Source organism: Pseudomonas entomophila, from assembly GCF_013523125.1.
Classification (GTDB): Bacteria; Pseudomonadota; Gammaproteobacteria; order Pseudomonadales; family Pseudomonadaceae; genus Aquipseudomonas; species Aquipseudomonas entomophila_B.
Map to the genome: position 1 here is coordinate 57,672 of NZ_JAAMQJ010000013.1, position 47,034 is coordinate 104,705.

At 67.2% G+C, this 47,034-nt stretch carries 45 protein-coding genes (1 of these 45 cut by a window edge); 23 read left to right on the top strand and 22 right to left on the bottom strand.

The genetic code is table 11. The features are described 5' to 3' along the window. From G7007_RS09475 to G7007_RS09490, 4 genes are all read right to left on the bottom strand, one after another. On the bottom strand, nucleotides 1–304 hold the start of the coding sequence (locus G7007_RS09475) for an NTP/NDP exchange transporter (RefSeq protein ID WP_181101153.1). Its footprint begins 968 nt before the window's first position; only the first 304 of its 1,272 coding nucleotides appear in the window; its start codon is at nucleotides 302–304; the stop codon falls past the left edge of the window. 1 nt (nucleotide 305) lies between these two features. Next, on the bottom strand, nucleotides 306–1,214 hold the full coding sequence (locus G7007_RS09480) for an aldo/keto reductase (RefSeq protein WP_181101155.1): 909 nt from the start codon (nucleotides 1,212–1,214) through the stop codon (nucleotides 306–308). A gap of 317 nt (nucleotides 1,215–1,531) precedes the next feature. Beyond that, nucleotides 1,532–2,404 (bottom strand): pyridoxal kinase PdxY, encoded by an 873-nt coding sequence (gene pdxY, locus G7007_RS09485; RefSeq protein ID WP_181101157.1) that lies wholly within the window; start codon nucleotides 2,402–2,404, stop codon nucleotides 1,532–1,534. 123 nt (nucleotides 2,405–2,527) lie between these two features. Beyond that, entirely contained in the window at nucleotides 2,528–3,490 is a 963-nt protein-coding gene (locus tag G7007_RS09490) for an SDR family NAD(P)-dependent oxidoreductase (RefSeq protein WP_181101158.1), read from the bottom strand. A gap of 104 nt (nucleotides 3,491–3,594) precedes the next feature. Between G7007_RS09490 and G7007_RS09495 the strand changes: the two genes are divergently transcribed. Together G7007_RS09495 and G7007_RS09500 are read left to right on the top strand one after the other, a co-directional pair. After that, a complete protein-coding gene (locus tag G7007_RS09495; RefSeq protein WP_181101160.1) occupies nucleotides 3,595–4,521 on the top strand; it encodes an AraC family transcriptional regulator in 927 nt (308 codons plus the stop codon). Nucleotides 4,522–4,758: 237 nt separating this feature from the next. Beyond that, on the top strand, nucleotides 4,759–5,892 hold the full coding sequence (locus G7007_RS09500) for an MFS transporter (RefSeq protein WP_181101231.1): 1,134 nt from the start codon (nucleotides 4,759–4,761) through the stop codon (nucleotides 5,890–5,892). A 44-nt stretch (nucleotides 5,893–5,936) separates the two neighbouring features. Here G7007_RS09500 and G7007_RS09505 read toward each other — a convergent pair whose 3' ends face one another. Further along, a complete protein-coding gene (locus G7007_RS09505; RefSeq protein WP_181101162.1) occupies nucleotides 5,937–6,911 on the bottom strand; it encodes a DNA replication terminus site-binding protein in 975 nt (324 codons plus the stop codon). A 409-nt stretch (nucleotides 6,912–7,320) separates the two neighbouring features. Next, entirely contained in the window at nucleotides 7,321–8,460 is a 1,140-nt protein-coding gene (locus G7007_RS09510; RefSeq protein WP_181101164.1) for a glutathione-independent formaldehyde dehydrogenase, read from the bottom strand. A 375-nt stretch (nucleotides 8,461–8,835) separates the two neighbouring features. Here G7007_RS09510 and G7007_RS09515 point away from each other — a divergent pair, with 375 nt between their 5' ends. Further along, nucleotides 8,836–9,753 carry a LysR family transcriptional regulator gene (locus G7007_RS09515; RefSeq protein ID WP_181101166.1) on the top strand — a complete coding sequence of 306 codons (918 nt, stop codon included), beginning with the start codon at nucleotides 8,836–8,838 and terminating at the stop codon, nucleotides 9,751–9,753. 13 nt (nucleotides 9,754–9,766) lie between these two features. Here the strand turns inward: G7007_RS09515 and madM are convergent, their stop codons facing one another. Genes madM through mdcA form a run of 9 tightly spaced genes read right to left on the bottom strand, consistent with a single transcriptional unit; the run spans nucleotide 9,767 to nucleotide 17,068 of the window. Beyond that, nucleotides 9,767–10,531: a malonate transporter subunit MadM gene (gene madM, locus G7007_RS09520; RefSeq protein ID WP_181101168.1), complete on the bottom strand. Its 765-nt coding sequence runs from the start codon at nucleotides 10,529–10,531 to the stop codon at nucleotides 9,767–9,769. 1 nt (nucleotide 10,532) lies between these two features. Then, complete coding sequence (gene madL, locus G7007_RS09525; RefSeq protein ID WP_181101170.1) at nucleotides 10,533–10,961, bottom strand: malonate transporter subunit MadL; 429 nt, start codon at nucleotides 10,959–10,961, stop codon at nucleotides 10,533–10,535. A 59-nt stretch (nucleotides 10,962–11,020) separates the two neighbouring features. After that, nucleotides 11,021–11,947, bottom strand: coding sequence for a malonate decarboxylase subunit epsilon (gene mdcH, locus G7007_RS09530; protein WP_181101172.1), 927 nt, complete (start codon nucleotides 11,945–11,947; stop codon nucleotides 11,021–11,023). Continuing rightward, the gene (locus G7007_RS09535; protein ID WP_181101174.1) at nucleotides 11,944–12,567 is read right to left on the bottom strand and encodes a malonate decarboxylase holo-ACP synthase; all 624 of its coding nucleotides are present in this window, start codon (nucleotides 12,565–12,567) and stop codon (nucleotides 11,944–11,946) included. Before G7007_RS09535 ends, mdcH begins: the two co-directional genes overlap by 4 nt. 57 nt (nucleotides 12,568–12,624) lie before the next feature. Beyond that, nucleotides 12,625–13,407, bottom strand: coding sequence for a biotin-independent malonate decarboxylase subunit gamma (gene mdcE / locus G7007_RS09540; protein ID WP_181101176.1), 783 nt, complete (start codon nucleotides 13,405–13,407; stop codon nucleotides 12,625–12,627). Continuing rightward, nucleotides 13,404–14,258 (bottom strand): biotin-independent malonate decarboxylase subunit beta, encoded by an 855-nt coding sequence (locus tag G7007_RS09545; protein ID WP_181101178.1) that lies wholly within the window; start codon nucleotides 14,256–14,258, stop codon nucleotides 13,404–13,406. Before G7007_RS09545 ends, mdcE begins: the two co-directional genes overlap by 4 nt. Further along, entirely contained in the window at nucleotides 14,255–14,551 is a 297-nt protein-coding gene (locus G7007_RS09550) for a malonate decarboxylase subunit delta (RefSeq protein WP_181101180.1), read from the bottom strand. Before G7007_RS09550 ends, G7007_RS09545 begins: the two co-directional genes overlap by 4 nt. 1 nt (nucleotide 14,552) lies before the next feature. Continuing rightward, nucleotides 14,553–15,455, bottom strand: coding sequence for a triphosphoribosyl-dephospho-CoA synthase (locus tag G7007_RS09555; protein WP_375139486.1), 903 nt, complete (start codon nucleotides 15,453–15,455; stop codon nucleotides 14,553–14,555). Continuing rightward, nucleotides 15,407–17,068 carry a malonate decarboxylase subunit alpha gene (gene mdcA / locus G7007_RS09560; protein ID WP_181101184.1) on the bottom strand — a complete coding sequence of 554 codons (1,662 nt, stop codon included), beginning with the start codon at nucleotides 17,066–17,068 and terminating at the stop codon, nucleotides 15,407–15,409. Before mdcA ends, G7007_RS09555 begins: the two co-directional genes overlap by 49 nt. Nucleotides 17,069–17,337: 269 nt before the next feature. Here mdcA and G7007_RS09565 point away from each other — a divergent pair, with 269 nt between their 5' ends. Both G7007_RS09565 and G7007_RS09570 read left to right on the top strand, forming a co-directional pair. After that, nucleotides 17,338–17,517, top strand: coding sequence for a hypothetical protein (locus G7007_RS09565; RefSeq protein WP_144936039.1), 180 nt, complete (start codon nucleotides 17,338–17,340; stop codon nucleotides 17,515–17,517). Continuing rightward, complete coding sequence (locus tag G7007_RS09570; RefSeq protein ID WP_308852291.1) at nucleotides 17,517–18,164, top strand: hypothetical protein; 648 nt, start codon at nucleotides 17,517–17,519, stop codon at nucleotides 18,162–18,164. The genes G7007_RS09565 and G7007_RS09570 overlap by 1 nt, the downstream gene beginning before the upstream one ends. An 80-nt stretch (nucleotides 18,165–18,244) precedes the next feature. Here G7007_RS09570 and G7007_RS09575 read toward each other — a convergent pair whose 3' ends face one another. Together G7007_RS09575 and G7007_RS09580 are read right to left on the bottom strand one after the other, a co-directional pair. Then, a complete protein-coding gene (locus G7007_RS09575; protein ID WP_181101186.1) occupies nucleotides 18,245–19,417 on the bottom strand; it encodes an XdhC family protein in 1,173 nt (390 codons plus the stop codon). A gap of 9 nt (nucleotides 19,418–19,426) precedes the next feature. Continuing rightward, nucleotides 19,427–19,651, bottom strand: coding sequence for a DUF2188 domain-containing protein (locus tag G7007_RS09580; RefSeq protein ID WP_181101188.1), 225 nt, complete (start codon nucleotides 19,649–19,651; stop codon nucleotides 19,427–19,429). A 180-nt stretch (nucleotides 19,652–19,831) separates the two neighbouring features. Here G7007_RS09580 and G7007_RS09585 point away from each other — a divergent pair, with 180 nt between their 5' ends. After that, nucleotides 19,832–21,838, top strand: a complete 2,007-nt coding sequence (locus G7007_RS09585; RefSeq protein ID WP_181101190.1) for a peptidase U32 family protein — start codon at nucleotides 19,832–19,834, stop codon at nucleotides 21,836–21,838. Here the strand turns inward: G7007_RS09585 and G7007_RS09590 are convergent. Further along, entirely contained in the window at nucleotides 21,835–22,371 is a 537-nt protein-coding gene (locus tag G7007_RS09590) for a cupin domain-containing protein (protein WP_181101191.1), read from the bottom strand. The genes G7007_RS09585 and G7007_RS09590 overlap by 4 nt on opposite strands. Before the next feature lie 151 nt (nucleotides 22,372–22,522). Between G7007_RS09590 and G7007_RS09595 the strand changes: the two genes are divergently transcribed. Together G7007_RS09595 and G7007_RS09600 are read left to right on the top strand one after the other, a co-directional pair. Continuing rightward, nucleotides 22,523–24,052, top strand: a complete 1,530-nt coding sequence (locus G7007_RS09595) for an FAD-dependent oxidoreductase (protein WP_181101193.1) — start codon at nucleotides 22,523–22,525, stop codon at nucleotides 24,050–24,052. A gap of 113 nt (nucleotides 24,053–24,165) precedes the next feature. Then, a complete protein-coding gene (locus G7007_RS09600) occupies nucleotides 24,166–24,618 on the top strand; it encodes a GNAT family N-acetyltransferase (protein WP_181101195.1) in 453 nt (150 codons plus the stop codon). 103 nt (nucleotides 24,619–24,721) lie between these two features. Here the strand turns inward: G7007_RS09600 and G7007_RS09605 are convergent, their stop codons facing one another. Both G7007_RS09605 and G7007_RS09610 read right to left on the bottom strand, forming a co-directional pair. Continuing rightward, nucleotides 24,722–24,952 carry a metallothionein gene (locus G7007_RS09605; RefSeq protein ID WP_181101197.1) on the bottom strand — a complete coding sequence of 77 codons (231 nt, stop codon included), beginning with the start codon at nucleotides 24,950–24,952 and terminating at the stop codon, nucleotides 24,722–24,724. A 2-nt stretch (nucleotides 24,953–24,954) separates the two neighbouring features. Next, on the bottom strand, nucleotides 24,955–25,416 hold the full coding sequence (locus G7007_RS09610) for a phosphotransferase system, HPr-related protein (RefSeq protein WP_181101199.1): 462 nt from the start codon (nucleotides 25,414–25,416) through the stop codon (nucleotides 24,955–24,957). 158 nt (nucleotides 25,417–25,574) lie between these two features. Here G7007_RS09610 and ligD point away from each other — a divergent pair, with 158 nt between their 5' ends. The 6 genes from ligD to G7007_RS09640 are packed head-to-tail and all read left to right on the top strand — an operon-like array spanning nucleotide 25,575 to nucleotide 31,371. Further along, a complete protein-coding gene (gene ligD / locus G7007_RS09615) occupies nucleotides 25,575–28,079 on the top strand; it encodes a DNA ligase D (RefSeq protein WP_181101201.1) in 2,505 nt (834 codons plus the stop codon). Continuing rightward, nucleotides 28,079–28,327 (top strand): hypothetical protein, encoded by a 249-nt coding sequence (locus G7007_RS09620; protein WP_144936063.1) that lies wholly within the window; start codon nucleotides 28,079–28,081, stop codon nucleotides 28,325–28,327. The genes ligD and G7007_RS09620 overlap by 1 nt, the downstream gene beginning before the upstream one ends. Continuing rightward, nucleotides 28,324–29,355 carry an acyl-CoA dehydrogenase family protein gene (locus G7007_RS09625; protein ID WP_181101203.1) on the top strand — a complete coding sequence of 344 codons (1,032 nt, stop codon included), beginning with the start codon at nucleotides 28,324–28,326 and terminating at the stop codon, nucleotides 29,353–29,355. Before G7007_RS09620 ends, G7007_RS09625 begins: the two co-directional genes overlap by 4 nt. Further along, entirely contained in the window at nucleotides 29,352–30,107 is a 756-nt protein-coding gene (locus G7007_RS09630) for a PIG-L deacetylase family protein (protein WP_181101205.1), read from the top strand. Before G7007_RS09625 ends, G7007_RS09630 begins: the two co-directional genes overlap by 4 nt. Beyond that, the gene (locus G7007_RS09635; protein WP_060393676.1) at nucleotides 30,104–30,703 is read left to right on the top strand and encodes a class I SAM-dependent methyltransferase; all 600 of its coding nucleotides are present in this window, start codon (nucleotides 30,104–30,106) and stop codon (nucleotides 30,701–30,703) included. The genes G7007_RS09630 and G7007_RS09635 overlap by 4 nt, the downstream gene beginning before the upstream one ends. Next, complete coding sequence (locus G7007_RS09640) at nucleotides 30,700–31,371, top strand: glycosyltransferase (RefSeq protein ID WP_181101207.1); 672 nt, start codon at nucleotides 30,700–30,702, stop codon at nucleotides 31,369–31,371. Before G7007_RS09635 ends, G7007_RS09640 begins: the two co-directional genes overlap by 4 nt. 526 nt (nucleotides 31,372–31,897) lie before the next feature. On the opposite strand, the gene G7007_RS09645 is transcribed toward G7007_RS09640, so the two are convergent. After that, nucleotides 31,898–32,812 carry a polyprenyl synthetase family protein gene (locus tag G7007_RS09645; protein WP_258198528.1) on the bottom strand — a complete coding sequence of 305 codons (915 nt, stop codon included), beginning with the start codon at nucleotides 32,810–32,812 and terminating at the stop codon, nucleotides 31,898–31,900. A gap of 256 nt (nucleotides 32,813–33,068) precedes the next feature. On the opposite strand from G7007_RS09645, the gene fni reads away from it, so the two are divergent. Genes fni through crtB form a run of 5 tightly spaced genes read left to right on the top strand, consistent with a single transcriptional unit; the run spans nucleotide 33,069 to nucleotide 39,006 of the window. Further along, nucleotides 33,069–34,097: a type 2 isopentenyl-diphosphate Delta-isomerase gene (fni, locus tag G7007_RS09650; protein ID WP_181101210.1), complete on the top strand. Its 1,029-nt coding sequence runs from the start codon at nucleotides 33,069–33,071 to the stop codon at nucleotides 34,095–34,097. Further along, nucleotides 34,094–35,374: a glycosyltransferase gene (locus G7007_RS09655; RefSeq protein WP_181101212.1), complete on the top strand. Its 1,281-nt coding sequence runs from the start codon at nucleotides 34,094–34,096 to the stop codon at nucleotides 35,372–35,374. Before fni ends, G7007_RS09655 begins: the two co-directional genes overlap by 4 nt. Further along, nucleotides 35,364–36,530, top strand: a complete 1,167-nt coding sequence (gene crtY, locus G7007_RS09660) for a lycopene beta-cyclase CrtY (RefSeq protein ID WP_181101214.1) — start codon at nucleotides 35,364–35,366, stop codon at nucleotides 36,528–36,530. The genes G7007_RS09655 and crtY overlap by 11 nt, the downstream gene beginning before the upstream one ends. Continuing rightward, complete coding sequence (locus G7007_RS09665) at nucleotides 36,527–38,017, top strand: phytoene desaturase (RefSeq protein WP_181101216.1); 1,491 nt, start codon at nucleotides 36,527–36,529, stop codon at nucleotides 38,015–38,017. The genes crtY and G7007_RS09665 overlap by 4 nt, the downstream gene beginning before the upstream one ends. Then, on the top strand, nucleotides 38,014–39,006 hold the full coding sequence (gene crtB / locus G7007_RS09670; RefSeq protein ID WP_181101218.1) for a 15-cis-phytoene synthase CrtB: 993 nt from the start codon (nucleotides 38,014–38,016) through the stop codon (nucleotides 39,004–39,006). The genes G7007_RS09665 and crtB overlap by 4 nt, the downstream gene beginning before the upstream one ends. Here the strand turns inward: crtB and G7007_RS09675 are convergent. Further along, complete coding sequence (locus tag G7007_RS09675; protein ID WP_181101243.1) at nucleotides 38,888–39,424, bottom strand: sterol desaturase family protein; 537 nt, start codon at nucleotides 39,422–39,424, stop codon at nucleotides 38,888–38,890. The two genes, crtB and G7007_RS09675, sit on opposite strands and share 119 nt — an antisense overlap. A 140-nt stretch (nucleotides 39,425–39,564) precedes the next feature. Between G7007_RS09675 and G7007_RS09680 the strand changes: the two genes are divergently transcribed. From G7007_RS09680 to G7007_RS09700, 4 genes are all read left to right on the top strand, one after another. Further along, the gene (locus G7007_RS09680) at nucleotides 39,565–39,735 is read left to right on the top strand and encodes a hypothetical protein (RefSeq protein WP_181101220.1); all 171 of its coding nucleotides are present in this window, start codon (nucleotides 39,565–39,567) and stop codon (nucleotides 39,733–39,735) included. Nucleotides 39,736–40,809: 1,074 nt separating this feature from the next. Continuing rightward, nucleotides 40,810–42,045, top strand: coding sequence for a multidrug efflux RND transporter periplasmic adaptor subunit MexE (gene mexE / locus G7007_RS09690; RefSeq protein WP_181101224.1), 1,236 nt, complete (start codon nucleotides 40,810–40,812; stop codon nucleotides 42,043–42,045). 13 nt (nucleotides 42,046–42,058) lie between these two features. Further along, nucleotides 42,059–45,238, top strand: coding sequence for an efflux RND transporter permease subunit (locus G7007_RS09695; protein WP_181101226.1), 3,180 nt, complete (start codon nucleotides 42,059–42,061; stop codon nucleotides 45,236–45,238). Next, complete coding sequence (locus G7007_RS09700; RefSeq protein WP_181101227.1) at nucleotides 45,235–46,674, top strand: efflux transporter outer membrane subunit; 1,440 nt, start codon at nucleotides 45,235–45,237, stop codon at nucleotides 46,672–46,674. The genes G7007_RS09695 and G7007_RS09700 overlap by 4 nt, the downstream gene beginning before the upstream one ends. The last annotated feature ends 360 nt before the right edge of the window (nucleotides 46,675–47,034 follow it).

Consider the following 47,034-nt stretch of genomic DNA (forward strand, 5'->3'; position numbering starts at 1 on the left):
CGAACAGCAACAGGTTGCTGGCGAAGAAGCCGTAGGCCCAGGGCAGGATGCGCTGACGCGGCACCCGCGAGGCCAGCCAGCCGAACAGCGGCAGGCACGCCAGGGTCACCACGAAAGTGCCGGTGAACAGCCAATGCAGGTTGTCCACGCCCCCGGCCACGCCCATGGTTTCACGCACCGGGCGCAGCATGAAATAGCCAGTGAACAGCAGGTAGAACAAGGCCAGGCCGGCCGTCACGGCAGGCCCTTCACCCTCGCGCAGGTCAAGACCCCTGGCCAGGCGGTGTACCGATGCGCGGGCCACGTCAGGCGAACTGGGCGATGAGTGCGTTTCGCTGCTCGATGCTCAAGAGCGGACCACGGCCGGCCTCGAGCTGATCGCGTTGACGGTCCGGGCGGCCAGTGGCCGGAATCACGGCCGTCACCGCCGGATGGCTGATGGCGAACCTGAGAAACAGCTGCGCCCAGCTCGTTACCCCTACCTCGGCGGCCCAAGGCGGCAAGGGACGGTCCTTGACCTGGGCGAACAGACGGCCGTCGTCGAAGGCACGGTTGATCAACACGGCCACGCCCTTGTCCTGGGCCAGGGGCAGCAGCGTCTCGGCGGCCTGGGGGGCGTTGACGGCATAGTTGATCTGGATGAAGTCCAGCGGCTCCTTGCGCAGGATGTCGATCATCTCGGCGTGGCCGCTGGCCAGGTAATGGGTGATGCCGACGTGGCGCGTCTTGCCCTGGGCCTTGAGTTCGCGGGCATAGGCCAACTGCGTGCGCCAGTCGCGCAGGTTGTGCACCTGCAGCAGGTCGACGCGATCGGTGCGCAGGTCACGCAGGCTGCGGGCCCATTGCCGCTCGGCAGCCTCGCGGCTGTCGGCGGCGATCTTGGTGGCCAGGAAGCACTTCGCGCGCCAGCCACCTTCCTCGAGCAGTTGCCCCAGGATGGCATCGGCGCCGTGGTAGTTGGGCGAAGTGTCGATGACCGAACCGCCGCCATCGAAGAAGATCTGCAGAGCCTGGGCGAGGCGTTCGTAGGCGGTCGCCCCGGCTTTGACCTCGAAACTGCCGGAGGTGCCGGCGCCGATCACCGGCAAGGCTTCGCCCGTACCGGGGATGGGGCGGGTGAGCAACGGTGTCGACGGCGCGGCGCGCAGCCAGGGGCTCGCCGCGAACAGTGCCAGGGCGGCACCGGTGCGTAGGACTTCGCGACGTCCGTACATGGGAGATTTCCTGTCATCCAGTGGAAATATTCAATCTAGCGGCTGGGGAAGAGAACGCTGGAGGAGAATGTTTCTGGATGTGAATAGTGCTGGCTAAGGCTGCGGAAGCTGATCGAGACGGGCGCTAAGGGTGAGCGCGCCGGTGTCTGAGCTGCCGCCCTCGCGGGCAAGCCCGCTCCCACAGGTACCGGTTTCAAGCAGATAGCGGCACAGTGGCACGCATCCTATCGGTACGTTCAGGCTGCATTGGTCCATGTGGGAGCGGGCTTGCCCGCGATAGGGCCGGTGCAGACCCTGCCGAACTCACAGCCCCACCCTTACCCTACCCTCACCGCTTCACAGACGAACTCCGGCGCGACGATCTGCTCTTGGGCCGTGACCAGGGGCAGGTCACGTGACCCCTCGACCGTCGCCTGCACCAGGCCATACAGCGTCGAGGTCGTGCGCTCCAGCGCCTCAGCCAACGGCACCTGGTTCAGCAGGTGCGCCAGTACGGTGGCCGAGAACACATCGCCCATCCCATTGGGCAACGGGTGCAGTGCCAGACGTGGCGTATTCACCAGCCACGCGCCTTCGCCATTGATGGCCAGGGTGCCCAGACGGTCCAGCGGTATGTCGTCCGTGGCCAGGCTGGTGATCACCACGATGTCCGGCCCACGCCCCCGCAGCTGCTGCGCCACGCGCACCGCCTCGGCCACGCTGCCGAGCTTGCTGCCGGTCAGCAGCTCGAACTCGAACTGGTTGGGGGTGATGATGTTCGCGCAGGGCAAGGCCAGGTTGCGGAAGAAGTCCGGAATCGCTGCCTGCACGAAGATGCCACGGCCCACGTCGCCGATGACCGGGTCGCACAGGTAGCGCACCTGTGGATTGTCGCGGCGCACCTCCTCCACCGTCTCCAGGATCACCTCGCCGATGGCCGCATCGCCCACATAACCGGACAGCACCCCGGCCACCTGCGCCAGCACGCCCCGTTCGCGCAACCCCTGCAGCACATCACGCACATGCTCGGCGCCGAACACCTGGCCACGGTACTGCCCGTAGCCGGTGTGGTTGGAGAACTGCACGGTGTGGATCGGCAGCACCTCGAAGCCCAGGCGTTGCAAGGGGAACACGGCGGCATCGTTGCCGACGTGGCCGAAGGCGACGTGCGATTGGATCGAAAGAACGTAGGATGGGCTGCGACCGCTCATGGGAGTGCCTTCTGTCGAGTCGTGAAACCGCGCGGACCGGTCCGAGGCTGCGCGGCGTGCGAAACGCACACGTTACACCATCCAGGCCTGGGACGATGGTTCTGTCAGACAGGCCCGGTGCCCTTATCCCGGCGCGAAAGCGTCGAGGCCTGTCAGCTGCGCGGACAGTGTCCACAACCGCGCCGCCTGCTCAGGGTCCACCGCATGGGGGCGGACGCCGCGCCACGACGGTGGCTCGGACGTCTCGAGGCTCGCAATGTCGCCATCTTCGCAATACACCCCGCCTCGTCCTTGCAGTGCCGGCGAGGTCGCCGTCCACACCTGGGTCGCCGCCCCCTGCTGCACGGTCTTGAACGTCGGGTCGGCCAGTTCGCCGTTCGCATCCACCCAGCCAGCCGCCCTCATCTCCTCACGCGCCAGATGACGCTGCAAGGGCGTGAGAATCTTGCCAGGGTGCACGGCGAACGCTCGCACTCCGTGGCGCCGGCCCAGGTGGTCGAGGTGCACGGCAAACAGCGCGTTGGCCGTTTTCGACTGGCCGTAGGCCAGCCACTTGTCATAGCCCTGGGTGAAGTGAATGTCGTGCCAGCGCATGCCCGAGGCGTGATGGCCGGCCGATGACACCATCACCACCCGCGCGCCCTTGCGCAGCGCCGGCCACAACCGATTCACCAGGGCATAATGCCCCAGATGATTGGTGGCGAACTGGCCTTCCCAGCCTTGAGCCGTGCGAAAGAGCGGGCTGGCCATGATGCCCGCGTTGCCGATCAGCACATCGATGGGCTGCGCCTGCGCCAGCAGATGCCTGGCGGACGCCTGCACACTGTCGAGGTCGGACAGGTCGAGCCGGACGATCGACACGTCAGGTAGCGCACCCAACTGGTCACGGGCGGCGTCGATGTCGCGGGCGAGCACGGTGACACGGGCGCCCGCCCTGCTCAGCGCTCGGGTCGTCTCTCGTCCCAGCCCAGAATGACCACCGGTGATCACGGCATGCAGACCGGACAACGCCTGCCCTGCCAGGACCTCGTCCGCCGTACTGCGTGCATGGAAAGGGGTATGAAGCGGGGCTTGCGTGGTCGGCATGGCAGGTTCCTGCAAAAGGCGAATGGAAGCGACCATTGTCTAGCTTGGCGTGCGGACGTTGAATGCCGCAGACTCTTGCATTCTGTCGCGATCGTCTCACATTCATGGACCCACTCTCCGAAGCGTTGTCGCAGGTCAGCGCACGCAGCGCCGTTTTCGCCGGGTTGAAGGCCGGTGGCCCCTGGGCCATCGATTTTCCGGCGCCGGACGGCATCAAATTCAATGCCGTGCTGGAAGGCGAGTGCTGGCTGCGCGTCGAAGGCCTGCCAGCCCCGATGCGGGTGCGTGCGGGTGATGGTTTCCTGCTGCCACGCGGTCGCGCGTTCTCGTTGTGCAGCCACCTTGACCTACCGGCGGTGCCGGCGGACACGGTGTACCACCTCGCGGTCGATGGCATTGCCCGCTGTGGTTCGGGCAAGGACTTTTTTCTCATCGGCGGTCGGTTCGATTTCGCCGAGCAGGCAGCGTTTCTGTTCGACGGCCTACCGGCGGCTGTACTCATCGAGGGTGGCTCGCAACAGGCCTGCGTGCTCCAGTGGGCGCTGCAGCGCATGGCCCATGAACTCGGGCACCCGGCTCTGGGGGGTGCCCTGGTCATTCAGCACCTGGGGCATCTCATGTTGGTACAGGCCCTGCGGCTGTACCTGATGCAAGACGCAGCCGTCGCGCCCAGTGGGTTGCGGGCAATGGGCGACCCGCGCATCGGCGCTAGCCTTCATGCGATCCATGCAGACCCTGCTCACCCGTGGACGGTCGAGCGACTGGCTCGAATCGCAGGCATGTCGCGCTCCAGCTTCGCCTTGCGCTTCAAACGCACGTCGGGCCTGGCGCCTCTGGAGTACGTGAGCCGCTGGCGGATGCACAAGGCGATGAAGGCGCTGCGTACCACGCAAGCGGCCGTCTCGACGATCGGCCAGCAGCTCGGCTATGCCTCCGACAGTGCCTTCAGCCATGCCTTCAAGCGTCTGCTGAACTGCTCGCCGCTTCAGTACCGGCAGGGATGGATCCAGACCCGCGCAACCCACGACTGAGCCCGCCCCACCGCGCCTGCCTCCTGGCCTGCATGAAATTCTGCCGATGAGGGCACCTCGCTGCACGAGCTCGGTCTGTAAACCCACAGCCATTCAATAGGTCGGGGGTTTGACTCGACACGTCCGCAAGGCTTGTCTACCCTCGCGCCTTTATCGTTTCAGCCTCTTGTCAGAAGGATCCCGATGTCCGCTCCTCTTCCTCCTCTGTCGACGCCGTCGAAACCTGCCATCGCCAAGATGGAAGCCTCCATGGCCCTGGGCAGCTTCGCCATCGGCACCGGCGAATTCGCCATCATGGGCCTGATGCCCGACATCGCCGGCAACCTCAACCTGAGCGAACCGCAGGTCGGCCATGCGATCAGTGCCTACGCCTTGGGCGTGGTGGTCGGCGCGCCGGCGTTGGCGATCCTGGGCGCCAAGCTGCTGCGCAAGCACATGCTGCTGTTGCTCATGTTGCTGTACACCCTGGGCAACCTGGCCACGGCCTTCGCGCCGTCGTTTTCCAGCCTGGTGGCGTTTCGTTTCGTCAGTGGCCTGCCGCATGGGGCCTATTTCGGTATCGCGGCCGTGGTCGCCTCGAGCATGGTGCCGAGCAACCAGCGCGCCGGTGCCGTGGCGCGGGTGATGCTGGGGCTGACCCTGGCCATGTTGCTGGGCAACCCGATCGCCACGTTCCTGGGGCAGTTCTTCGGCTGGCGCTCGGCCTTCGTGCTGGTCGGTGTGCTCGCCTTGTGCACTGTGGCGCTGGTCGCGCGGTACGTGCCGCAACCTCACGACGAAGTGCGCAGCGATCCACGCCGTGAACTGCACGCCTTCACCAAACCGCAGGTGTGGATGGCACTGGGCATCGCTTCGATCGGCTTCGCCGGCATGTTCTGTGTGTTCAGCTACCTGGCACCGACCATGCTCGAGGTGACTCAGGTATCACCGCAGTGGATTCCATTCGGGCTGGCCGCCTTCGGGCTCGGTGGCATCGTCGGCAACATCGCCGGCGGCAAGCTGTTCGACCGGCTGGGCTTTCGGGCCGTCGGGCTGGTACTGATCTGGTCGATGCTGGTGCTGGTGTTCTTCTCGTTCGCTGCCCACTCGCTGTGGACCCTGTTGCCCGCTGTGGCGTTGGTGGGGACCATGATCGCCCTGGCGGCGCCACTGCAGATCCGCCTGATGGACATTGCCCACGAAGCGCCCAGCCTGGCAGCCGCCTCGAACCATGCGGCGTTCAACCTGGCCAACGCCTTGGGCCCCTGGCTCGGCGGGCTGGCGATCACGGCAGGCCTGGGCTGGACCAGCACCGGTTACATCGGCGCGGCAGCCGCCCTCGGTGGGCTGGTGCTGTTTTTCATTGCACGCCGGATGAAAGACGGGCACTGAGGTTTGCCCGACCTGGACGCTCTCCGGGGCGTCCAGGCCCTCGTTCAGGTGGGTTCGTAGACCACACCACCGAGTCGATAGGTCGAATGCAGCGCGCCCTCCTTCACGGGTGCTTCGGCCTGGGTCGACTGGCCTTTCGGCCCTGGCAAATACATGTGGCGTTGCGGCCACACCTCCTGCCGGGTCTTGACGTCACGCCGCCGCTCGCCGCGCGCGGCCTTGTCGAAGTGCTTCAGGTCACTCAGCTTCATCTGCCCGTCCCCGGCCAGCACGAATACGGGCAGGTTGGCCTTGGGCTGCGCGTCCCATTTCCTGCCGGTAGGACCGAACCACAAGGTGCACCGGGGATGGGGGGCGATCTGCTTGTGCTTGATCAGCACGTCGGCGTCGTCGAGTCGGATGATGGCGGCCAGGTCCAGGTATTCGGGTGTCTGCTGTACCGGAATGTCTTCGGCCGCCGCGCGCAGCTTGGCCGCCTGGGCCAACTGTTCGCGCACCTTGGCCACCCGGATGCGTTCGGTGCTGGTGGTGTGCCCTGCCCAGGTGAACGAGATGCGCCGGGGGGCGCCATCGAACACGTGCAGCGTGCGTTGCAACTGCTTGGTGTTGAACAACGACGACCCCAAGGCCTTGCGCATCAGTTTCGGGCGCATGTCCGGGGCCAGGTTCTGGGCGACACGCTCGGCCTCGATGGCGTCCATCAACGCGAGCTTGGCCGTATTGACCGCCATGGCCAGCGGCAACACCGACGCGCTGAGCTGGAAGTAGCCCGGCAGGCGCATCACCGTACCGGGCGCCTGGTCGATGTCGCGCTGGAACGTGCGCAATGCCACGACCGTCGCGTCGATGGCCTGCTGGCCCGTCAGCGCTTCGACCTCAATGACGTCTGGGGTGCGTTGTTCGTGCAGGACCGGCACCTGCCAGACCTTGCCAGCGACCACCAGCGACGGCCAGGTCTCGTTGAACTGGGTGACTTCGGAGAGCAGCCGTTGATAGGCGGCCTGGATGGCGTCGTACATGGTGAGGCCCTCGTAGGGAGGTCATGGAGGCGGTGAAAATCGCTTGTGGCCCCCTCTTTCTGATGACTGCTTTTGATGCATGGGGTCTTGCAGGTTTGGATGTGGTTCAGAGCCTGCCTTTATTGGGGTGGTATAAAATTTATAGGGTCACTATGCCTTTGTCAAAAGGCATGGCGATTTTTTGCCGGCGCAAGAGCACATCCGTACTCCGCAGTATAGGAAGGAAGAGGCCGCCGTGTCATTCATGGACGGGGGTACCGCCGTGGGACCCGATTCGCGGCGCCCCGTTTTGCTGGGGTGGTATATAAAGCAGTGGGGAGGCCTCCCACCCGCCCACAAAAAAAGAGCACGCCTGTGCTCTTCGATCCAAGCGGTGACGGCAGCGTCAGCACGCTGCCCTCCCCTGCGGTCATTTCCCTGGCTTGAGCACCACTTTGGTCCAGCCGTCGTCGCGGGCATCGAAATGGCGATAGGCCTCCGGCCCCTGCTCCAGCCCCAGGCTGTGCGAGATGATCTGCGAGGGCTTGGCCCGGCCATGGTGGATCAACTCGGCAAGACGCCGGTTGTAGGCCTTGACGTTCGCTTGCCCTGTACGGATCTGCTGCCCCTTGAACCAGAACGAACCGAAGTCGAAGGCCATCTTGCCTTCTTTGGCCAGATCACTCTGCGCACCGGGATCCTGGGGCACGAACACCCCTACGACACCGATGCCACCGGTCGCCCGCGTCGAGGCTACCAGGTTGTTCATGGTCAGGTGGTTGGCTTCATGACCGTGACGATCGCAGCACTGGTAACCGACGCACTCGCAGCCCCGATCGGTCCCCTTGCCATGGGTCAGGTTAAGGATCTGCTCGACGGCCTTGTCCTCGGCCGAGTTGATCGGCGTGGCCCCCAGTTGCGCGGCCAGCTTCAGGCGATCGGGATGGTGATCGACCACGAACACTTGGGCGGCGCCTTTGATCATGGCGGCATGGGCTGCCATCAAGCCGACAGGGCCGGCGCCGTAGATCGCGATGCTCTCCCCTGGCTGCAAGCCTGCCAGCTCGGTGGCGTGCCATCCCGTGGGGAAGATGTCCGACAGCATCACGTAGTCGTCTTCACGCTCCTGGGCATCTTCCGGCAGTACCAGGCAGTTGAAATCGCCATAGGGGACCCGCAGCAGCTCGGCTTGGCCGCCGGCGAAGGTGCCCATGTCGGCGAAGCCATAGGCGGCGCCTACCGACCCTGGGTTCACGGTCAGGCAAAAGCCGGTCAGGCCACGTTCACAGTTGTCGCAGAAGCCACAGCCGATGTTGAACGGCAGGCAGACGCGGTCGCCGATCTTGACCCGGTCGACCCCGACGCCGACCTCGATGACTTCGCCCAGGTTCTCGTGGCCGAAGATGCGGCCCTGTTCGAAGGAGGTGCGGCCTTCGTACATGTGCAGGTCCGAGCCGCAGATGTTGGTGGTGGTGACCCTGACCAGTACGTCGGTGGGCTTTTCGATCTTCGCGTCGGGCACGTTCTGGACGGATACATCGCGGGGCCCGTTATAGACGATCGCTTTCATGACTGACTCCTGGAATGCGGGGTGGCGAACAGTTCGCCGTCCCTAGGTCAGACGGACGGGCGCTGGCAGGGTTCAGTGCCTGGGCAGGAGGGCTGACCGGTGGCGCTAAACATTGGAGGGGCTGTGTCTTTGTGCGCTGCACCCTGCGACATCGCGGTGACGGGTTTTGTGGGCCCTGCGGGCCGACCGCGATTGAGCCTGCAGAGCCCCACCTTTTTCTGGCAGGCGCCCAGGAACCTTCCCGCCCATGGCCCACTTCGCTGGGGTAGAGGCTGTCAGCGCGCTGTACACGCGCCGCCTTGGACCAAAGGACCAAGACCGGTCTGTGTCGTTTCCCCGTACACTGCCATCCCGCCGACCGCCCAGGAGCCCCCGATGCAGATCGATGAAGAACTCACCTTGAAGAAGCTCGAGATCTTCCTGGCCTTCATGCACGCCGGTAACCTGGCGCGCGCGGCCAGTGCGCTGGACACCAGCAGCGTCAGCGTGCACCGGGCCATCCATTCGCTGGAGAACGCCCTGCGCTGCCCGCTGTTCAAGCACGAAGGTCGCAGCCTGACGCCATTGGAAAGCGCCTATGTGCTGGAGGAAAAGGCCCGCAAGCTGATCCAGGACACCAGCGAGATGGTGCGTCTGACCCGCGAGGCCGCAGGTTTCTCGTCCGAGCGCTTCAAGCTCGGTGCACTGTACTCGCTGACCGTGCGCACCGTGCCGCAGCTGATCATGGGCCTGAAGCTGCGGCGCAGCGAGCTGAACATCGACCTGACGCTCGGCTCCAACGTGGACTTGATGTACCGCCTGAAGCACCTCGAGCTGGATGCGATCCTGGTCTCGCTCGACGAAAGCACCGGTGATCTGGCCTGCGAGCAGCTGCCGCTCTTCGAGGACGAGATCTTCCTGGCCGTGCCGACCGACTCGCCGTTCGCCCAGGCCCGCGAAGTCGACCTGGCGGACTTCGCCGAGTCGACCTTCCTCACCCTCACGCCAGGGTTCGCCACCCACCGCGATGGCGAGCGGGTGTTTCGCCAGGCCGGCTTCGAGCCGAAGGTGGCCATGCAGGTGAAGGACATCTTCACCTTGCTCAGCATGGTCAGCTCCGGCGTGGGCTACGCGCTGCTGCCCGGGCGCATCTCGGCGGTGTACGAGAACCAGATCACGCTGATCGCGCTGCGCCCGCAGTATCGCCATCGGCAGCGGATCGGCGTGGTGTTTCTCAAGGCCCGTGAGCGCGACCCCAACGTGCTCGCGCTGGTGGCCGAGTGCCGCATGTACAGCCGCCGGCACTCAGCCTGACGCCAGAGGCGCCCTACCCCACCAGCGCCCGTACACAGAAGTACAGCACCGACGGCCCCAGCAGGCAGCCCAGCCCGGTGTGGAAGGTCGCCGTGAGCGCCCCATAGGGCACCAGGCGCCGGTCGGTGGCCGCCAGTCCGGCGGTCACCCCGCTGACGGTGCCGGCCAGCCCGCCGAAGACCATCGCCGAGCGCGGGTTGTCCAGGGCCAGCAGCCGCGCCGAGACCGGCGTGAAGACCATCACCAGGATGGCCTTGATCAGCCCGGTGGCGATCGACAGCGCCATCACGTCGGAACTGGCACCCAGGGCCGCACCGGTGACGGGGCCGACGATGTAGGTCACCGCACCGGCGCCGATGGTGGTCATGCTCACCGCGTCCCGGTAGCCGAACGACCAGGCCACCGCCGCGCCGACGATGAACGGCAGCACCGTGCCCAGTAGCAGCGCCACCGCGCCGATCAGGCCGGCCTTGCGGGCCTCGGTCGCCTGCACCTCGAAGGCCGTGGCGACGATGGCGAAGTCGCGCAGCATCGCCCCGCCCATCAGCCCGATACCGGAGAACAACGCCAGGTCGGCGATGCCTTTTTGCCCGCCGGTGAGGGTGCCGCCGATCCAGGCCAGCACCAGGCCGATGACGATGGCGATGGCCGAGCCGTGCACGCGGCCGAAGGTCAGGTATTTGGACAGCAGCACCGACACCCACATCACGGCGCCGACCACGGCGAAGGCGGTGATCAGGCCATTGTGTTCCAGCGCGTTGCTCAGAAGATCGATCATCTCAGCGGCCTCCTGCCGGCACGGCCAGCGCTACTGGCTTGTCCGGTGTTGCGCCCGGCAAGGCCTCCAGCGGCTCGCCCCGGTGGGTCCGGCTGATCAGCGCGATGGTCGCGCCACACACCAGCACCGCACCCACCGCCGCCAGCAAGGCGACCGGGCCGCCATGCAGCGCCGTGACCACGTTTTGCTGTGCGGCCATGGCCACCACGATCGGGATGTACAAGGCGCCCCAGAACCCGACGCCGAACTCGCATTCCTTGCTCAGACCGCCGTGACGGTGCATGTACAGGCGCGCGCAGATCAGCAGGATCATGGCGATGCCGACCCCGCCGACGTTGGACCGGACGCCGAGCAAGGCGCCCAGCAAATCACCGATGACGACACCGGCGAGCGTGCAGATGGCCAGCAAGGCCACTCCGTAGATGATCATTGTGGTTATCCTCGTGATGGATCGATGTGTTTGTTCTTGTTGTTCGAAAACCCACGGCCTCACTGCTCGGCGCTCACCTCCCGGCGCATCAGCGCCTGCACCGTGTCGAGCCGGGCGCTCTGGCAGGCGATCACCACCCCTTCGCTGAACACCGGCCGCGCCAGCCCGCTGAGCACCGCGCCCGGCGGCAGTTCGACCAGCAGGCGCACACCACGCTCATAGGCCACGCGCAGGGTGGCGTGCCAATCCACCGGGTGGCACATGTTGAAGGCCAGGTCGTCGCGCAGTGCGTCGACCTGGCGAATGATCCGGGCCGTGCTCCCGCTCAGGTAGCCCAGGGTCGGCCGGCGCAGCGTGACATCGGCGAAGGCGGCGGCCAGCTCGGCGGCTGGCGCATCGAGCAACCGGCAGTGCGACGGCACGCTCATGGCCAATCGCTTGGCAGCCCGGGCGCCCAAGCCCAGTGCGCGCTCGGCGAAGGCCGCCAGCGCGGCATCGCTGCCGGCGACGACGAACTGATCGTCGGCATTGAGGTTGGCCAGGTACACCGGGGCGCAGGCTTGTCGAACCAGGTCCTCGACCGTCGAACGCGACAGCCCGACCACGGCCGTCATGCCATAGCCACTGGGGTAGGCCTGCTGCATCAGGCGACCACGCAGGGCCACCAGGCGAACGGCATCGGCGAAGGACAGCGCGCCTGCGATCACGGCCGCTGGGTAGGCGCCGATCGACAGGCCGCTCACATAGGTCGGCGGCGGCGCGTCGCGCATCAGGCGGCGGGCAGCGGCCACACCGTTGATCAGCAGACACAATTGCACGGCACGGGTCTCGGCCAGCGCTTCGCGGCTGTCCAGCTGCTCGACCGGTTCGCCCAAGGCATCGCTGGCCTCCTCCAGGCAGGCGCGGGTCTCAGGCTCCTCCTGCCAGTGGCGCAGCATGCCCGGGCGTTGCGCGCCTTGGCCGGGGAAAGCGAACAGCACGCTCACGCGGCCTCCTCCTGCACGTGCCACGGATCGTCCACCAGGCAGGCACCCTGATCGCGCTTGAGCAGCACGCGCCGTGCCGCGCCGGCCCACTCGGCCAGGGCCACGGCGCCCCAGGGGGTGTCCAGTTGCACATCGATGCGGCAGCCGTTGGCCTGCAGGCGGGCGCACAGCTCACGCGCCTGCTCGCGCGACACTGGCTGTGGCGCGCGAATCACCAGGTCCAGGTCGCTCTCGGCATGCAGCACCTCGATACCGCTTGCCAGCTGATAGCCCACGCCCCCGGTCGGCCCCCAGGCCAGGCCCTGGGCGTCGAGGTCGGGCGTCACACGTGCCAGCGCCACGAGCGCCGGCCAGGTCAAGGGCGCATCGACCTCGAGGCGCAGTTGTTCGGGGCTGCGCTGCTGGCGGATCATCGAGGCGGCCAGCCAGGCGCCCAGGCGTTGATGACGCTGGGCGCCGCGAAGGCCGACGGCCACCTGGCCTGGCGCGCCGACGGCTCGGCGCATCACCACCGGCCGCCCGGCCCGTAGCACTTCGCGGGCCCAGTCAGGCGCCTGGGCCGGCAGATCCGTCGGCGCCATGCCCCAGAGCAGATCGTGTGCGCGGTATGTCATCGCCATGTCCACCTCCTGCGTCTCCATCTGCTGCATCTCCGCTTCTTGAGCGGTGCGAAGGCTTCACCACTGGTCCCGCAGGCGCTGCCGCACCTCGGACGACAGGGCCCGATTCGGGGCGCCCAGGCGTGACCCCAGGTCGGTACGGGTGCCGATGTCCTGCACGGCGCGGGCCAGCACGTCGAGCACCGCCTCGGCATCGGTCGGGCCTGGCCGCTCGGCGTTCTGCACGGTCACGCGCTCCCACAGCAGCCCCAGCGACGCGTAGCTGTCCAGGTCGTAGGCCATGGGCGCGACCTGGGCCGCCAGGGCCTCGAGGTCCTCGACACTGCGCAGGGTGATACGCGCCGCCGCGGCCTTGCCCATGGCATGGACCATCACCCCACGGTCGTCCAGCGCGATCAGACGTTGCGCCTGGTAACCGTGGGCCAGGAACGCCCCGGACATGGCCTTGCCCACCAGCAGCCCGATGGACGGGTGCCCGGCCAGCCGGGCGCGGGCATAGGCGTCCACGGCGGCGGCCAGCGCCTGGTGGATACCCAGGGCTTCTTCACGTCGACCGTAGGCCTGGCTGGGCACGTCGACCACCGACACCAGGACCCGTGGCACGCCGCCGCGGTCGGCCTCGATGGCCTCATCGACCGCCTTGGCCAGGCCCCAGCCTTCCAGCAGACCGACCTCACCCTTCCGCGCACGGGGGAACGGGTTGCGGGCATCGGGCACCACCGCCAGGAAGCGCGCCGGGCGGTTGCCCACTTCGCCATCGACCACCCGCACCGAGGCCGGATAGCCTGGCAGTGCGACACCGTGGGTCAAAGCCTGCAGCCAGTTCAGTCCACGACTCATTGCACGTCCCCCTTGAGCACGGCGCGGGCACCGGCCGCGTCGAGTTGTTCACAGTCGTCCCCCAGCGCGCCCAGCCGGGCCAGGAAGTGCGCCGCCTGGCGGGTGCGCGGCGGCGCAGGTTCACCGGCGGCCAACTGCGTCACCACGGCCTCGCGCACCTGGCTCGTCTCGTCGGCGACGAAGGCATCGGCCAGACCGCTGGCATGGCGTTGCGCACCGCCGGTCAGGCTCCAGATGAAGGGGCGGTCGCGCGAATCGTATTCGTCGAGCCCGGCCTCCTGCTCGATCACCTGGGGGCCATTGAGGCCCAGACGGGCCTCACGGGTGACGATCAGCCGACTGCACAGGCCGGCGGCGATCGACATGCCACCGAAACACCCTACGGCTCCGGCGATCAGGCCGATCACCGGGCGGTACTGGCGCAGCGCGACGATCGCCGCCTGGATCTCGGCGATCGCGGCCAGGCCCAGGTTGGCTTCCTGCAGGCGTACCCCGCCGGTCTCCAGCAGCAGCACCGCTGCGGTGGGGGTGCCGTTCTGGTTGTCCTCGACAGCCAGCTCCAGGGCACCGGCGATCTTCGCGCCGCCGACTTCGCCCATGCTCCCGCCCTGGAACGCGCCTTCGATGGCGGCCACCAGCAAGGGCTGGCCGTTCAGCGTACCCTTGGCCACGACCACGCCGTCATCGGCCTGGGGCACGATGCCCTGCCGTGGCAGCCAGGGCGACATGACCCGGTCGAACGGGCCGAGCAATTCCCGGAAGGAGCCGGCGTCGAGCAACGTCTGGGCGCGCTGCCGGGCGCCGAGCTCGACGAAGCTGCGGCTGTGCAGCAAGCGATCGGTAGCGGTCATGGGCTCACCTCCTCGAAGGCCTGTTCCAGGCGCAGGCGCACGACCCCTGGGGTGGCGCCGAAATCATGGATGTCCAGATGCGCCGCTGGCCACGCCTGCGCAGTGAACAAGCGCTCGAACAGATGGCGCCAGCGGTCGGCGCTGCCATTGACCGAGGTCAGCACCTGGATCGTCAGCGTGCCGTTCGTGGCAGGCTCGAGCAGCACTTCCAGGTCGCCGGAACCGACGCAGCCTGCCAGCGCGCGGCCCTTGGCCGGTTGCCCGGCGGGGTAAGTGAACGAAAGGGTTTCCATGTCAGAGGCTCCCGAGCCGATCGAGGAACAGGCAGGCGGCCAGCAGGTCGGCTGCGCCACCGGGTGAGGCGTTGAGGGCGAGCAGGCGTTGATCCAGCGTGCGCAAGGCACGGCGCCCGGCCAGGCTGGCGCTGCCCCCTGCGTCGAGGACCGCGCGTGCGCCGTGTTGCATGACCTGCACGCCTGCGGGACCGGCCCGCCAGAGCACACAGGTGTCGTTCAGGCAGGTCATGATCGCCAGCAAGGCATCCAACCGGGCGTTCTGCTCCCCTGCGCCCTGGGCGCGACTGCGCTGCAGTTGCGGCAGGCCATGCTGAATGACCGTCGGAAAGCCCAGCGCCGCTTCCTGGCGTGCCCCGCCGGCGCCATAGCGTTGCCGGACCTGCTGGCCATGGCTGGCCGCGGTACGCGGAGCAAAACGGTCGTCGAGCACTGCGATACGACCTGCACGGGCAGCCAGGGCTGCAGCGCCTTCCGCCGCAGGGCCCAATGCGCGAGCCGCCAGCAGCAGGCCCAGCGCCCAGATCGCGCCCCGGTGGGTGTTGACGCCACCGGTGGTGGCCAGCATCGCCGCTTCGCCGTCGCGACCGAGGCGGCCCAGGGCTTCGCGCAGCGGCACGCCGACTTCGCCGAGGTCGGCTGCCGCCTCGGCCATGGCGTTGAAACAGGACCACAGGGCCAGGGCCGAAGCGTGCATCAGCCCCAGGTGCAAGTCATGATGGGCGCCTTGGCCGCGCCGGTCGACCAAGGCTGGCTTGGGCGACAGGTCGACCTCGTCGAGCAGCGCCTCCACGGCCAGGTCGGCCAACGCGTGGGACAGCGAAGGCGCCTGTTCGGATCGTCTGGACAGGTTCATCACCAGCTCCTGAAGCGTGCGGGTGGGGTGTACAGGCCGCCGGACCATTCCACCAGCTCGGCGATGCTCTTGGCCGCCAGCAGCTCGCGGGTCGCCTGGGTGCGGTGGATGCCCAGGTCCTCGGGCAAAGCGATCAGGCCCTCGCGGCGCAGCCGCTGGGTCTCGCGCGGGTCATGGCGCAGCCCGATGGCGGTGACGCCCGCGACGGCGGCGATCATCGCCTGGCGCTCTTCGAGGGTGCGGGCCTTGTACAGGTAGGCGATGCCCTCTTCGGTCAGCAAGTGCGTGACGTCGTCGCCGTAGATCATCACCGGCGCCAGCGGCATGCCGGTCTTGCGCGCCACCTCGACTGCGTCCAGGGTCTCGACGAAGGTGGGCTTGCCGCCTTCCTGGAAGGTCTCGACCATCTGCACCACCAGCTTGCGGCCGCGTTCGAGCAGGGTCACCGGCTCGGTCATGTCCAGCCAGGCCGGGGTGGCATGGCGGCGACCACGGGGGTCATGGCCCATGTTCGGCGCCCCGCCGAAACCGGCCAGGCGGCCGCGGGTGACGGTGGAGGAATGCCCGTCGCCATCGACCTGCAAGGTCGCCCCGATGAACAAATCGACCGCGTACTGCCCGGCCAGCTGGCACATCATGCGGTTCGAGCGCATGGAGCCGTCGCGGCCGGTGAAGAACACGTCCGGGCGCTGGGCGATGTAGTCTTCCATGCCCAGCTCGGTGCCGAAGCAATGCACGCTCTGCACCCAGCCGGTCTCGATGGCCGGGATCAGCGTCGGGTGCGGGTTGAGCGTCCAGTGGCGGCAGATCTTGCCCTTCAGGCCGAGGGACTCGCCGTAGGTGGGCAGGATCAGCTCGATGGCGGCCGTGTTGAAGCCGATGCCGTGGTTGAGCGATTGCACGTTGTGCCGCTCGTAGATCCCACGGATCGCCATCATCGCCATGAGCACGTGGACCGGCTTGATGTGCCGGGGGTCGCGGGTGAACAGCGGCTCGATGTAGAACGGCCGGTCGGCCACCACCACGAAGTCGACCCAGGACGCCGGGATGTCGACCCGTGGCAGGTCCTCGACCTCGTCGACCAGCTGGTTGACCTGGACGATCACGATGCCGTCGCTGAACGCGGTGGGCTCGACCAGCGCGGGGGTGTCCTCGGTGCTGGGGCCGGTATAGATATTGCCATGACGGTCGGCCATGAAGCCGGCCACCAGCGCCACGTTGGGGATCAGGTCGACCAGCAGCCGCGAATACAGCTCGATGTAGGTGTGGATGGCGCCGACTTCCAGCAGCCCGTCTTCGAGCAACTGGCCGATGCGCAGGCTCTGGGGCCCGGCGAAGGAGAAGTCGAGCTTGCGCGCGATGCCCTGCTCGAACAGGTCCAGGTGCTCGGCACGGCTGACGCTGGGCAGGATCATGTGCAGGTCATGCAGCCGGGCCGGATCGGCCTTGGCCAGCGACCGCGAGAGAAAGTCGGCCTGCTTCTGGTTATTGCCCTCGAGCACCACCCGGTCGCCAGGGGCGATCAAGGCTTCCAGCGCCTCGACGATACGCTCGCTGGGAATCACCACACCCTCGGCCAGGTGCCGGGCCTGATCGAGGCGCCGCTGCTTCTCGGCACGGCGTCGGGACCACTGGGGTGGAGGGGCAGGTCTTGTCGTCATGGGGTGACTCCACGGAGGCGTTGTCGTGGAGTGACGGTACTGGGGCGCGTGGGTGGGTATCAATCAACCTGCGGCGCTAATCGTTACCTTCAGAGTAACTATTCCGAACATTCTGCATTGCGTTCGGACGCGGCATGATCACGGATGGAGACGAGCGCTTTCGTCATCTGCGTTGATCCGTTTCCTGTTCGTAATGCATAACGCTGTTACGAACTTGACCTTTCGCCACTGCACCCTCGCTGTACACTACCCACGCTGAAGGAGAACCTATGATCGACCTCATCAAAGCGTTACGTTCGAGCAACAAGCGTGATTTTGCAACCAAGGTCCTGGACCGCTATAGCTCGAAACAAGCCGTGGGCAGCTTCGCACGGGAATTGTTTCGTACCGAAGATGCGAACTCCATCAACGAGCGCTTCGCCAAAGCCAAGCGCAACGTCTTGCCGTAGTGAATGGCCAAGGGCAAAGTCAGGGTCTGCCCCATACCCTTGGTCAGCCTGAGACCCGACAAGAAACTCACTACAACGTTGTCTATCAACACTTGGTCGCCAATGATACCGACATAGTGGGTCAACTCGCTTATTGTCTCTATAAGCAAAGCAAGCAGAAATACCTTCGTGAATTTCAAAGACTGAATGGCAGACGACCCACTGACGCTGAGTTGCGTATCCATGTGAACTGCGCTGAACTGCCAGCCCTTGATGATTACCGGGACAAGGCAACCCAGGTCATGGCAGAGGTATTGGCTCAAGCGGCCCAGGAAAAACAGGACACGCTCGAAAAACACTTCAAGAACCAGCTATGGGAATTCATCAACCGGCATCAGCCTGAAACCTTGGCCGAACGGGGTTGGCGAGGCTTCAAAGGATTATTGTTCGGAGGCGCAGGCGGCGTCGTTGGCAACCTGTTCACTACCCTTCTGGTCCTGCTTGTTTTGTTCGGCGCGGCCTCCAGCGCTACACAAGATGAGTTCACCAAGTGTGCCAAAGAAAACCTTGTATCGGGGCTGGCCAAAGTCATCGGTATAAGCGTCAGCATCGGCGGCAGCGACAAGCTACCCCTGTCCGAGGGCCCGACTGCAGATCGAACGGAGTGACAGACCGAGCAGTCCCCGCTTATGGCATCCACTTGCCTGCCAGGTGCAGAAAGCCGCCATGTCCTTTGTTCGCGCCTGAATCAGATGGCCTCGCGCGCCTTCGTCTCTGGCAGTGGCACCGACCGCACTCTTACCTCTTCCTGATGAATACGCATCGGCCGCAACTTCAACGACCCTCCACCCCGCCCATGCAGATGGGCCTGCATCTCCCCCAGAATGGCCATGGCCACGCTTTCCGGGGCATCACCGCCCAGGTCCAGGCCGATGGGGTAATGCAGCACCGGCAGTCCAGGCAGCGGCCGGGCGTCTTCCCGAATGTCGGCCAATAGCCGTTCGGTCCGATCCCGCGGTCCGAGCTGCCCGACGTAGCACGGCTCGGCGCGCAGGGCCAAGGCCAGCCAGTGGGCATCCTGGGTCAGGCTGTGGGACATGACGGCCACCAGCGCGCCCTGCAGGCGCGGCATCAGGTCGGCTTCCGTGTCCAGCGTCCTGACCAGCACCTCGTCCGCCTCGGGAAAGCGCTCGCGTCGGGCGAAATGACTGCGCGCGTCGATCACCGTCACGTGCCAGTCCAGCAGACGCGCCATGCGCACCAGCGGCTGGGCATCGTGACCGGCGCCGAACACCACCAGGCGCGGCATGGGCGTCAGGTATTCCAGAAACACCTCGGCCGCCCCGAAGCGCTCATCCAGCACCACGCCACGGGAGCGCTTGGCCAGGTACACCGCCTCGGCGGCTTCGCGGATCGGACGCTCGAGACGGGCATCGGACAACGGCGGCATCGGGTGCGCCGTGCTCAGCGTCAGTCGTTCGCCGACCGCCAGCGCAGAACGGCCAGGGTCGATCACCGTGGCCACCACCGTCGGGGTGCCTTCACGGTCGACCTCGGCCAGGGTGTCGACCAGGCTCGACGGCCCGTGGCCCGTGACGCGCTCGAACAGCACGTGCACGCGCCCATTGCACCCCAGGCCGAAGCCCAGCGCTTCCTCGCCCGCCTCGCCTTCCTCGGCGGTGCTGTAGCACTGCACCTGGGCGCCCTGCTCGGTCAGCCACCAGGCCTTGCGCGCGATCTCGCGCTCCAGGCAACCCCCGCTCACCGTGCCCTGGTGCGGCCCGATGCGCGGGATGAGCATGCGCGCACCCGGTCGCCGGTAAGCCGAGCCCTCGACCTTGACCACCGTGGCCAGGACGCAGTCTTCATGGGCGTGCCGGGCAGCCTGCACGGCGGCCAGCAGGGTTCTGGAGATCGGCATGGGAACGCTTCAGCCTTCGGTACGGCGCGGGTCGGCCGAACGCGGGTACGTGCGCTCTTCCTCGATGGTGCCGTTGACGTGGTGGATCTTCACCGAAGCCGTCTTGCCTTGCAGCACTTCGGCCAGGCGGCCGACCAGCTCGGCCTTGGTGTCAGCCTGGGCCAGCACGGCCTCCGAGCCGGACCGGCGCAGTGCCCAGCCTTGTCCGTGGGTGACGACGTGGTAGGTGTCCATGAGCAATCTCCTCGATTAGGGGGTACAGGGCTGTGACCGCACCGGTGGTGCGGTCGTTTCGTCGAATGTGCCTTGGCCGTCGGGCCTGCATGACGCGCCGCCTGGCAACCCGCGCGTGCTCCGGCCGCGTTTGACCGGTACACTGCCGGCCCTGACCGTGAGCCTGATTCTGATAACGACATGTCCCTTCCGAAGAACCACCTGGAACTGCTCAGCCCTGCCCGTGACGTGGCCATCGCTCGCGAAGCGATCCTGCACGGTGCCGATGCCATCTACATCGGCGGCCCGAGCTTCGGCGCCCGTCACAACGCCTGCAACGAGGTCGGCGATATCGCCGCGCTGGTCGAGTTCGCCCATCGCTACCATGCACGGGTGTTCACCACTATCAACACCATCCTGCACGACAACGAGCTGGAGCCGGCACGTCGGCTGATCCACCAGTTGTACGATGCCGGCGTCGATGCGCTGATCGTCCAGGACCTGGGGGTGATGGAGCTGGACATCCCGCCGATCGAGCTGCACGCCAGCACCCAGACCGACATCCGCACCCTGGAGCGCGCCCGCTTCCTCGACCAGGCCGGCTTCTCGCAGCTGGTGCTGGCCCGCGAGCTGAACCTGCAGGAGATCCGCACGATCGCCGACCAGACCGACGCGGCCATCGAGTTCTTCATCCACGGCGCGCTGTGCGTGGCGTTCTCCGGGCAGTGCAACATCTCCCACGCCCAGACCGGGCGCAGCGCCAACCGCGGCGACTGCTCCCAGGCTTGCCGCCTGCCCTACACCCTCAAGGACGACCAGGGCCGCGTGGTGGCCTTCGAGAAACACCTGCTGTCGATGAAGGACAACAACCAGAGCGCCAACCTGCGTGCCCTGGTCGAGGCCGGCGTGCGCTCGTTCAAGATCGAGGGGCGCTACAAGGACATGGGCTACGTGAAGAACATCACCGCCCACTACCGCCAGTTGCTCGACCAGGTGCTCGAAGACCGCCCGGACCTGGCGCGCGCCTCCAGCGGCCGCACCGAGCACTTCTTCGTGCCGGACCCGGACAAGACCTTCCACCGGGGCAGCACCGACTACTTCGTCAGCGAGCGCAAGATCGACATCGGCGCCTTCGACTCGCCGACCTTCACCGGCTTGCCGGTCGGCACCGTGGAGAGCGTCGGCAAGCGTGACCTGCAGGTCGTCACCGACGTGCCGCTGTCCAACGGCGATGGCCTCAACGTGCTGGTCAAGCGCGAGGTGGTGGGCTTTCGCGCCAACATCTGCGAAGCCCGTGGCCAGTTCGAGGAGGACGGCCAGACGCGCTACCGCTACCGCGTCGAGCCCAACGAGATGCCCGCCGGCCTGCAGCGCCTGCGTCCGCACCACCCGCTGAGCCGCAACCTCGACCACAACTGGCAGCAGGCCCTGCAGCGCACCTCGGCCGAGCGCCGCGTGGGGCTGGCCTGGCAGGCGCGTCTGGATGAGCAACGCCTCGAACTGATCGCCACCAGCGAGGAAGGCATCCGTGTCAGCGTCGCCCTGGACGGACCGTTCGGCGCGGCCAACAAGCCGGGCCAGGCGCTCGACCAGCTGCGCGACCTGCTCGGTCAGCTGGGCACCACCCAGTACCACGCCACGGCCGTCGACCTGCACGCGCCGCAGGCCTACTTCGTGCCCAACTCGCAGCTCAAGGCCCTGCGCCGTGAAGCCATCGAGGCCCTGACCGCCGCGCGTGTGGCCGCCCACCCGCGCGGCGGCCGCAAGGCCGAGACCACGCCACCGCCGGTCTACCCTGAGTCGCACCTGTCGTTCCTGGCCAACGTCTACAACCAGAGAGCCCGGGACTTCTACCACCGCCATGGCGTCAAGCTGATCGACGCTGCCTACGAGGCGCATGAAGAGCATGGCGAGGTGCCGGTGATGATCACCAAGCACTGCCTGCGGTTCTCTTTCAACCTGTGCCCCAAGCAGGCCAAGGGCGTCACCGGCGTGCGCACCAAGGTCGCGCCGATGCAGCTGATCCAGGGCGACGAGGTGCTGACGCTGAAGTTCGACTGCAAGCCGTGCGAGATGCACATCATCGGCAAGATGAAGTCGCACATCATCGACCTGCCTACGCCGGGCAGCGCGGTGGCCCAAGTGGTCGGCCACATCAGCCCCGACGACCTGCTCAAGACCATCCGCCGCCCCACCACGGGCGCCTAGGCCCGCCAGGCGGTCATCAGAGGCCCCGTCGGCCCCATGACGGGGTCGGCGACCGGCAGCGGCACCTGGGCGATGCGCGCCCGGTGCCGGCCGACCTCGCCACTGCCCGCCCTCAGTGTGCTGAACGTTTCCTGCCCTTGGGGATAGGCCCCCACCACTTCGAACCCCTCTCGGCTGTCCAGGCAGCGATGGCCCGTGCCGGCCGGCAGGATCAGCACGTCGCCTGCGTTCAGCGTCAGGGTCTGGCCCTGCTCACCGCCGATCAGCACCGTCGCTGACCCACGCAGCACACCCAGCGCCTCGTGGGCATCGGGATGGAAATGCTGATACGGGAAAATGCCGGCGCGCCACAGCGGCGTCCACCCATGCGTGGCGAACAGGGCTTCGAAGGCCTCGCCCAGGTCGGTGCCTGCCGGCCAGGGTACGGTGTAGGCCAGGACGGGCAAAGGGCTGTTCGGGATCGCGTCCTCGGCGTGAAAATGCCATTGGCGCGGTGCGGGCACTGCAGCCTCAGGGGGCAATGAATGGGGCATGGGGTCGTCTCCAGGTCGAAGGGTGCTCAAGCGTGGGCACTGCTTTGCGCCGGGCGTTCCCTGCCGGTCGTCAGGCCAGTGCACCGCTGCCTGGTTTGCTACGGTCGACATCAGCATGGCCCTGTCGTCGATCTGCCTTGGAGGCTCACCCATGACCCTGCACGCCGTGACCCTGCTCGATGCCCTGTCCGACCCTGCCTTGACCCGCGTCCAGGTGGGCGACGAGGAATGTGTGCTGGTGCGTCGGGGTGATTCGGTCAAGGCCTTCGAAGCCAATTGCCCCCACGCCGGTGCGCCACTCGAAGAGGGGGCAATGTGCGACGGCGTGCTGGTGTGCCCCTGGCACAAGGCGGTATTCCACCTGGACAGTGGTGCCGTCGAGCAGCCGCCTGCCTTGCGCGGCCTGAAGCGCTACCCCGTACAGGTGAAGGACGGCATGGTCTGGGTCGAGGATCAACCCTTGCCCACCCCCTCGTCACCGGCACGGGCCAGAGGGCGTTGCTTTGTGGTGATCGGGGCAGGCGCAGCGGGCGCGGCGGCGGTGGCCACGTTGCGCACCGAAGGCTTCGCCGGACGGCTGATGTGGATCGACCCCGACGCCGCGCCGGCCTACGATCGCACGGCGTTGAGCAAGTTCGTCATCGCCGGGGAGATGAGCCCGGACGAGGTGCCGCCCTTGCTGGAGCGAGCCTTCTATCGTGCGGCCGATGTGGAGCGCGTACGCGGCAAGGTCAAGTCGATCGACGTGAACGGTCGGCAGTTGCTATTGGCCGAGGGCCGGACCCTCGACTACGACGAGGCGCTGCTGGCGACCGGCAGCGTGCCGGTGCGTCCTGCGCTGCCAGGGGCAGACCTGCCTGGCGTCCTGCTGCTGCGTTCGCGCGAGGACGCCGAACGGGTGCTCGATCAGGTCGAGCCAGGTCAGCCGGTGGTGGTGATCGGCGACAGCTTCATCGGCCTGGAGGCTGCCTCGGCCCTGCGCCGCTACGGCGCCGACGTGCACGTGGTCACGCGCCATGAAGTGCCCCTGGCACGCCAGCTCGGTGAGCGCTTGGGTCGCGCCGTACGTGCACTGCATATCAGGCATGGTACGGTCTTTCATGGGCCGACGGAGCCGGTGCGCTTCGAAGGCGGCGAACGGCTCGAAGCGGTGATGCTGGCCGACGGTACGCGCCTGGAGACTTCGGTGGCGCTGTTGGGCACCGGGGTGAAACCGGCCAGCGGCCTGCTCTCGGCACTGCGCGATGGGGACGGTTGCCTGCCCGTGGACGCCGGCATGCGCCTGGCCGAGGGCGTGTGGGCAGCGGGCGATCTGGTGAGCTTTCCTCTAGGCGGTGAGCGGACGCACATCGAGCACTGGCGCGTCGCCCAGCAGCACGGCGTGATCGCCGCCGCCAACATGCTCGGGCAGGACCGGCGCTACGTGGACGTGCCGTTCTTCTGGACCTATCAGCATGGCAAGACGCTCGAAGTGCTGGGGCATGCGCGTCGATGGGACCACATCGAGCATGTCGGTGACCCCGAGGGGCTGGACTTCGTGGCCGTGCTCTGCGCGGGTGACCAGGTCGAAGCGGTGGTGGCGTGCGAACGACAGGGGTTGATGGCTGCCTTGGCGCGTCGGCTGCGCAGGCCGCTGTCGTGCCAACAGGCGTTGGCTTTCATCCAGGCAGGGGGCGGCTGAGGCTGCGCACCGTACCCCAAGGCGACCTGCTAGGCTGTGCAGGCAGGGTCGCATCGCGCGCCCGAGCGTCGTGGGCCCGCGCCCATCGCAGCCTGGACCACCCTGGAGGCTTCATGTCCCTTGTCATCCGCCGTGCCGTACCTGCCGATGCTCCGACCATCAGCGACGTCGTGATCCGTGCCTTGCACGCCCTCGATACGCCGGACTACCCTCCGCCCGCGATCGAACAGCTGGCCCGACGCTTCACGCCCGAGGCAGTCGGCGACATGCTGCAGCAGCGCTGGATGCTGGTGGCCACGCGGGGGGATCAGGTGGTAGGAACGGCGAGTCTGGATGCTGAAGGGTTCGTCAGGACCGTGTTCATCCAGCCCGACTGCCAAGGGCTGGGCATCGGCACACGGCTGCTCGACGCCCTTCATGTGCATGCCGTCGAGGCCGGCGCCGCCTATCTGCGCGTGCGCTCGTCGACCACGGCCGTGGGCTTTTACGAACGCCTGGGCTACACGAGGGCAGCAGAGACGCCCGACGGGCCTGGCCACACGGTGGTCATGACGCGAGCGCTCTAGGCTTGCCTCAGTACCGGGGACCTGCCAGGCCTCTGGTCCAGGCAAGCATGCAGGGGCATCGATGCGGCCCATCGCTCATCGACCGATGCCCCACTTCGATGGCTCACGGTGAAATCGGGTCGCTCGCCGGGAAGGTCTCGTCGAGCGCATTGTCGACCTTCTCTTCGTCCGGCTGAACCGCCGCCGCGCAGTCGCAGTCGTTCATGCAACAGTGCTGGTTGTCCTTGTGGCCGTTGGCACAGGCTTCACAGCAATAGGCCTTGTCACCCTGGGTCACGGTGGTGGCGTCCACGGTGCACGAGCAGTGCGCGCAGGCACAGCGTTGTTCGCTCATGGTCAGTTCCTCTCAGTGTCGTCGGTGTCTACCACGTCATCGGTCCACGGCTTGCCGTCCAGCGGGTTGGAACGGGCCAGTTCGGCCTCGTCCAGGCCGAAGCCGCCGCCGATCTCTTCGACGTCCACGTGGGTCAACGTCTGGTCGGCCGGACGGCCGGAGCCCAGTTCGTCGGGGTCGCGTGCGCCGGTTTCGTCCAGCAGCGTGCCGGGGCTCATGTCGTCCAGGGTCACGCCGTCTTCCTGGACGGTATCGCTCAGGGCTTCGCCGCCGGTCATGCCACTTTCGGCCACGCGCTCGGCCGGGAACTCGTGGGCCACTTCACGGGGATCGCGCAGATCGCCTGCACGGCCTTCATGTTCATCGGAGTCGTTGAAGTCGAGTTCATGCACACTGCCCATCCGGTCCTCGATGGTGTCAATTTCACTCGGCGTCCAGGTCGTGGAATCGTCTGCCTTGGCCATGTCGGCTCTCCATCAAGTAGGTTCATGACAATCGACCCCCTGCCCTGGCCAATGATTCAGACTTTTTGTCGGTCGCCGCCACTGGCCGTTCTAGGGAACTCTGGCCCCGGCCTGTGCCTCCCAGAAACAGGACAGGCAAACCGCACGGGGATGCGATCATGGCCAAGCCTTTGCAGGAATATCAGCGCAAGCGTGACTTCGCCGCCACGCCAGAACCATCCGGCGATACCCAGGACGACGCGACGGACCATGCCTTGCAGTTCTGCATCCAGAAACACGATGCCAGCCACCTGCACTATGACTTCCGCCTGGAACTCGACGGCACGCTCAAGAGCTGGGCCATACCCAAGGGGCCGTCGCTGGACCCGTCGGTCAAGCGCCTGGCCGTGCACGTCGAGGATCACCCACTCGACTACGCCGCCTTCGAAGGCCACATCCCCGAGGGCCATTACGGCGCGGGCGACGTGATCGTCTGGGACCGGGGCACTTGGGAGCCGGAAGGCGACCCTCAGGCGGCCTACGCCAAGGGCAAGCTGCGCTTTCGGCTGAATGGCGAGAAGCTGTCCGGGACCTGGAACCTGTTCCGCACCCGCCTGGCGGGCAAGAAAGAACAGTGGATGCTGGTCAAGTCCCATGACGACCAGGCGCGCAGCGAGTCGGACTACCGCATCGTCGAAGACCAGCCGGACAGCGTGATCAGCGACCGTACCCTGGGGCCCACGTCCAAGGCCACGCCGGCTTCTTCTTCCTCCCCGGCCAAGCGCTCGCTCAAGACCTCGAAAGCACGCCCGCGCCCGGCCACCGCCGGTGAGTCCGGGCTACCGGACAGGCTCGAACCGCAACTGGCCACGCTGGTGGACGCGCCGCCCGAAGGCGACTGGCGCTACGAGGTGAAGTTCGACGGCTACCGCATTCTGGCGCGCATCGAAGGCGACGACGTTCGGCTGTCCACCCGCAGCGGCAACGACTGGAGCGCCAAGCTGCCGCACCAGGTCGAGGCATTGCGGGCGCTGGGGGTGGATTCGGCCTGGCTCGACGGCGAAGTGGTGGTCACCGATGCCGACGGCCATGCCGACTTCCAGGCACTGCAGAATGCCTTCGACACGGCGCGCAGCGACACCATCACCTACTACGTGTTCGACCTGCCGTTTCTCGGCGGCCAGGACCTGCGCCAGCATCCACTCAGTGCTCGGCGCGAGGCGTTGCAGGCCCTGCTCGCCGAGAGCGACAGCCCGTTGCTCAAGTACTCGCAGGACTTCGACGAGCCGGTCGATTCACTGCTCGAAAGCGCCTGCTCGCTGCAGCTCGAAGGCCTGATCGGCAAACGCGCCGACAGTCTCTACAGCGGCCAGCGCAGCCAGGACTGGATCAAGCTCAAGTGCAAGCAGCGTCAGGAGTTCGTGATCGTCGGCTACACCGATCCGAAAGGCAGCCGCAGCCGCTTTGGCGCACTGCTGCTGGGGCTGCATGACCCGGACAGCGATACCCTGCGCTATGCCGGCCGGGTCGGCACCGGGTTCACCGCCGAGACCCTCGACAGCCTTCATCAGCGCCTGACGCCTCTGCACACCGCGCGTACCTCTCTGGCCAACCCACCCACCGGCGCCCAGGCCCGTGGCGTGCACTGGCTGCGCCCGCAGCTGCTGGCCGAGGTCGCCTACGCGCAGATGACCCGCGATGGCCTGGTGCGCCATGCGGTGTTCCACGGCGTGCGCGATGACAAACCGGCCGAGGCCATCGACCTGGAACGCCCTTTGCCTTCGGCCGATGTCGCCCGGCCTGCTCCACGCACCACCTTGCGCCTGACGCACCCGGAGCGGGTGATCGACCCCAGTCATGGCCTGACCAAGCGCCAGGTGGCCGACTACTACGCCTCGGTGGCCGAGCGCATCCTGCCGCACCTGCAGGCCCGCCCCGTGGCGCTGGTCCGTGCTCCGGACGGGCTGGGCGGCGAGCTGTTCTTCCAGAAGAACGCCGGTCACTTGAAGATCCCGACGTTGCGCACCTACCCCAAGACCGAGGTCGGGCAGCCAGTGATGATCATCGACGGTCCCGAGGCCTTGCTCGGCGCCGTGCAGATGAACACCGTGGAGCTGCACACCTGGAATGCCACCGACAAGGCCTTCGACCGCCCGGACCGTTTCGTGCTCGACCTGGACCCCGACCCGGCCCTGCCGTGGAAGGCCATGGTCGAAGCCACCCAACTGACGCTGACACTGCTCGACGAGCTGGGGCTCCAGGCGTTCCTCAAGACCAGCGGCGGCAAAGGCATGCACGTGGTGGTGCCGTTGACCCGGCGGGCGGACTGGGACGAGGTGAAGGACTTCACCCACGCGTTGGTCGATCACCTGGCCGGGCTGTTCCCGGAGCGTCTGTCCGGGGTGGCCGGCCCGCAGAACCGGGTCGGGCGGATCTTCATCGACTACCTGCGCAATGGCCGTGGCGCGACCACGGTGTGCCCCTTCTCGCTGCGCGCCCGCGAAGGCCTGCCGGTGTCGGTGCCGATCGATCGTGAGGAACTCCCCACGCTCAAGGGTGCCAACCAGTGGCACCTGGGCAACATCGGTGAACGCCTGCGCCAGACGCAGGACCCGTGGGCGGCGTTCTGGAGCGTTCGCCAATCGATCACCGCGAAGATGCGCAAGACAATGGGAATGACCTGATGGAACGACTGATCGACCTGCTGCAATGGCCGGCCATGGCGCTGACGGTGCTGGCGGCCTGGTGCATCGGCTCACGCCGCCCCAACCGTCGCCGCGTGGGGTTCTGCTGCTTCATCGCCAGCAATCTGCTGTGGGTGGTCTGGGGCTGGCAGCTGCAAGCCTGGGCCCTGATCGTGCTGCAGTTCGTGCTCTGCGGCATGAACCTCAGGGGCTGGAAAAAGAACACACTGACACAGGCCACCTCATGAAGCCTACCCCTACGGCCCTGGCGCCGTTGCTTGCGTCCTTCGGCGAGCGCCTGCGCACGATGACCCCCGAGCCACGCCTAGCCGAACTGATGGGCCTGCTGCGCGATGCCGAGCTCGACCGTCTGCCCCTGCCTGGCCAGGGCCATACCTTGCAGCGCTGGCAGACCCTGGCGCAGGTGGCCGGGTGCGACCTGGCCCTGGCGAAACTCTACGAAGGCCATACCGATGCCCTGGCCATCCTTGCCGAGTGCGCGGGTGCGCACCTGGTGGAAGGTGAGCTGTGGGGTGTCTGGGCCGCCGAACCGCCGGATGCACGTGCCAAGATCACCGCTCAGCACGGTGATCAGGTCCGTCTTGGTGGACGCAAGGCCTGGTGTTCCGGCGCGCAGCAGATCGACCGTGCATTGATCACCGCCTGGGACCAGGACGACCAGCCACAGCTGGTAGCCATCGACCTCAAGGACCCGAGCCTGCGCCTGCACACCGAGGGCTGGCAGGCCGTGGGCATGGCCAGCACCGCCAGCGTCGACGTCCTGTTCGACGACACGTCCGGGATTGCCGTGGGCGGTCCGGGGCAATACCTCTCGCGACCGGGCTTCTGGCACGGCGGCGCGGGCATCGCGGCGTGCTGGTACGGGGCGGCCGAAGCCCTGGCAGAGTACTTGCGTGCCTATTGCCAGGCACGTCGTCACGACCCCCATGCCCTGGCCCACCTCGGCGCCGTGGACGCTGCCCTGTTCGGCGCGCGGGCCACGCTGCGCGACTGTGCGGCGTGGATCGACGCCCAGCCCGAAGCCGATGCCCAGCACCCGGTCTGCCGTACCAGGGCCCATGTCGAGCACGCCGTGACCCAGGTCATCGAACACGTCGGCCGCGCCTTGGGTGCCACGCCCTTCTGCCGCACGCCTCACTTCGCACGCTTGAGCGCGGACCTGCCGGTGTACCTGCGCCAGAGCCACGCCGAACGCGACCTGGCTGGCCTGGGTGAGCAGCTCATCGACACTTCAGAAAGGGCCTGGCGACTATGACCGAAAACCTGATCCAGGCCAGCCAGGGCAGACCCTGGTCTGACTGGAAACGCTCGGCCCACCTGGCGCGCGCCGGCTGGATCGAGCCTGAAACCCTGTGCGTGCCAGGTCGCCGCACCGTGATCGTCGCCCCGCACCCGGATGACGAGATCCTCATGGCCGGTGGCCTGATGGCGGGGTTCGAAGGCCGTGAACAGGACCTGATCCTGGTTTCCGCCACCGATGGCGAAGGCAGCCACCCAGGCTCCGAGCAATGGCCGCAATCAGTCCTGCGCCGCCAGCGCGTCCAGGAGAGTCGGCATGCCCTGCAGCGGCTCAAGCTCGACCTCAACGCCTTGACCTGGGAGCGCCTGAACCTGACCGACGGCGGCGTTGCCCATGACGAGGCCTACCTGGTCAGCCACCTCAGCCGGCTGCTCGCGCCGGGCGATCTGCTGATCACCACCTGGCGCGGCGATGGTCATTGCGACCATGAAGCCATTGGCCGCGCCTGCGCCCAGGTGGCAGCCGCCCGCCAGGCGACCCTGTGCGAGATTCCGGTCTGGGCCTGGCACTGGGCCGAGCCCGATGACCCCCGGCTGCCTTGGTCGCGTGCGCACCGCGTGCGCCTGAACCCCGAACGCCTGGCGCGCAAGCGCGAGGCCATCCACGCCCATCTCACGCAGCTGCAACCCGATGGCGACCGCCCTCCCGTGGTCCCGCCGCTGCTGCTGGACTGCCTTCTGCAACCTTTTGAACTGGTGTTCCTATGAGCCTCGACGCGCAATATTTCGCTGACCTGTACGCGGGTAACGACGACCCGTGGGCCTTTCGCACGCGCTGGTACGAGCGGCGCAAGCGTGACCTGGTGATGGCCAGCCTGCCTCGTCAATGCTACGAGCGCATCTTCGAGCCGGCCTGCGCCAACGGCGAGTTGAGCGCGCAGCTCGCCGAGCGTTGCGCCGCCCTGCTCTGCCAGGACCTGGACCCCAACGCGGTCGACCTGGCGCGCTCGCGGCTGGCCGGGTTCACCAATGCCAGCGTCGAACAGGGGCACCTGCCGGCGGATTGGCCAGGCGGCAGCTTCGACCTGATCGTGCTCAGCGAAGTGGGTTACTACCTCAACCCGACCGAATGGCTGCAGGTGATCGAGCAATCGGTGGCCAGCCTGACCTACGACGGGGGCCTGCTGGCCTGCCACTGGCGCCACCCGATCGCCGGTTGCCCGCAGGACGGTCGCGAGGTGCACGACCTGCTGGCCAAGCACCTGCCGCTGTACTCGGTGTTCCGTCACGAAGAAGCGGACTTCCTGCTCGAATACTGGTCCTGCCAGCCGAGCGTGGTCGACCTCGACGAGACCTGCTCATGATCGGCGTGGTGATCCCGGCGCACAACGAAGCCAGACGCCTGGGCCACTGCCTGCGCGCGCTGCGGCTGGCGATGCTGGACGTCGAGCAGGCCGGGCATCGGGTCGAGGTGGTGGTGGTGCTCGACCGCTGCAGCGATGGCAGCGAAGCGATCGCCCGGCGCCATGGCGTACTGACCTTGAAGGTGGATGCTGGCAACGTCGGCGTCGCCCGGCGTGCCGGCGCTGCGTTCATGCTCGAGCGTGGCGCCCGCTGGCTGGCCTGTACCGACGCCGACAGTCGCGTGCCTTCGCACTGGTTGTCCTGGCAGGTGCACTGCGCCGCCGATGCCGTGTGCGGAACCGTGCACATCGACCGCTGGCAGCCGTGGCAAGGGATGGCGTTGCGGGAGTTGTACAACAGCCGTTACCAGGCCATCGAAGGCCATCGGCACATCCATGGGGCCAACCTGGGCGTGTCGGCCGAGGCGTACCAGCGGGTCGGGGGCTTCCCGGCGCTGGCGGCGCACGAGGACGTGCACCTGGTCAAGGCACTTCAAGCGCATGGCGCTCAGATCGTCTGGACGGCCCGGCACAGCGTGGCCACCAGCAGTCGACGTGATTGCCGGGCGCGGGAAGGGTTCGGGGATTACCTGAGCGGGCTGGAGGCGGTGGTGCAGGCAGCGTCCTGAAATGATGCCGGGTGGGTTATTTACGGGCCCTGCGGGCCCAATCGCGGCACAGGGGCCGCTCCACCCGTAGCCCCATCGCGGTGTTGCAGGTCACCGTGGTCACCTGTGGGAGGCAGCGCCCTGAATGATGCCGAGTGGGTGATTTACGGGCCCTGCGGGCCCGATCGCGGCACAGGGGCTGCTTCTACACCCATAGCCGCACCACGGTGTTGCAGGCCGTCGCGGTCACCTGTGGCAGTCGACGTGATTGCCGGGCGCGGGAAGGGTTTGGAGATTACCTGAGCGGGCTGGAGGCGGTGGTGCAGGCAGCGTCCTGAAATGATGCCGAGTGGGTGATTTACGGGCCCTGCGGGCCCGATCGCGGCACAGGGGCCGCTCACCCGTAGCCCCACCGCAGGGTTGCAGGCTATCGCGGTCACCTGTGGGAGCGGCCCCTGTGCCGCGATCGGGCCCGCAGGGCCCGTAAAATCAGCTACATCAACCTGCCAGACAACCCAGACTTCATCAGCCAAGCCGGCCACTGGCCTCACCCCCGCATCTTGGCAAACATCGCCTGCACGTACCGCCCCAGGGTCTCGCTCCCTCCCAGGCTCCGCGCCAGGCAATCGTCGGCCCGTGCCAGGTGCTCCAGCAACCGCTCGCGCACCTCGGCCTCGCCACACAGCGCCACCAGGGTCGACTTGCCAGCATCCTTGCCAAGATCCTTGCCACTGGCCGGATCGCAGTCGCACAGGTCGTCGTGCAGCTGGAACGCCTGGCCCAGGTCCTGGGCGAACTGCCCGAGCAGCGCGCGGCACTGGGGCGAGGCATCGCTGATGATGCAGGCCATGTCGAGGATGGAGCTGAACAGTACGCCGGTCTTGAGCTGGTTGGTGGTGGCAATCTGCGCGGCGGTGCGCGCCTGGGTACCGTCGTGCAGGTCCTGGAACTGGCCCTGCACCAGCCCCTGACTGCCCACGGCCTCGGACAAGCGAGTCACCAGCTGGGTACGCGCCAGGGCCGGGATGTGCTCGATCGCCGCGATCACTGCAAAGGCCCGTGACAGCAGCGCGATCGCGGCCAGGATGGCCACGTCCTGGCCGAAGGTCAGGATGGCCACGTCCTGGCCGAAGGTCAGGTGCACGGTCGGGCGGCCACGGCGCATCAGTGCGTCGTCCATGCACGGCAGGTCGTCCAGCACCAGCGAGGCCGCATGCACCATCTCCACGGCGCAGCCCAGGTCCAGCGCGGCGTGCGCCGGGCCGCCCAGGCCTTCGGTGGCGAGCATCAGCAACAGCGGGCGCAAGCGCTTGCCTGGCGCCAGGGTGCCGTCACGCATGGCCAGCGCCACCAGGTCGCGCTCATTGCCCACCGTTGGCAGCAGGGCGTCGAGCCGGCGTTCCAACCCGTCACGCAGTTGCTGCAGGTGAATGTCGATCCCTGTGTCTATAGTTGCGGACAAGTGTGCGGCCATCGTTCCCTCTGTGCGTGTGATCGAGCCCGTGAAGGGCCAGGTGGTGAATGTACGGCGTCGAGATGGACCTGTCGCTCACGCCTTCAGCGTAGCTCAAGGTTTTTCGGCCTGTCGGGAACGTCTGCAATGCGGCGTTGCCTGAGCCTTGATGCGATTCAAAGCTGTACAGCCTGCCGATCTTGTACAACACCCATGTGCACTGACAACACGCCGTACCGATGATTCCTGGTTACTTGGAGCAAGCATGCGCGAACCCGACCTGACCCGTCGCAAGGATGAACACCTGGACATCGTGCTGGACCCTCGCCGTGCGACCGTCGCTGTCGACGCCGGCTGGTCGGCGATCCGTTTCGAACACTGCGCCCTGCCCGAGCTGGACCTGCGCCAGATCGACCTGCGCAGCCAGCTGCTGGGCATCGCGCTGGACGCGCCCCTGCTGATCAGCTCCATGACCGGCGGCGCGCGGCGCGCGACCCACATCAACCGCCACCTGGCCGAAGCCGCGCAAGAGCTGGGCATCGCCATGGGCGTGGGTTCGCAGCGGGTCAGCCTGACCTCGGTGCACGATCACGGCCTGACCCGTGAACTGCGCCGGCTGGCGCCGCGCATTCCGCTGTTGGGCAACCTGGGCGCGGCGCAGCTGCTCCAGCCCGATGGCCTGGACCTGGCGCAGCGCGCCGTGGACAGCCTGGAGGCCAATGGCCTGATCATCCACTTCAACCCCTTGCAGGAAGCCGTCCAGCCCGAGGGCGATCGCGACTGGCGTGGGGTGCTGGCACAGCTCGAGCGCCTGACCCAGGCGCTGCCGGTGCCGGTGATCGCCAAGGAGGTCGGCGCCGGGGTGTCGGCGGAGGTCGCGCGGCAGCTGGTGGACGCCGGGGTACAGGTGATCGACGTGGCCGGCGCGGGTGGCACCAGCTGGGCCGCCGTGGAAGCCGAGCGCGCCGTGTCGGCCAGTGACCGCGCCGTGGCCGACGCTTTCGCCGGCTGGGGCATCCCGGCGGCCGCCTGCGTGCGCCAGGTGCGTGAGGCCCTGCCCGACACGCCACTGATCGCGTCCGGCGGCATTGCCAATGGCCTGGACGCCGCCAAGGCGATCCGCCTGGGCGCCGACCTGGTCGGCCAGGCCGCCGGCGTGCTGGTCGCGGCCACGGCTTCCACCGAGGCGGTGGTCGAGCATTTCCGCATCATTCTCCAGCAACTGCGCATCGCCTGCTTCTGCACCGGCTCGGCCGACCTGGCCGCCTTGCGTCAGGCGCGCCTGCTGCCATGACCCACTTCGCCGTGGTGGCGCCTGCCTATGCCAGCCACTTCCAGGCGTTCGAGGTGCTGGCCGGCGCGCTGCTCGACCGGGGCCACCGCGTCACCTTCGTTCACCAGGTCGATGCCGCGCGCTGGTTGCAGGACCGGCGTATCGGCTTCCAGCCAATCGGTCTGGACAGTCATCCACCCGGCACCCTGGACGCCCAGTTGCGCCTGGCCGCCTCGCCGTCCACCCCATGGGCCCTGCACCGGTTGATCCGTCAGTTGGCCGACACCAGCCGGCTGTTCATCGAGCACCTGCCCGCCGCGTTCGCCGCCCTGCACATCGAGGCGGTGCTCTGCGACCAGATGGAAGGCGCCGGCGGCCTGGTGGCCGAGGCGCTGGGCCTGCCCTTCGTGTCCCTGGCCTGCGCCCTGCCGGTCAACCGCGAGGCCGGTCTGCCGCTGCCGGTGATGCCCTTCACCCCTGGCCAGGACCCCTACAGCCTGAAACGGTGCCACGCCAGCACCCGGGTCTACGACTGGCTGATGAAGCCGGTGGACACGGCGTTGCTGGAGGGCGCCCAGCGCCTGGGCGTGCCGCCGCGTCGTGGCCTGCACGCCTACCTGTCGCCCCGGCTGCAATTGAGCCAGACCCCGGCCACGCTGGACTTCCCGCGCCAGACCCTGCCGGCGCACTTTCACGCCGTCGGGCCCCTGCGCCGCGCCGCGCCCGATCGACCGGGCGCCTGGCCCATCGACCGGGACCGACCGCTGGTGTTCGCCAGCCTGGGCACGCTGCAAGGCGGTCGTCTGCGCCAGTTCCAGCGTATCGCCCGCGCCTGCCGCGCCCTGGACGTGCAGTTGCTGGTGGCCCACTGCGGGGGGCTCGACCCTGCGCAGGAGGCGACCTTGCAGCGCTGCGGCGCCACCTGGGTGACCGACTTCGCGCCGCAGCGCTGGATCCTCGAACAGGCCGATGCCGTGGTGACCCATGGCGGCCTGAACACCGTGCTGGACGCCATCGTCGCGCGTACGCCGATGCTGGTCATGCCGATCGCCTTCGACCAGCACGGCGTCGCTGCGCGGGTCGTGCATCACCGCCTGGGCCTGAGCCTGCCGCGCCGCGCCAGTGCCCGGCGTATCGCCGAGACCCTGCGCCAGGTGCTCGCGCTGCCGATCCAGGCCCATGCCCGGCAGGCCGAGGCCCTGGCCGCCAGTGGTGGCGCGGCACGCGCAGCGGACCTGATCGAGGCCGCCCTGGGCGTGCCTGCGTCCTCACCTTTGGAAACCGCCGATGACCTATGACCTGATTCTCGCCGGCACCGGCCTGGCCAATGGCCTGATCGCCTGGCGGCTGCGCCAGTGTCATCCCGAGCTGAACATCCTGTGCCTGGACCAGGCCGACGCACTGGGCGGCAGCCACACCTGGTCGTTCCACGCAACCGACCTGAGCGATCACCAGCAGCAGTGGATCGCACCCTTCGTGGCCCAGCGCTGGCCCAGCTACCGGGTGCACTTCCCGGCCTACAGCCGCACCTTGCACAGCGGCTACGCCAGCATCACCGGCGAGCGTTTCGCCCAGGTCCTGACCGACGCGCTGGGCGACACCCTGCAGTTGAATCAGCCGATTCATTCGCTGACCTCCACCGAAGTGCGCCTGGCCGATGGCCGGCACCTGCGCGCCAAGGTGGTCATCGATGGCCGCGGCGCGCCGAACAGCCCGCACCTGGCGCTGGGCCATCAGGCCTTTCTCGGCCAGCTGGTGCGCCTGGAGCGCCCCCACGGCTTGACCGCGCCGATCATCATGGACGCCCGTGTCGCCCAGCACGACGGCTACCGCTTCGTCTATGTGCTGCCGTTCTCGGCCGACACCGTGCTGATCGAGGACACCCACTACGTGGACCAGCACCGCGCCAGCGCCGAGCAGCTGCGCATGCACATCGCCAAGTATGCACACCATCAGGGCTGGACCATCGCCGAGTGCCTGCGTGAGGAACACGGCGTGCTGCCGATCACCCTGGCCGGCGACGTCGAGGCGTTCTGGGACGCCGCCGATGGGCAACCGTTGAGCGGTCTGCGCGCCGGGCTGTACCACAGCACCACCGGCTATTCGCTGCCCGACGCCGTGCGCCTGGCCGATTGGCTGATGGCCCAGCCGCTGGACGATGCCGCCGCGCTTGGTGCCGGACTGCGGGCCTATGCCCGCGAACACTGGCGCACCCAGGGCTTTTACCGTCTACTCAACCGCATGCTGTTCCTGGCCGGGCGGCCCGAGGCGCGCTGGCAGGTGATGCAGCGCTTCTACCACCTGCCCGACGGGCTGATCGAACGCTTCTACGCAGGCCGCAACACCTGGCGTGACCGCAGTCGGATTCTCATGGGCAAGCCACCGGTTCCGGTCGGTGAAGCCATCGTCGCCGCGTGGCGACATTCCCCAAGGCATTTCAAGGAGCATCGATGAACCCTGGCAAATCGGCAATCGTCATCGGCGCAGGTTTCGGCGGCCTGGCGTTGGCCATCCGCCTGCAGGCCGCCGGCGTACGGACCACGCTGCTGGAGCGCCGCGACAAGCCCGGTGGCCGGGCCTACGTGTACAAGGACGAAGGGTTCACCTTCGATGCCGGCCCGACCGTGATCACCGACCCAAGCGCCATCGAGGCGCTGTTCGAGGTGTCCGGCAAGCGCCTGGAGGACTACGTCGAGCTGTTGCCGGTCGATCCGTTCTACCGCCTGTGCTGGGAAGACGGCACGGTGTTCAACTACAACAACGACCAGGCCATCCTCGAGCGGCAGATCCAGGCGTTGGACCCGGCCGACGTGGACGGCTACCGGCGCTTTCTGGACTACTCGCGTGCGGTGTTCGACGAAGGCTACGTGAAGCTTGGCGCGGTGCCGTTCCTGTCCCTGCGCGACATGCTCCAGGCCGGCCCGCAGCTGATGCGCCTGCAGGCCTGGCGCAGCGTCTACGGCATGGTGTCGCGCTTCATCCGCAACGACAAGCTGCGTCAGGCGTTCTCGTTCCACGCGCTGCTGGTCGGCGGCAACCCGTTCGCCACCTCGTCGATCTACACCCTGATCCATGCCCTGGAGCGCCAATGGGGGGTATGGTTCCCCAAGGGCGGCACGGGCGCCCTGATCGACGGCATGGTGCGGCTGTTCCAGGACCTGGGCGGCGAGCTGGCCCTCAACGCCGACGTCGCCGCACTGGAAACCCAGGGCGATCGCCTGACCGGCGTGCGCACGCACGATGGCCGTCACTGGCAGGCCGATGCGGTGGCCTCCAACGCCGACGTGGTCCATACCTACCAGCAGTTGCTGGGCGAGCATCCGCGTGGCAAGACCGAAGGCCAACGCCTGCAGGGCAAGCGCTTCAGCAACTCGCTGTTCGTCATCCACTTCGGCCTGTCGCGCCCGCAACCGCAACTGGAGCACCACACGGTGTGCTTCGGCGCGCGCTACAAAGGCCTGATCGACACCATCTTCAACGGCCCGGACCTGGCCGACGACTTCTCCCTCTACCTGCATTCGCCGTGTGCCACCGACCCGAGCCTGGCACCGCCCGGCTGCTCGGCGCACTACGTGCTGGCCCCGGTGCCGCACCTGGGCAATGCCGAGGTCGACTGGACGGTGGAAGGCCCGGCCTACCGCGACCGCATCTTCGAGTACCTCGAGCGCCACTACATGCCAGGGCTGCGCCGCGACCTGGTGACCAGCCGCATCTTCACCCCGCTGGACTTTCGCGACACGCTCAACGCGCACCTGGGCTCGGCCTTCTCGCTGGAGCCGGTGCTGCAGCAGAGCGCCTGGTTCCGCCCGCACAACCGCGATGCCCGGGTCGAGAACCTCTACCTGGTGGGCGCCGGTACCCATCCGGGCGCTGGCGTGCCTGGGGTGATCGCTTCGGCCAAGGCCACTGCGGGGCTGATGATCGAGGACCTGCACCGATGACGCCAGACGACGACGCGCTGCTGATCCATGCCGAACGCAGCATCGCCGTCGGCTCCAAGAGCTTCGCGGCGGCGGCGCGGCTGTTCGCGCCCTCGACCCGGCGCAGTGCGGTGATGCTCTACGCCTGGTGCCGCCACTGCGACGACGTGATCGACGGCCAGGAGGCCGGGCACGATGCGCAACCGGTCGACCCGGCCGAGGCCGCGCGACGCCTGGTCCATCTGCGCGAGCAGACCCTGGCGGCCTACGACGAGGCGCCGATGCACGAACCGGCCTTCGCTGCGTTCCAGTACGTCGCCCGGCGCCACGGCATCCGCCGGCGCGAGGCGTTCGACCTGCTCGAAGGCTTCGCCATGGACGTGCAAGGCCAGGCCTACCTCACGTTCGACGACACCCTGCGCTACTGCTACCACGTCGCGGGTGTGGTCGGCCTGATGATGGCGCGGATCATGGGCGTGCGCGACGAGCGGGTGCTCGACCATGCCTGCGACCTGGGGCTGGGCATGCAGCTGACCAACATCGCGCGCGACATCGTCGAGGATGCCAAGGTCGGGCGGTGCTACCTGCCCCGCCAATGGCTGGAGGCCGCCGGCATCCCGCCCGAACGCCTGGCCGCGCCGGAACACCGCGCTGCGCTGGCGCAGTTGGCGGTCCGCCTGGTCGAGCAGGCCGAGCCTTACTACGCCAGCGCCCGCGATGGCATGGGCGCCCTGCCTTGGCGCTCGGCCTGGGCCGTGGCCACGGCAGCGCGGGTCTACCGGCGTATCGGGCTGAAGGTCAAGGCAGCGGGTGCCCAGGCCTGGGATGGACGGCTGAGCACCTCGAAGGCGGAAAAACTCGGGGCGTGTGCGGTCGGCCTGGGTCAGGCGCTCATTTCTCGGCTACGATCGGCGACGCCACGCAACCGTCGTCTATGGCAGCGTCCCGCGGTGAGCGACGCAACGGCCCCCCCTGCCGCGTCCGCAGCTCTGCCCGCAGGCGATCGATAGGCGGCGCGTAGAGGAAGCCGAAGGACACGCAGTTCTCGCGACCGTGCACGGCGTGGTGCATCAGGTGGGCCTGGTAGAGGCGCTTGAAGTAGCCACGCCGTGGCACATAGCGAAACGGCCAGCGACGGTGGACCAGACCGTCATGGGCGACGAAGTACAGCAGCCCATAGGCGGTCATCCCGGCACCGACCCACTCCAGCGGGTTCCAACCCGCGTTGCCCAAGGCAATCAGCACGATGGCCAGCCCGGCGAACACCACCGCGAACAGGTCGTTCTTCTCGAACCAGCCCTGACGTGGCTCATGGTGCGAGCGATGCCAGCCCCAGCCAGGGCCATGCATGAGGTACTTGTGGGCCAGGTAGGCGATGCCTTCCATGGCGGCCAGCGATACCAGAAAGGTCAAGGTATTGATCAGCATGAGGCCTCGATGGCGCGAACGGTTCAGGAATGGAGTACCCATCGGGGGCGACGGTTCCCTGTACGCCGATGGAAGTGAACAGCTTGACGTGTCTGTAGCCTAACGCAAGCAAGCCACTCATTCATTGATGGAGAGCAGCCATGGCAGACCCCACCGAACCGGACCAGGATTACCCGAAGGATCCCTATGTCGATAACGTCGACCATGTGGAACCTGGCGACTATGTCCCGCACCCTGACGACCCACCCCACAAGAAAGGGCCCGACTGGCCGGAAGGCCAAGTGGCGCCGGAGGATCAGTCCAGCGGGTGAGGGGCAGGCTGTCCCGGGCTTTGTGGGGGGGCTTGCCCGCGATAGCGGTGTAAGCCCTACCATAGTCGTCGACAGAATGAACACTGGCCTGGCAGCCCTGAGGTGAATGCACAGGCCCTATCGCTGGCAAGCCAGCTCCCACAGGTACTCATTTCAAGCAGGCAGTGGCACGATGGGGACGCCACCTGTGCAGGCTGTGTGAAAACTCGGCGACGAATTCGAAGTACGCGTCGCTACGTGGATTTTAAGGAAGCTTGTGGGGCAAACAAATCCGGGAATCACGTAGCGTTGCGCTTTCCGGTCGTTTTTTGATCTCTGTACCGATGCTCAGCGTTTTCACACAGCCTGTGTGGGAGCGGGCTTGCCCGCGATAGCGGCCGATCCATCACCGCCTGCCCTGAAAGGTCCAGTGATTCTGCGTCGCTCATTTACATGAGGTTTTACCAAACTCTGCCCTCGCGACATGGCTCGCCTCATGGACAACTGCCTCACGTCAACGCTGACTTCTCAACATCGTATCGACCACTACACGCGTCGTCGGCTCCACTTCAACGTTCAGCACATCGCCTACCTCAATGTTGGAAAACGTCGTCTGCCGAAGGGTTTCCGGCGTCAGATTGAACCCTAGCGCCCCAGCGTCCAACACGACAGATGAACACGCGTGAGCGTCATTCGCCTTGAGACAATCGAACGTTATCAGCGGTGGTGTTCACGTGTCTGCCAGACGCTTCTGGCTGTTGTATAGGCGCGCGCCTACAAAAGCACCTACTCCGTAAACACAGTGTTTCTTCTGATTCCTGGAGATGCCGTAGACCTACGAGGCGCATTGAAGCGAATTGTCAGGCATTCGATGGACTTATGGCGCTTCGAATCAAACCCACCGGGTTTGGGACGGATTTTAGAAGCATGGCTTTGGGGTCGGGCAGCGCCCACAGGACAGCACCCTGGCTGTTAGGCATACCTGCCTATCCACCCATCACTGCGAGTGATAATAACCTTCGCCCCATTCGATTCGTTCGCTCCGCGCGCGCCGCGCAGAATCCGCCCACTTTCTTCACTCTGGCGGATTTTTCCATGGAACATTCACTCACATCCCTGCGCTTTCCCCTGGCCGCTCTCGCGGCCGTGGTGATCAGTGCATGCGGCCAGGCGCCGGAGACCGCCCGGCCTGCCAGCGCACCGACGGTCAGCGTGGCCCAGGTGCTGGAACAACCGATCAACGAATGGGACGAGTTCACCGGCCGCCTCGAAGCGCCCGAGACCGTCGAGGTGCGCCCGCGCGTCTCCGGTCAGATCGACCGCGTGGCCTTCACCGAAGGCGCCCAGGTCAACAAGGGCGACCTGCTGTTCCAGATCGATCCGCGCCCGTTCCAGGCCCAGGTCCGCCAGCTCGAAGCGCAACTGCAACAGGCCCGCGCCTCGGCCAGCCGCAGCGAGAACGAAGCCCAGCGCGGCCAGCGCCTGCGCAGCAGCAACGCCATCTCCGCCGAACTGGCCGAATCGCGCAGCAGCGCTGCGGCCGAAGCACGCGCCGGCGTGGCGGCGATCCAGGCGCAGCTGGACCTGGCCCGCCTGAACCTGAGCTTCACCCGCGTCACCGCACCGATCAGCGGCCGCGTCAGCCGTGCCCAGTTCACCGCCGGCAACATCGTCACTGCCGACGTCACGCCGCTGACCAGCGTGGTCTCCACCGACAAGGTCTATGCCTACTTCGACGCCGACGAGCGCGTCTACCTCAAGTACACGCAACTGGCGCGCAATGGCCAGCGCGGGCAGACGACCCCGGTCTACCTGGGCCTGTCCAACGAGGCCGGCACGCCGCACCTGGGACAGATGAACTTCGTCGACAACCAGGTCAACCCGCGCACCGGCACCATCCGTGGCCGTGCGGTGTTCGACAACCGCGATGGCCAGTTTACCCCCGGCCTGTACGCGCGCCTGAAGCTGGTCGGCAGCGCCACCTATTCGGCGGTGCTGATCAATGACGAAGCTGTGGGCACCGACTTGGGCAAGAAATTCGTGCTGGTGATGGACGCCGACAACAAGGCCAGCTACCGCACCGTCGAACTGGGCCCCAAGCTCGAAGGCCTGCGCATCGTCCGCGACGGCTTGCACAAGGGCGACCGGATCGTGGTCAAGGGCCTGCAGCGGGTCCGTCCCGGCTCGGCCGTTACGCCTCAGGACACGCCGATGGCCAGCGACGAGACCCTGGCCGCGCTTGCCCGTCAACGTCAGGCGTTGCAGGCCAGCCAGGCCGGTCAGCCCGCCGCCGCCGTGAAACTCGCCAGTGCCCCGGCACCGCGCGGCTGAAGGATCGAACCCCATGAACTTCTCACGCTTCTTCATCACCCGGCCGATCTTCGCCGCGGTGCTTTCCCTGATCCTGCTGATCGCCGGTAGCATCGCGCTGTTCCAGCTGCCGATCAGCGAATACCCCGAGGTCGTGCCGCCCACCGTGGTGGTGCGCGCCAACTTCCCCGGCGCCAACCCCAAGGTCATCGGTGAAACCGTCGCCGCGCCCCTGGAACAGGCCATCACCGGGGTCGAGAACATGCTCTACATGTCCTCGCAGTCCACCGCCGACGGCAAGCTGACGCTGACCATCACCTTCGCCCTGGGCACCGACCTGGACAACGCGCAGGTGCAGGTGCAAAACCGTGTCACCCGCACCCAGCCCAAGCTGCCCGAGGAGGTCACGCGCATCGGCATCACCGTGGACAAGGCCTCGCCGGACCTGACCATGGTCGTGCACCTGACCTCGCCGGACAACCGCTACGACATGCTCTACCTGTCCAACTACGCCATCCTCAACATCAAGGATGAACTGGCGCGCCTGGGCGGCGTGGGCGACGTGCAGCTGTTCGGCATGGGCGACTATTCGCTGCGTGTCTGGCTGGACCCGAACAAGACCGCCTCGCGCAACCTGACCGCCAGCGACGTGGTCACGGCGATCCGTGAGCAGAACCGTCAGGTCGCCGCCGGCCAGCTCGGCGCTCCGCCCGCGCCGGGGGCTTCGAGCTTCCAGCTGTCGATCAATACCCAGGGCCGCCTGGTCACCGAGGAGGAGTTCGAGAACATCATCATCCGCGCCGGTGCCGATGGCGAGATCACGCGCCTGAAGGATATCGCCCGGGTCGAATTGGGCTCGAGCCAGTACGCCCTGCGTTCGTTGCTGAACAACCAGCCGGCGGTGGCCCTGCCGATCTTCCAGCGCCCCGGCTCCAACGCCATCGACATCTCCAACGACGTGCGCGCCAAGATGGCCGAGCTGAAGAAGGAGTTCCCCGAAGGCATGGACTACAGCATCGTCTACGACCCGACGGTGTTCGTCCGCGGCTCCATCGAAGCGGTGGTACACACCCTGTTCGAAGCCCTGGTGCTGGTGGTGCTGGTGGTGATCCTGTTCCTGCAGACCTGGCGGGCATCGATCATCCCGCTGCTGGCCGTGCCGGTCTCGCTGATCGGCACCTTCGCGGTGATGCACCTGTTCGGTTTCTCGCTCAACGCCCTGTCGCTGTTCGGCCTGGTACTGGCCATCGGCATCGTGGTCGACGACGCCATCGTGGTGGTGGAGAACGTCGAGCGCAACATCGGCCTGGGCCTGGCGCCGGTGCCAGCCACGCAGAAGGCCATGGGCGAAGTGACCGGGCCGATCATCGCCACGGCGCTGGTGCTGTGCGCGGTGTTCGTGCCGGCAGCGTTCATCTCCGGGCTGACCGGGCAGTTCTACAAGCAGTTCGCCTTGACCATCGCCATTTCCACGGTGATCTCGGCGTTCAACTCGCTGACCTTGTCGCCGGCCCTGGCCGCCGTGCTGCTCAAGGACCACCACGCGCCGCAGGACCGTTTCTCGCGCCTGCTCGACCAGCTGCTGGGCCGCTGGCTGTTCGCCCCGTTCAACCGCTTCTTCGACCGTGCCAGCCACCGCTACGTCGGCGGCGTGCGCCGGGTGATCCGCTCCAGCGGCATCGCGCTGTTCGTCTACGCCGGGCTCATGGGTCTGACCTACCTGGGCTTTGCCTCGACCCCGACCGGGTTCGTCCCGGCGCAGGACAAGCAGTACCTGGTGGCCTTCGCGCAACTGCCCGATGCCGCCAGCCTGGACCGCACCGAGGCGGTGATCAAGCGCATGAGCGAGATCGCCCTGGCGCAACCGGGCGTGGCCGATTCGGTGGCCTTCCCGGGCCTGTCGATCAACGGCTTCACCAACAGCCCCAACAGCGGCATCGTCTTCACCCCGCTCAAGCCGTTCGACCAGCGCAAGGACCCGAGCCAGTCGGCGCAAGCCATCGCCGCCGCGCTCAACGCCAAGTTCGCCGACATCCAGGACGCCTACATCGCGATCTTCCCGCCACCGCCGGTGCAGGGCCTGGGCACCATCGGCGGGTTCCGCGTGCAGGTCGAGGACCGGGGCAACCTGGGCTACGAAGCGCTGTACCATGAAACCCAGAACATCATCGCCAAGAGCCAGCAGGTGCCGGAACTGGCGGGGCTGTTCACCAGCTACCAGGTCAACGTGCCGCAGGTCGATGCCGCCATCGACCGGGAAAAGGCAAAGACCCACGGGGTGGCGATCAACGACATCTTCGACACCCTGCAGATCTACCTGGGCTCGTTGTACACCAACGACTTCAACCGCTTCGGTCGGACCTACCAGGTCAACGTGCAGGCCGAGCAGCAGTTCCGCCTGGACGCCGAGCAGATCGGCCAGCTCAAGGTGCGCAACGACCGTGGCGAGATGATCCCGCTGGCGACCTTCCTCAAGGTCAGCGACACCTCGGGCCCTGACCGGGTCATGCACTACAACGGCTTCATCACCGCCGAGATCAACGGTGCGGCGGCGCCCGGCTATAGCTCAGGCCAGGCCGAGGCGGCCATGGCCCGCCTGCTGACCGCCGAGTTGCCCAACGGCATGACCTTCGAGTGGACCGAGCTGACCTACCAGCAAATCCTCGCCGGCAATACCGCGCTGCTGGTGTTCCCGTTGTGCGTGCTGCTGGCCTTCCTGGTGCTGGCGGCGCAGTACGAGAGCTGGAGCCTGCCGCTGGCGGTGATCCTGATCGTGCCGATGACCCTGCTGTCGGCGATCACCGGGGTGATCCTCACCGGCGGTGACAACAACATCTTCACCCAGATCGGCCTGATCGTGCTGGTGGGGCTGGCCTGCAAGAACGCCATCCTGATCGTCGAGTTCGCCAAGGACAAACAGGCCGAGGGCCTCGACCCGCTGGCCGCGGTGCTGGAGGCGTGCCGCCTGCGTCTGCGCCCGATCCTGATGACCTCGATCGCCTTCATCATGGGCGTGGTGCCGCTGGTGTTCTCCTCCGGTGCCGGCGCCGAGATGCGCCATGCGATGGGCGTGGCGGTGTTCTCGGGGATGATCGGCGTGACGGTGTTCGGCCTGTTCCTGACGCCCGTGTTCTTCGTCTTGATCCGCCGCCACGTCGAACGTCGTCAGGCGCGTCGTCTCGCCCACACCCCGCTGCAGGAGACCCAGGCATGATGCGGTTCACCCCTTTTCTTCCCAGCCTGCTGGTGCTGGCCCTGTCGGCCTGTGCGGTCGGTCCCGACTACCACGCACCCCAGCCTGAGCCGGCGCGTCTGGAGGCCGTGCATGGCGCGGCCGCGTTCGACCCGGCGCGTTTCGAGAGCGCCTGGTGGCACCAGTTCGAGGACCCGACCCTGGACCGCCTGGTGCAGGCCTCTTTGACCGGCAACCGCGACCTGCGCGTGGCCTTCGCCCGGCTCAAGGCGGCGCGCTCCATTCGCGAGGACGTGGCCAACGACGCGCTGCCGGTGGTGACCAGTGGCGCCCGCAGCACGCTGGGCAAGGGCCAGATCCCCGGCCAGACCGAGCAGCGGGTCAACAGCGAGCGCTACGACCTGGGTCTGGACATGGCCTGGGAGCTGGACCTGTTCGGCCGCATCCAGCGTCAGCTGGAAGCCAGCCAGGCCCGTGAGGACGCCGCCCAGGCTGACCTGCGCCAGTTGCAGGTCAGCCTGATCGCCGAACTGGTGGACGCCTACGGTCAATTGCGGGGCGCACAGCTGCGCGAGCGCATCGCGGCCGACAACCTCAAGACCCAGCAGGACTCACGCCGGATCACCGAGACCCTGCGTGACGCCGGGGTCGGCAACGAATTGGATGTGGTCCGCGCCGACGCCCGCCTGGCCGCCGTCGAGGCCAGCCTGCCGCAACTGCAGGCCGAACAGGTCCGGGCGCGCAACCGCATCGCCACCCTGCTCGGGCAGCGCCCGGAGCAACTGAGCATCGACCTGTCGCCCCAGCACCTGCCAGCGATCGCCAAGGCGCTGCCGGTGGGCGACCCGGCTCAGCTGCTGCGCCGCCGTCCGGACATCCGTCGCGCGGAACGGCAGTTGGCCGCCGCCACGGCCGAGGTCGGCGTGGCCACGGCCGACCTGTTCCCGCGGGTCAGCCTCAGCGGCTTCCTGGGCTTCACCGCCGGGCGCGGGTCGCAGATCGGCAGCTCGGCGGCCAATGCCTGGGCGCTGGCCCCGAGCATCACCTGGCCGGCCTTCGACCTGGGCAGCGTACGGGCCCGCCTGCGCGGCGCCAAGGCCGAGGCCGAAGGCGCACTGGCCAGCTACGAGCAGCAGGTGCTGCTGGCGTTGGAAGAGTCGTCGAACGCGTTCAGCGACTACGGCAAGCGCCAGCAACGGGTGCGCGCCCTGATACGCCAGAGCGAGGCTAGCCGCAAGGCCGCCGACCTGGCCTCGATCCGCTACCGCGAAGGCACCGTCGACTACCTGGTGCTGCTCGACGCCGAACGCGAACGCCTGGCCGCCGAAGACGCCCAGGCCATGGGCGAGGTGGAGCTGTACCGTGGGGTCGTGGCGATCTACAAGGCGCTGGGGGGTGGTTGGGATGTGACGCCGGGGTCGGCAAGTGCGGGCCCGGTGTTGCAGGCGGCGCGGTAACGTGCGGCAAGCGGCGTTAGGCTGGATTTTTTGAGAAGCTCATCATCTAGCGTCGATTGCGCAGATTTCAGGGCCGCTTTGCGGCCCATCGCAGCCGGTCCGGCGCCCCGGCGGGGGCCGCTCCAAGGGATCGTGCCGGACTGTCCAATCAGCGCCGTGGTCCACCTGTAAGCGCAGCCACTGCCGGGCCAGGCCTTTCGATGTCTTTACCTCATACGATGTGGACCAGATTGGTGATCTGGCAGAGCGGTTCACCCTCCGTGTGGGAGCGGGCTTGCCCGCGATGCAGGCGGTGATGGCCCGGACGCTATCGCGGGCAAGCCCGCTCCCACACGAGGACTGCACGTGTCTGTATCATGC

Coding starts and splice junctions, on each gene's coding strand:
- G7007_RS09480 (WP_181101155.1), bottom strand. CDS start 1,214: ATGTACGGACGTCGCGAAGTCCTACGCACCGGTGCCGCCCTGGCACTG.
- pdxY (WP_181101157.1), bottom strand. CDS start 2,404: ATGAGCGGTCGCAGCCCATCCTACGTTCTTTCGATCCAATCGCACGTC.
- G7007_RS09490 (WP_181101158.1), bottom strand. CDS start 3,490: ATGCCGACCACGCAAGCCCCGCTTCATACCCCTTTCCATGCACGCAGT.
- G7007_RS09495 (WP_181101160.1), top strand. CDS start 3,595: ATGGACCCACTCTCCGAAGCGTTGTCGCAGGTCAGCGCACGCAGCGCC.
- G7007_RS09500 (WP_181101231.1), top strand. CDS start 4,759: ATGGAAGCCTCCATGGCCCTGGGCAGCTTCGCCATCGGCACCGGCGAA.
- G7007_RS09505 (WP_181101162.1), bottom strand. CDS start 6,911: ATGTACGACGCCATCCAGGCCGCCTATCAACGGCTGCTCTCCGAAGTC.
- G7007_RS09510 (WP_181101164.1), bottom strand. CDS start 8,460: ATGAAAGCGATCGTCTATAACGGGCCCCGCGATGTATCCGTCCAGAAC.
- G7007_RS09515 (WP_181101166.1), top strand. CDS start 8,836: ATGCAGATCGATGAAGAACTCACCTTGAAGAAGCTCGAGATCTTCCTG.
- madM (WP_181101168.1), bottom strand. CDS start 10,531: ATGATCGATCTTCTGAGCAACGCGCTGGAACACAATGGCCTGATCACC.
- madL (WP_181101170.1), bottom strand. CDS start 10,961: ATGATCATCTACGGAGTGGCCTTGCTGGCCATCTGCACGCTCGCCGGT.
- G7007_RS09535 (WP_181101174.1), bottom strand. CDS start 12,567: ATGGCGATGACATACCGCGCACACGATCTGCTCTGGGGCATGGCGCCG.
- mdcE (WP_181101176.1), bottom strand. CDS start 13,407: ATGAGTCGTGGACTGAACTGGCTGCAGGCTTTGACCCACGGTGTCGCA.
- G7007_RS09545 (WP_181101178.1), bottom strand. CDS start 14,258: ATGACCGCTACCGATCGCTTGCTGCACAGCCGCAGCTTCGTCGAGCTC.
- G7007_RS09550 (WP_181101180.1), bottom strand. CDS start 14,551: ATGGAAACCCTTTCGTTCACTTACCCCGCCGGGCAACCGGCCAAGGGC.
- G7007_RS09555 (WP_375139486.1), bottom strand. CDS start 15,455: ATGGTCCGGCGGCCTGTACACCCCACCCGCACGCTTCAGGAGCTGGTG.
- mdcA (WP_181101184.1), bottom strand. CDS start 17,068: ATGACGACAAGACCTGCCCCTCCACCCCAGTGGTCCCGACGCCGTGCC.
- G7007_RS09565 (WP_144936039.1), top strand. CDS start 17,338: ATGATCGACCTCATCAAAGCGTTACGTTCGAGCAACAAGCGTGATTTT.
- G7007_RS09575 (WP_181101186.1), bottom strand. CDS start 19,417: ATGCCGATCTCCAGAACCCTGCTGGCCGCCGTGCAGGCTGCCCGGCAC.
- G7007_RS09580 (WP_181101188.1), bottom strand. CDS start 19,651: ATGGACACCTACCACGTCGTCACCCACGGACAAGGCTGGGCACTGCGC.
- G7007_RS09585 (WP_181101190.1), top strand. CDS start 19,832: ATGTCCCTTCCGAAGAACCACCTGGAACTGCTCAGCCCTGCCCGTGAC.
- G7007_RS09590 (WP_181101191.1), bottom strand. CDS start 22,371: ATGCCCCATTCATTGCCCCCTGAGGCTGCAGTGCCCGCACCGCGCCAA.
- G7007_RS09595 (WP_181101193.1), top strand. CDS start 22,523: ATGACCCTGCACGCCGTGACCCTGCTCGATGCCCTGTCCGACCCTGCC.
- G7007_RS09600 (WP_181101195.1), top strand. CDS start 24,166: ATGTCCCTTGTCATCCGCCGTGCCGTACCTGCCGATGCTCCGACCATC.
- G7007_RS09605 (WP_181101197.1), bottom strand. CDS start 24,952: ATGAGCGAACAACGCTGTGCCTGCGCGCACTGCTCGTGCACCGTGGAC.
- G7007_RS09610 (WP_181101199.1), bottom strand. CDS start 25,416: ATGGCCAAGGCAGACGATTCCACGACCTGGACGCCGAGTGAAATTGAC.
- ligD (WP_181101201.1), top strand. CDS start 25,575: ATGGCCAAGCCTTTGCAGGAATATCAGCGCAAGCGTGACTTCGCCGCC.
- G7007_RS09620 (WP_144936063.1), top strand. CDS start 28,079: ATGGAACGACTGATCGACCTGCTGCAATGGCCGGCCATGGCGCTGACG.
- G7007_RS09625 (WP_181101203.1), top strand. CDS start 28,324: ATGAAGCCTACCCCTACGGCCCTGGCGCCGTTGCTTGCGTCCTTCGGC.
- G7007_RS09630 (WP_181101205.1), top strand. CDS start 29,352: ATGACCGAAAACCTGATCCAGGCCAGCCAGGGCAGACCCTGGTCTGAC.
- G7007_RS09635 (WP_060393676.1), top strand. CDS start 30,104: ATGAGCCTCGACGCGCAATATTTCGCTGACCTGTACGCGGGTAACGAC.
- G7007_RS09640 (WP_181101207.1), top strand. CDS start 30,700: ATGATCGGCGTGGTGATCCCGGCGCACAACGAAGCCAGACGCCTGGGC.
- fni (WP_181101210.1), top strand. CDS start 33,069: ATGCGCGAACCCGACCTGACCCGTCGCAAGGATGAACACCTGGACATC.
- G7007_RS09655 (WP_181101212.1), top strand. CDS start 34,094: ATGACCCACTTCGCCGTGGTGGCGCCTGCCTATGCCAGCCACTTCCAG.
- crtY (WP_181101214.1), top strand. CDS start 35,364: ATGACCTATGACCTGATTCTCGCCGGCACCGGCCTGGCCAATGGCCTG.
- G7007_RS09665 (WP_181101216.1), top strand. CDS start 36,527: ATGAACCCTGGCAAATCGGCAATCGTCATCGGCGCAGGTTTCGGCGGC.
- crtB (WP_181101218.1), top strand. CDS start 38,014: ATGACGCCAGACGACGACGCGCTGCTGATCCATGCCGAACGCAGCATC.
- G7007_RS09675 (WP_181101243.1), bottom strand. CDS start 39,424: ATGCTGATCAATACCTTGACCTTTCTGGTATCGCTGGCCGCCATGGAA.
- G7007_RS09680 (WP_181101220.1), top strand. CDS start 39,565: ATGGCAGACCCCACCGAACCGGACCAGGATTACCCGAAGGATCCCTAT.
- mexE (WP_181101224.1), top strand. CDS start 40,810: ATGGAACATTCACTCACATCCCTGCGCTTTCCCCTGGCCGCTCTCGCG.
- G7007_RS09695 (WP_181101226.1), top strand. CDS start 42,059: ATGAACTTCTCACGCTTCTTCATCACCCGGCCGATCTTCGCCGCGGTG.
- G7007_RS09700 (WP_181101227.1), top strand. CDS start 45,235: ATGATGCGGTTCACCCCTTTTCTTCCCAGCCTGCTGGTGCTGGCCCTG.